The sequence below is a fragment of the Phytoactinopolyspora halotolerans genome (assembly GCF_010550675.1).
Classification (GTDB): Bacteria; Actinomycetota; Actinomycetes; order Jiangellales; family Jiangellaceae; genus Phytoactinopolyspora; species Phytoactinopolyspora halotolerans.
In genome coordinates this window covers 1-57,671 of sequence record NZ_JAAGOA010000031.1, presented here as the reverse complement: position 1 = coordinate 57,671, position 57,671 = coordinate 1, and the positions used below count along the sequence as shown (strand labels likewise).

Below are 57,671 nucleotides of genomic sequence, written 5' to 3'. Positions count from 1 at the left end.
GGTCCAGCGGCACGGCCTCCGTGGAGGTGGTCGCGTACGGCGCGGCGTGTGTGTCGTCCGACGGGTACTCGTCGGAGTGGCCCACGATCAACCGCGTCGGGGTGAGCACCAGCACGCTCACGTGCCGGCGCAGTTCGTCCCGGTCGAAATGGGGCTCGTGATGGACGACGAACGACTCCACCGGCTCACCGGCCAGCGCGGTCTCGAGCGTGTCCGTCACCAGGTCCGGGTAGTACCCGGCCTGCTGGATAGCGATCCGAAGCCCTTCATGCGTCCCTATGTCCGCCATACCACTATCCTTGCACGTCTCAGCCCAATCGCCGCGCGTACCACTCCGGCCGTGGCGCCGGACGGGACAACCGCGCGGCCGCGTTGACCACCGACAGTCCGTTCTCGCCGACGAGCACCGGGTTCAACTCCAACGACTCGAGCTCGACGAGGTCGTCCGACATCCGTGACACCCGGTGCAACAGATCCTCGATCGCACCGACGTCGGCCATGATGCCGCCACGGTAGCCGAACAAGACCGGCGCGGCCTTCACCTCACGCACCATCTCCGCCGCGTCGACGTCGGTCAGCGGCGGGATCCGGAACGCCCGGTCGCCGAGCAGCTCGGTGGTCACGCCGGACACCCCGAACGAGACCATCGGCCCGAACATTCGGTCATCGCGCGCCCGGATCACCACCGGTACCCCTCCGGACGCCATCGGCTGCACGACGAACTGAGCCTCGGCCGGGTCGGCCAGGGTGCTCGACATCGTCTCCCATGCATCCCGCATCTCCTCCGGCGTGTCGATGTTCCGCCAGACGTCCGCGAGGTCCGGCCGGTGCCGCAGGTGGGTGGCGGTGGCCTTCAGCACCACCTCGGTGCCGAACCGCGCGAGCGCCGCGAGAGCGGACTGAAGATCCGGCGCCGGGACCATCGGCAACATCGTGATGCCGTAATGGCGCAGCAGCTCGGCGATCTGTTCCGGGTTGAGCTCGACGGCGTCCTCCCCGGAGGGCGCCAGGGCGGCTTCGGCCGCATGGCGTGCCGCGTCGGCGTCGATGCCTGCGACGTCCGGCACCTGTCCGTGCCGGCGGCGGCGCCATGCCCCGTACGACGCGACGCGGGCGAGTGCCCAGGCGGCGTCCTCCACCGACGGGTACGACGGCACGGATCCCCGCCCCGGGACGCCGCGCTCGTCCAGCATCCGCATCGCCTCCGGAACGCCGCGGCTGCCCAGGAAGGTCGTCACGATGGGTTTGGCGCCGCCCGCCGACGCCTCGGCGAGCACCCGGGCCACCTCCTCACTGGTCGAGGCGTCCACGGCCGGGGTGAAGACCACCAGCAGCGCGTCCACCTCCGGCCGCGACATCAGGTCCGCCAGCGCCTCGGCGTAACCCGCGGCGGTCGCCGCCGCGCCCAGGTCGACCGGGTCGCACCCCACCTCCAGTCCGGCGCCGACCACGGCGTCGTAGGCGAGCATGCACAGCGCGCTGGAGTTGCCGACCACCCCCACTCGGGCACCGTTCGGCAGCGGTTGATAGGCGAGCACCTGCGCGACGTCGAACATCTCCGAGATCGTGTTGACCAGGATCACCCCGGACTGGCGGAACATCGCGTCAAGCGCGGCCTGCGGCACCTCGATGGGCCGGACCGTGTGCCCGAGCGGCACACCCTGAGTGGAACGTCCACCCTTGACCACCACCACCGGCTTGGTCTCCGCCACGCGCCGGGAGATCCGGGAGAACTTGCGCGGGTTGCCCAGCGACTCCAGGTACAGCAGCACGACCTCGGTGGCCGGATCGTCGCGCCAGAACTGGAGCAGGTCGTTGCCGGACACGTCGGCGCGGTTGCCGGCGGAGACGAACGTGGACAGGCCGAGCCCGCGGGCCGCCCCGTCGCTGAGTATGGCGGTGCCGAGCGCTCCGGACTGGGCGAAGAGCCCGACCCGGCCAGGTGGCGGCAGCTCCGGCGCCAGCGAGGCGTTCAGCGCGTATTCCGGCGCGGTGTTCACGATGCCCAGGCAGTTCGGCCCGACGACGCGCATCCCGTTCATGCGGGCGACGCGGACCAGACTCGCCTGCCGGGCGCGGCCCTCGTCGTCGCCGAGTTCGGCGAACCCCGCGGAGACCACCACCAAGCCCTTGACTCCCTTGGCCGCACAGTCCAGGACCACGTCTTCGACCGCATCGGCCGGGACCGCCACGACCGCGAGGTCCACCTCGCCCGGCACATCCTGCACCCGTGGATAGGCCGCGACGCCGGCCACCGAGGTCGCCTCCGGGTTCACCGCGTACACGGCTCCGGTGAATCCGTTCTGCAGAATGTTCCGGATCAGCGTCTGGCCCGCCTTGCCCACCGAGCGGCTGGCGCCGACGACGGCCACCGCGCTCGGCGTCAGCAGCCGCTGGATCGAGCGTGCCTCCGCGCGATGCTCGCGCGCGGCCATCACGTGCAGCGAATGATCGGTCGGCACGATCTCGAACTCGACCCGGACCACGCCGTCCTCGAAATGGTCGTGCACCGTGTACCCGGCCTCCGCGAACACCCCGATCATCTTGCGGTTCGCGGGCAGCACGTCGGCGACGAAGCGGTGCAGACCGCGCTCGCGGGCGGCCTGGGCGAGGTGCTCGAGCAGGACGGTCCCCACCCCGCGCCCCTGGTGGCCGTCCTCCACCAGGAACGAGACCTCCGCCTGGCCGGCCGCCACCTGGTCGTACCGGCCCACCGCGATCATCTCCTCACCCACCTGCATGATCAGCGCGACCCGCCGATCGTGGTCGACATGGGTGAAGTGGCTGACATCGCGCTCGCTCAGCCTCGGATACGGGGCGAAGAAGCGGTAGTACTTCGACTCGTCGCTCACCCGTGCGTAGAACTCCACCAGCCGGTCGGCATCCTCCGGACGGATCGGGCGCACGTGTGCCGTTCCCCCGTCGGCGAGCACGACGTCGGCTTCCCAGTGGGCCGGGTACGCGGAATGAGACGACACAGTCGACAGGCTAATGACCCGGGCGAGAAAACCCCAGCAGATCACTTGGATGGTCGCTCCGAACGCCCAGCGGCGTGGCGCACACGTGATCCACGACACCCGTAGACCCCGGCGAGGCGACGTCCCGGTGACCAATCCGGGACGGGAGGTTAACGCTTTCCTGTCCGTTCGTCCGAACTCGCCTTCTAGATCTTGACAGATACTCGCATTCGGCGAAAGAGTCCAACTGCACGGTTTGTCCCCCTTCGGTTTTTCGGGGGGCAACGAGGGGTCGCGTTGCGTCGTGCATGGATGTTCACCGACCGTGAGCGCCATCCGGGGGTGGCCGGCCCCTGTGCAGAGCGCTCACGCCGCGCCGTGGCGCCGGCACCCGTCCGTGATCCGGACGTACCGGCGAGACGATGCGGACGAGCGCGCATCCAGCAGCCAAGCGACACAAGGGGAATCATGCGCTTGAAAAGACTCGCTCTCGCCGCCGCCGGTGGCGGCCTTGTCCTGGTCGGCCTCGCCGCTCCCTCGCAGGCCGGGCTCACGACGTTCTGCGACGGGGTCGCGGAGAACGTCACCGTCCCGGGTGACCTGGTGGTCAAGGCGGGTGACTCCTGCGACCTGACGAACGTCGTCATCCAGGGCAACGCCACGGTCCGCGCCGACGCCAACCTGACCCTGACCGGCTCCACCGTCGAGGGCGCGCTGAGGGTAAACGCCAACGGTTTCGCCAGCACGGTGCAGACCGACGTTCAGGGCGCCACCCGGCTCAACGAGGCGTTCGGCGTCTACTCCGAGGAGAGCTCGCACGCCGCCAACATCGTCGCCTCCGACTCGGAGTTCTTCTACAGCCTCGACTCGGCGCACAACCGCAACGTCAACTCGACCAACGTCGAGGTCTTCCTGGAGAGCGGCTGGGTGTCGAAGAGCGTGAACTCCGAGGGTGGCCTGCTCACCGACCTCTACGACACGGTGGTCGAGGGCAGCCTGTCCGTCACCGGGACCGAGCTGGGCAGCGTGGTGTGCTTCTCCGAGGTCGACGGCGACACCACCTACACCGGCAACGCAGGTCTGGTGCAGCTCGGCGGCCAGAGCCCGGTCAGCGACTGCGGCTTCAACGCCTTCGGCGGCGACGTCACGCTCACCGGCAACACGGCTGACGCCAGCGTCGTCGGCAACGTCATCCGTGGCGACCTGACCTGCACCGACAACTCGCCCGCCCCGGCCGTCAGCGACAACCGGGTCCGCGGCGAGGAGAACTGCGACGCCGCCTCGGCGTCCAAGCTCAGTGCCGCCCGCGGCTCGTTCGGCGCCGCCGGCGACCAGGTCGAGTCGCGCAAGGCCGAGGTGCGGGATCAGATCGAGGAGCGCTCCGAAGCCGCCGAGGACGCGGCCGAGGACGCCGGTCCCGCCTTCGAGTGAACCCACTCGCCACGCCGGCATACGGCGTCGGGTGACCAAAGCGTCGAGTGAGGGGTGACCCCCGCTCGCTGACGCACCGCCAAGGGCCGGTTCCGGGTGAACGATCCGGAACCGGCCCTTCGCGTCCCCGGCCCGCCCTCGCCGACTCGCCCCGGCCGATGTGCTCCAGCTGTGTGACGAGCTGTGCACGTTTCGACCGCTCATCGGCGTCGTGGGCCTGGTCGTGGGAGATCTGGCCGGTTACAGCGGCAATACGCCACACGACTTTCCACCCGGCTCGGTAAACCCGCCTACGAGCGGCCTGGGTTCACACGATCGAGCTCACAACTCCGCCTGAACCGGCCGTAGTGCACACGACCACCATCACGAGGCGATCGTGGATCGCGTCGTGTGAGAAGCAGCCGGTCGCCACGTCACCGTGTCATCGGTCGTGTCAATGGTGACCGGTGCATGCGCCGACTGTGCAGTCTGTCGTGTGAATGATCGAGCCCGTCGTCAACGCGCCGCTGGGTTGGCAGGTGGGACACGGCATGTCAGTGGGAAACGAGCCTGCTGGTCAGAACCGGCATGTCAGTGGGAAACGAACCTGCCGGCGGTCATCCGCCGACGGCCTAGGACGTGATGTCCCGCATGGTCAGCCGCGCCCACGCGAAAGACAGGAAGATCACGGCGTATCCGGCGTGGGTGAGCAGTCCGCGCCCGATGGCCTCGGTCATGATCGGCTCCCGCAGGAAGTCGCCGAATACCGACCAGGTGTCGGTCAGCAGCCACGGATGCAGCCAGGACAGCTGCGGGATCAGCCCAAGGATCTGCGACAACACCGGGATCGCCGCGACTGTCGCCATCGCCGCCACCGGAACCTCGGTGAGCGTGGAGACGAAGACGCCGATCGCCGCCAAGCCGCCCAGCAGCACGGCCGCATAGCCGGCCATCAGCAGCGCACGCCACAGGGTCTCACCGAAACCGATGGTGGTGCCCGACAGCAGCGTCACGTCACCGGCGGAGAACAGAGCCGCGCCCGTCACCATCCCGGAGGTCACCACCAGCACGGTGGTGATCAGCCCGAACAGGACACAAGAGGCGTACTTCGTCGCCAACAGCCGGCCCCGTCCCGCCGGCACGATCAGCAGATACCGCAGAGTGCCGGCGCTGGCCTCACCCGCGATCGAATCACCGGAGACCACCGACATCGCCAACGGCAGAAAGAACGGCATCAGCAGCAACAGCCCGGAGAAGCCGAGGAACAGCCCGTTGCCGGCCACCTCGCCGAGGAACGCCGGCGCGTCGCCGTCGCCCTCACCCGACGAGGAGCTGGCCCGCAGCGCCAGGCCGATCACGATCGGCGCAGCCACCAGCACGCCGAGCATCCCGAGATTCCGCCGCCGGCGCAGCACCAGCTTCAGCTCAGAGGCGAGGAACGTCCCGGGCAGCGCCGTCCTGGTCGGAGCCGGCGCGGGGGCGCCGATCAGTTCACTCGTCGACATCGAAACCCTCCCCGGTCAACGAGACGAACAGCTCTTCCAGCCCCGGACGCTCGATGATCACCTGCCGCACCGGCACGCCTGACTTCACCAGCTCCTCCACCACGTCCTCCGGTACCGCGCCGCCCAGTTCACCGGTGACTCCGGTGCTGTCCGCCGCCACGTTGCGCAGCCCGAACCGGCGCAGCACCTCCGCGGCGTCGTCCCCGGCCCGGGTATCGATACGCAACCGCGTGGCCAGCGCCGAGCGCAACGTGGAGATGCTGCCCTGCGCCACCAGGGCGCCCGAGCGCATGATGCCCACGTGGGTGCACATCTGGTCCACCTCGGAGAGCAGGTGAGACGAGAGGAACACGGTGGTGCCCGCGGCTGCCACCTCCGACACCAGATGGCGCACCTCTCGCGTGCCCTGCGGGTCCAGGCCGTTGGTCGGCTCGTCGAGCACCAGCAGCTCGCGCGGGCGCAGCAGGGATGCGGCCAGGCCCAGCCGCTGCCGCATCCCCTGCGAGTAGGCCCGGTAGTTCTTCCCCGCGGCCGCGGCGAGCCCGACTCGCTCCAGCGCCGCGTCGATCCGTCGCCGCCGGTCCGCCGGCGTGGCCGTACGGTCGGCCGCATCGAGCCGGACCAGGTTGTCCCGGCCGGACAGGTACGGATGGAACGCCGGACCGTCCACCAGGGCGCCGACCCGAGGGAGCACCGCGGACGCACCGTCCGGCATCCGTTCGCCCAGCAGGTGCACCGTTCCCTCGCTCGCCGCCGCCAGCCCGAGCAGGATCCGGATGGTGGTGGTCTTCCCCGAGCCGTTCGGCCCGAGGAAGCCGTAGACGGATCCCTGTGGCACATCGAGGTCGATCACGTCGACAGCGGTCCGCTTTCCGAATCGCTTCGTTAGAGCGCTGGTCGCGATCGCCGACGTCACGCTGCCGCTTCTTCGAGGACGTCCAGGTCGACGGCGCCGATCAGCATGCGGCCGTCGTCGAGCCAGAGCACGGAGAAGAGGCGACTGGTGAAGCCGACACCGCTGCCGTATGGCCCCTCGACCCGTTCCATGTCGTTGAGGAAGGCATCCAGGATGCCGGTGAGATCGCCGAGCTCACCCTGCCCTTGTCCGCCGGTCAACTCCTCCAACTGCCCAGTGACGTCCGCCATCTCGATCCCAGTGATGGTGATCACCGAGGCCCATCCGTCCTCGGAGACGTCGACCTCGATGTCGTCCATCGCGGTGAACGGGTCCTCGTCGTGCTGCGGTGCATGCTTGTCCGACCACCACTGCTCGACGTCGAACTCCTCGACGGTGGCTCCGGCCGGCGGGGTGAACTCGTAGACCGACGCCTCGGGCTCGGTGAACGTCACCGACGTGAACCCGATCTCCACGGCCGGGTCTCCGCCGTCGGCCGCCAGCACCTGGATGCGCAGCGGCACGCCGTGCTCACCGTCGACGGCGAGGCGTACCGAGTCCACCAGCGAACGCTCGTCGTCGGGCCGGATCACCAGCTCGTACGCGGCCCGGCCGGCCACCGAGGCGGTGCCGTCCACCGAGACGTCGCTGGTCGGCGTCAACCACGCGAGGAACAACCCGGCCATGGCCTCATTCGATAGCGCCGCCCCCGGCGTCGCGAAGCCGGCGCCCGACTCGTCCGGGTCACCCTCCCCCGGCCACAGCGAACCTTCGTGGTGGCGGACCGTGTTCTCTTCGCTGTTCCAGTACCACAGCTCGTCGTCGTTGACGATCACATCCGTCTCGGAGAGATCGCCGTGCAGCGCAACCCGGAAGCTCGACGGGTCGCTGTACCAGATACGCGCGGTGGTGGCGCCGGCGAGCAGACTCAGCGGCGAGACGTCCCCGCCCGAGACCGGTAGCTCCGGGAAGCCCAAGTCGGCCGAGTGCACCACGGTCCCGGCGAACGGGACCTCGTGCGCCTGCGCCACACTGGCCAGCACCTCGGCGGGACTCTTCTCCGGCAGCTCGGAGTCCGCGTCGGCGAAGACCGGCACGGCCACCGCGGCGGTCACCACCGTCGCCGTGATGATCGCAGGGACGGCCCACGGCCGCTTGGATAGAGTGAACCTCTGCAGGCGATTCGCTGTGGCAGTCATCTATGTTCTCCTTCGGACAGCACCCGTGCCATCTTCACTGTGCGACCGGTGCGCTGTGAGGACACTGAGAGCTTCACACCCACGATGCCACGATGAGCGGGAGACTAACCACATGCGGATTCTGGTGATCGAGGACGAGCGCGGGCTCGCCCGCGCGTTGCAGCGTGGACTCTCCGCGGAGGGGTTCTCCGTGCAGCTCGCGCACGACGGCGTCCAGGGCCTGCACCTGGCGCGCGAGTACGAGTACGACGCCATCGTGCTGGACATCATGCTGCCGTCGCTCTCCGGCTACCGGATCTGCCAGGCGCTGCGGGCAGAGGACAACTGGGTGCCGATCCTCATGCTCTCCGCCAAGGACGGGGAGTACGACCAGGCCGACGGCCTGGACATCGGCGCCGACGACTACCTCACCAAGCCGTTCTCCTACGTCGTCCTGGTCGCCAAGCTCCGGGCCCTGATCCGGCGTGGCACCCCGGAACGGCCCGCCGTGCTGCGGGTCGGCGACCTGTACCTGGACCCGGCCACCCGCGCGGTGCGGCGGGGCGACGATCCGGTCGAACTCACCCCGCGGGAGTTCGGGTTGCTGCAGTATCTGATGTACCGCAACGGCGAGGTGGTCTCCAAGATCGATCTGTTGGAGCATGTGTGGGATCCGCACTACGACGGCGACCCGAACGTCGTCGAGGTCTACGTCGGCTACCTGCGCCGCAAGATCGACACTCCGTACGGCCGGCACAGCCTGCGCACCGTCCGCGGCGCCGGGTACCGGATCATCGACGACCTCGCGGCGCAGTGACGCATGGCCGCCGGACACACCCCCAAGCACTCGCTGCGCGCGCGGCTCACGTTCGTCGTGACCGTGGTGGCGATGGTCGGCATCGCGGCGGCGAGTGTCGGCACAGTGATGCTGATCGAGCGTGCGCTGGTCGGTTCGATCGACGACGCCGCCCGTAGCTACGCCCAGGACACGGCGGTGCTGGTGGAGTCGGACCGGATCTCCAACCCGCTGCCGGGTGCGGGGGCGGCGATCGCGCAGGTGGTCGACGCTGAGGACCGGGTGCTCGCCTCCACCCCCGGCGGTGACCTGTTGGTGCCGATCGTCGGCGGGGACGACCTCGCAGCGGTGCGGGAAGGCCGCGCGATCGACATGTCCGGGAGCAGGCTCGGCCAGCCCGACCCCTACCGGGTGCTCGGCGTCCCGGCTGAGCTGGACGGCGAGACGCACACCGTGATCGTGGCCGTGTCTCTGGCCGAACAGCGACGGGCCGCCCGGCTGTTCCGCTTCGTCACGTTCACCTTGGGCGCTGTGGTGGCCATCGCCGTCGGGGCGTTGAGCTGGTACGTCACCGGGCGGACGCTGCGTCCGGTGGAGGAGCTGCGGCGCAGCGCAGCCGAGATCACCGGGACCGGCGAGCGCCGGCTGCTGCCGGTACCGGCGGCACGCGACGAGTTGCACCGGCTGGCCACCACGCTCAATGACATGCTGCGCCGGCTGGAGGACGCCTCGGCGCGGCAACGGGCGTTCGTCGCCGATGCGGCACACGAGTTGCGCAGCCCGATCGCGGCGCTGCGGACCGAACTCGAAGTCGCTCAGGCACATCCGGACGCGGTGGACATGGCGGAGACCACCCGGGAGGCGCTACACGAGGTGGAGCGGATGGGCCGCCTCGTCGACGACCTGCTGGTACTCGCTCGGCTCGAAGAGGGCCGGTTCAGCTCCACCTGGCTGGTGGACATGCGGGACCTGGCCGAGAGCATCGCCGGCAGCCTCCGGGAGCCGCGCGTGCCGGTGACGGTGGAGCCCGGACCGGGGGCGTCCGTCCACGGCAGCCCCGAGGCGCTGTCCAGACTGCTGCACAACCTGATCGCCAACGCGTTGCGGCACGCGGCAACCAAGGTCACGGTCGCGGTGAGTCAGGCCGGACACCTGGTCGAGGTGCGGGTCGGCAACGACGGGCCGGCCATCCCCCCGCGTCACCGCGAGCGCATCTTCGAGCGCTTCACCCGGCTGGACGACGCGCGCAGCCGGGACGCCGGCGGCACCGGGCTGGGCTTGGCCATCGTCCGGCAGATCGCCCGGTCGCACGGCGGCGACGTCTCGGTCGCGGACCAGGACCAGGGCGCGTGCTTCATCGTCCGCCTGCCCTCCCGCGGCCGCGCCGGCACCGCCTAAATGATCATGTGAAGTAGGTTTTCCCGTGCGACAACAGGTCTGCAGACATGGTAGGGCAAGAGAAAACCCACTTCACATGATCATTTAGGGCGTGCGGTCGAGGTGGGGTGGGGTCGGTGGGGCCGTTGCACGTCAAGCGTGGGTCGCTGCATCACTTCGTCGGCGGGAGGCGCAACAATAGGCGGCATGGCTCGCGGAACCAAGACTCCCCCACCTGAGGACTTCGAAGAGACGATCATCGATGTGGACGTCTCCGAGGAGATGCGCGGCAGCTTCCTCGAATATGCCTACTCGGTCATCTACTCGAGGGCCATCCCGGACGCCCGGGACGGTCTGAAGCCGGTTCAGCGCCGGATCCTGTTCCAGATGCAGGAGATGGGGCTACGCCCTGACCGTGCGCACGTCAAGTGTGGCCGCGTCGTCGGCGACGTCATGGGCAAGCTGCACCCGCACGGCGACGGCGCCATCTACGACACGCTGGTCCGTATGGCCCAGTCCTGGGCGATGCGCGTCCCGCTGGTCGACGGGCACGGCAACTTTGGATCGTTAGACGCAGGTCCAGCAGCCTATCGTTACACCGAGTGCCGGATGGCGGAGCCGGCGACGCTGCTCACCGCGTCGCTCGACGAGAACGTCGTGGACATGGTGTCGAACTACGACGGCCAGTTCTCCCAGCCCGAGGTGTTGCCCGCCGCGTTCCCGAACGTGCTGGTCAACGGGTCCAGCGGGATCGCCGTCGGGATGGCCACCAACATGGCACCGCACAACCTCGGTGAGGTGATCGAGGCGACCCGGCACCTGATCGCCAACCCGGACGCCACGCTCGACGACCTCATGCGTTTCGTCCCCGGCCCGGACCTGCCGGGCGGCGGCCGGATCGTTGGCTTGGACGGTATCCGGGACGCCTACGAGACGGGACGCGGAGCGTTCAAGACCCGGGCCACCGCGCGGATCGAGAACATCACGGCGCGCCGCAAGGGCATCGTGATCACCGAGTTGCCCTACATGGTGGGTCCGGAGCGGGTCCGCGAGCGCATCGTCGACCTGGTGAAGGCGAAGAAGCTGGCCGGCGTGGCCGACGTCGTCGACTACACCGACCGGAACACCAGCCTCCGCTTGGTGATCGAGCTGAAGAGCGGATTCGTCCCGGAGGCGGTGCTGGAGGAGCTGTACCGGCTGACGCCGCTGGAGGACTCGTTCTCCATCAACAACGTCGCGCTGGTCGATGGGCAGCCGCGCACGCTGGGGCTGAAGGAACTACTCGAGGTCTTCATCAGCCATCGCCTCGACGTGGTCCGCCGGCGTAGCGAGTTCCGCCGCACCAAGGCGGCCGACCGGCTGCACCTGGTGGACGGTCTGCTGGTGGCGTTGCTGGACATCGACGAGGTCATCGCCGTGATCAGGTCCTCCGACGACGCCACCGCCGCCCGCGATCGGCTGATGGAGATCTTCGACCTGTCCGAGGTGCAGGCACGCTACATCCTGGACACCCCGCTGCGCCGGCTCACCAAGTACGACCGGCTGGAGCTGGACAAGGAGGCGGAGGATCTGCGCCGCACCATCGACGAGCTGACCGCGCTGCTGGAGGACGAGACGCTGCTGCGGCAGGCGATCTCCGAGGAGCTCGCCGAGGTGGCGGCCGCGCATGCGACACCACGTCGTACCGTGCTACTGGAAGACGCCGGCACCCCCCGCACCGCCACGCGGGGCGTCCCGGCGACGGCACTGGAGATCGCCGACGACCCGTGTCAGGTCATGCTCTCCTCCACCGGACTGCTGGCTCGGACGGCGGGCGACGAGCCGCTGGTCTCCGCGGCCAAGCGGGCCAAGCACGACCTCGTGGTGTCCAGCGTGCCGGCCACCGCGCGCGGCGAGATCGGTGCGGTGACCACGGCGGGGCGGCTCATCCGGCTCTCGGTCCTGGATCTGCCCGCATTGCCTCCGTCCGCGTCGCCGACGCTCGCCGGCGGCGCCCCGGTGAAGGAGTTCGTGGAGCTGGAGCCGGACGAGCGTGTGCTGTGCCTGGCCACGCTCGACGCCGACTCCCCCGGACTCGCCCTCGGCACGGCCCACGGCGTGGTCAAACGGGTAGCACCGGACCATCCGTCGAACAAGGACTCATGGGAGGTCATCCGCCTCGACGACGGTGACCGTGTGGTGGGCGCCGTTCAGCTGCGCACCGGAGAGGAAGACCTGGTGTTCGTCAGCTCGGATGCGCAGCTCCTGCGGTTCTCGGCCGGCGTGGTGCGGCCACAGGGCCGTTCGGGCGGCGGCGTCGCAGGCATCAAGCTCGGCCCGGGGGCGCACGTCATCTTCTTCGGCGCTGTTCCGCCCGGCCGGGACGCCACCGCGGTGACCGTGGCCGGATCGTCGTCGGCGCTCCCCGGAACGCAGGCCGGGACGGTCAAGGTCACCCCGTATTCCGAGTATCCGGCGAAGGGCAGGGCCACCGGCGGCGTGCGCTGTCACCGGTTCCTCAAGGGTGAGGACACGCTGCTGCTCGCCTGGGTGGGACTCGCTCCGGCGCGGGCCGCGGCCGCGAGCGGAGTTCCGATCGACCTCCCCACCGAGCCCGGCCGCCGCGACGGTTCGGGCACGCCGGCGCCGCAGCCGATCGCCTCGGTGGGGCCCTACCTCGCCGAGGGCACCCCGGGCGAGAGTTCCGGCGACGCCGGAGCCCCGCCGCCGGAGGACGGTGTGCTGCCGCTGGACGACGAGGAGAATTAAGCGGAGGGTCGGACGGCTCTCAGCATGCTCACAGTGCCGACAGTGGAGCGTAGGCTGCGTAGACAGGCAACGTGTGCTCGGCCGGCGGTCAGCGTCGGCGAGCCCATGACGATGCGGGAGGACACGATCTCCAGACCAGGCTCTCGCGGGTGCGCACGACGCATGCTGCGCACCCTGCTGCCGACGCTGACCGCCGTCGCTGTGCTGTGGCTGTCCGCGTGCAGCGACGACGGCGACAACGGTGGCGACGCCGCCGAGGATCCGCAGGCCGCGCTCGAGACGGCGGCGGAGCTGCTCGCCGAGACGTCGAGCGTGCGGTTCACCGTGGAAGGCGAGGACCTACCGGACTCGGGGACCGTCGTCGTCGGTGCCGAAGGGGTGGCCGTCCCGCCCAGTTCCTTCGAGGGCGGGGTCCGGGTCAAGGCCGGCGCGCTCTCCAGCACCGTCGACGTCGTCTCGATCGATGGCGAGATCTGGGCCCAGCTTCCGTTGACCGACGGCTACGAGAAGATGGACGCGACGGGTCTCGACTTCGGCGATCCGGGCGTCCTGATCGACCCGGAGCAGGGTGTGGGGCAGCTGCTGCGCTCCGGGAGCGACGTCGCGGGGGCCGATCAGGTGCGCGTCGACGGCGAGGTATACGACCAGGTGGAGTCGGTGATCCCCGGCGAGCTGGTGGACGCCATCCTCACCCTGGCCGACCCGGACGCCGACGTGCAGGCGACCTGGTCGCTGGACCCGGACACCGGCCGGCTTCGGCAGGCGACGTTGACCGGGCCGTTCTACGACGGCGGAGAGCAGACCTACGTCGTCAGCCTCGACGAGTACGACGAGCCCGCAGAGATCAGTGCGCCGACCGGCTGAGCCTCCCAGCCCACCCATGATCATGAACGCTAACCGTACGAATAGCACGCCTAGTGTTCATGATCATGAGCGGCGGGCAGGTCGCGGCGTGCTCGTCCTCTGCGCGATCGGCATCCTGCTCGCCGCGGCGGACACCTACGTCATCGTGCTGGCGCTGCCGGACATGATGGTCGGGGTCGGTCTGGACGCCGACGAACTGCAGCGAGCCGCACCGCTCGTGTCGATGTTCCTGCTGGGATACGTCGTCGTGTTGCCGTTGGTGGGACGGATCTCGGACGTGATCGGCCGGTTCGCCGTTCTGCAGGGCGCGCTGCTCGTCTTCGCCGCCGGATCGCTGCTCACCGCCGCCGCCGACGGGCTGGGTGGCGCGATCGTCGGCCGCTTCCTGCAGGGCGCCGGGGGCGGTGCCCTGGTTCCGGTGACGCTGGCGCTGGTGGCCGACCTGTGGCCGCCGGAGCGGCGCGGTGTGCCGCTGGGCATGGTCGGCGCGGTGCAGGAGCTGGGTTCGGTGCTCGGCCCGTTGTTCGGCGCCGCCGTGCTGGCCATCGCCGATTGGCGCGCGATCTTCTGGATCAACTTCGCCGTCGGCATCACGCTGGTGATCGGCACGCTCATCCGGCGGCGGACGGCGACGGCCGCGACAACGACGACGGCCACCACGACGACGACGGCTGCGACGGCCGGGGCAGCCGACGCGGATTCACCGGCCGTCGCAACCGACGACGACAGACCGTCCACGGCGCGGCGCGGGCGACCCGACGTCCTCGGCGCGCTTCTGGGCATCGGCGCAGCCGTGGCCGGCGGCGTGGCGGTCGTCCGACCCGACTCGCTGGAAGCGAGTGTCGCCTGGGGCGAGTTGCTGGTTCCCGTCGTTGACGGGCAGGACTGGACCACGCCGCTCTCGCTCACCGGCATCGCACTCGCCGCGGGGTTCGTGGTGCGTGAGCTGACCGCACGGCGGCCGCTGGTCGACCTGCGCCGCACCCCATCAGTGTTGCGTGCCTCCGACCTGCCCGGTGCGACATTCCTCGGAGCGGCGCTCGGTGGCATCGTGCTCACGTTCGCGGTCGCCGACCCGGCCGAGGAGTTGATGGCGCCGTCCGGACCGTGGCTACTGCTCGGGTCGGCCGTCGCCCTGGGCGCGTTCGCCTGGCGACAGCGACGCGCCCGGGATCCGCTGGTGCCGGGTGCCACCGTCCGCGCCCGCCCGGCGTGGGGGGCGCTGCTGGTCAGCCTGTTCGTCGGTGCCGCCCTGGTGGCCGTGGTGGTGGATGTGCCGATCCTGGCCCGCACCGTCGTCCCCGGGGCGGACCAGCTCGATGCCGCACTGGTGCTGCTCCGGTTCCTGGTCGCGCTTCCGGTGGGCGCCTTGCTCGGCGGCTGGTTGATCCGCCGGCTGCCCGCGGCCGGTGTCGCCGCGGCCGGGATGGCCGGCGGCACCGCTGGGCTGGCGGCGATGTCGCGGTGGGGCGTGGGCTCGCTGGACGGTCTCGGCGACGACGTGGTGCTCGTCGTCGCCGGTCTCGGGTTCGGCCTGGCGATCGCGCCGGTGAATGCGGCGCTGCTGGCCGCGACGCCGCGAGCGACCCATGGAGTGGCCAGCGCGCTGCTCGTCGTCGCCCGGATGATCGGCATGCTCGCCGGTTTGTCCGCGCTCACCGCGATCGGCCTGCGCCGGCTCTACAGCGTCCAGCGCGACATCGAATCGCCCGCCGTGATCTGCCCGGAGACCCCGACCGATTGTCCGGCGTACGACGACGCGGTCCGCGAGGCGGTGGTGGCGCAGCTGCAGGCGACCTTCACCGGCGCGGCAGTGTGCGCGGCCCTGGCCGCACTCGGGGCCGCGCTGCTGCTGCGCCCCTCCGGCGCTCCGGTCACGACACCGACGTCGACGGCGGCCGGCTAGCGCGTACTGCGCTACCGGGGCCGCAAGCCGTCCAGGACGCCGTCGACGAACTGTTCGATCAGCTTTCGGGCCGGGCTCTCCTCCGGGTGGTGCAGCAGCCAGTGCAGCAGCGGAGCGGTCATCACCTCGATCATCACGTCCATGTCGAGATCGGCGCGGAGCTCACCCCGTTCCACCGCGGCGGCGAGAACCCGACGGATCAGTTCGCGACGCGGCTTGATGACGGTGCTGTGGTACCGATCCTTCAGCGCGGGATGCCGATACATCTCCCCCACGAAGCACGCGTAGATGCGGCGGTCGCGGGTCGATTCCCGGCCACGGACCGTGGAATCGGCCATGACCAGCAGATCGTCCCGGAGCGAGGTGCCGGGAAGATCCGGAACCGGGCCTTTCAGAATGGCCACCGCATCACAGATGACGCTCTCCTTGTCGGGCCAGCGCCGGTAGATGGTGGTCTTCCCGACGCCGGCCCGGGCGGCGATACCCTCGATCGAGATCCCGCCGACACCGACCTCGGCGACGAGCTCGAGAGTCGCCTCGATGATCGCCTTGTCTGCGTCCTCGCTGCGCGGGCGCCCGGTCTTCTTCACGATCTGTTCAGTCATGTCACGTCATATTCTCGCCGTTGAGGGACGTGCTGCGCTAGCTCGCAACGGATGCCGGCTCCGTCTCCGCCGACGGCCGCTCCGGTCCGCGTGGTCGGGGACGGCCGCGTCCCGGCAGGAACCGCAGGACGACCGCGACACTGAGCACGGTGACCGCCGCCGCGATGGCCGATACCCAGTGCACGCCGTTGAGGAAGGCATCGAACGCCCGCGCTTGGATCGCGCCGGTCACCTGCGCCTGCTCGGCGATGGCCAGGGTGGAGCCCAACGATTCCGCCGCCGCGTCGCGGGACCCGTCGGGCAGCACGGCCAGCGCGTCGTGCACGTCGGCCCGGTACCGCACAGCCAGGATCGCGCCGAGCACCGCGACACCGAGCGCGCCGCCCACCTGCCGCATCGTGTTGTTCACCGCGGAGCCGATTCCCGCCTTCTCTCGCGGTACAGAGGCCATGACCGCCGTCGTGGCAGGCGGCATGACGTTGGCGATCCCGGCTCCTTGGATGAACAACAAGGCCTCCAGGAACCACAGCGGGGTGTCCGCCTCGATGAACGCGAGCCCGGCCAGGCTGAGCGCGACCAGGCCGAGTCCGGTCGCAGCCACGGCGCGCACCCCGAACCTTCGGACCATCGTCTCCGACATCGGCGAGAACGCCGTCTGTGCGACCGCGAACGGCAGGAAGAGCAGCCCTGTCTCCAGCGGCGAGAAGCCGCGCACCAGTTGCCAATAGAACGTCATGAAGAAGAACACGCCCATCATGGCGAAGAACACCAGGCCGATCGCGCTCACCGAGGCAGAGAACGCCGGATTGCGGAACAGGGCCATGTCCAGTGCCGGATGGTCGATCCGTCGCTCGTACCAGACGAACAGGACCAGGGCGAGTACCCCGCCCAGCGCAGGAGCCCAGACCGCTACATCGCCGAACCCAGCCCGCTCACCGCCTTCGATGATCCCGTAGACCAGCAGGGTCAGCCCGGCGATCGACAGCCCCACGCCGACGGGATCCAGCCGAGACGGACGGGGATCCCTCGATTCGGGCACCAGCCACCCGATCAGCGCCAGCCCGGCGAGGACGATCGGCACGTTGATCAGGAACACCGACCCCCACCAGAACTGTTCGAGCAGCGCACCACCGAGGACGGGACCGAGGACCACCGCGATCCCCACCGAGGCGACCCAGATGCCGATGGCCCGGCCACGCTCCTTCGCGTCGAAGACGTTGGTGATGATGGCCAGCGTGGCGGGCATCACCGCTGCCCCGCCGACCCCCATCAGCGCACGGGCCGCGATCAGCTGGGCCGGGGTGTCGGCGTAGGCCGAGAGTGCCGAGGCCGCCCCGAACAGGGCCAGACCGAGGACCAACAGGCGCCGGCGCCCGAACCGGTCGCCGAGCAGCCCGAACGTGAACAACAGGCCGGCGAAGACCAGAGTGTAGGAGTTGACGGACCAGGCCAGCTCGCTCTGCGTGGCGCCGAGATCCTGCTGGATGGTCTTGAGAGCGACGTTGAGGACGGTGTTGTCGAGTACGACGACCAGCAAGCTGATCACCAGCACGCCGAGAATGCCCCAGCGCCGCCGATGGATTCGTTCATCCACGATTGTGGGTTCCCTTTCACGACTTCCGATACGCATCGGTTGCGTATCGATGCAGAATCTACGTCACTCGCAATCGATACGCAACCGTTCCGTATCTGGGACCCGTGCCTGGTCCGCTGCGGCGTCATGCGATCCTGTTCAGCGTGGAGGACACTGTGACAGAGGATCTCGCCGACTTCGTCGACGTACTGGAAGCCAACGAGGCCTACGCCCAGAGCTTCGAACTGGCCGGACTGCTCCCCCGCGCCGCGCGCGGACTCGCGATCGTGACCTGTATGGACTCCCGCATCGAGCCGCTGGACATGCTAGGGCTCAATCCGGGCGACGCGAAGATCATCCGCAATGCCGGGGCACGCGTGACCGAAGACGTCCTGCGCACGCTGGCGCTGGCGACTCACCTGCTCGGCGTGGAACGGATCATGGTGGTCGCACACACCAACTGCAAGATGGCCAGCGCCACCCGCGACGAGGTGATCGACATCATCGAGCAGGCATCCGGCATCGACGTGCGCAGCCTGGATTTCCGGCTCATCGCCGACCAGCGGGAGACGCTCGGCGTCGACGTGCAGAAGATCCGCTCCTGGCCATACCTGCCGCCGAACGTGGCTGTCGGCGGCTTCATCTACGACGTCGACACGGGCCGTGTCACGCGCGAGGTCTGACGCACCAGCCGTCGCGCTGGAGGCCCATTGCTGAGGACTCTGGGTCCGGCGCCGGGTGCAGGGAGCTCATTCCGTTCCCTGGATGCGGCGCCGGATCCGGTAATGCAAGACCAGGAACGCCATGCCGAACAGCCGGAACGCATGTTCGGCCGTGAGTTCACCGCCGCCGGCGGGGTAGATCCGCAACTCTTCCGCAAAGCCGTGCACGGCCAATGACGTGAGCCTGCGCGTGCCCGGGTCGATGTAGGTGAGGTAGTGGCCAGGGTGGTCCAGCGCGCTCGTGCTGGTCAGCGTGATCCCGCCGTCGTTCCGCCCGCGGGGCTCCAGCGTGGCGGTGAAGCTGGCGTCCGGCAACGGGAACCCCACGCTGACATAACCCCGGCCATCATGCCGGTAGGTCGTGTAAATGCCGACGTAGATGGGCTCGTCGTCATCCGCATAGGAGCGGATCCAGCCGCGGATGTCGTCTTCGCGCCGGTCGTTCACCGCGATCGTATCGATCCGGCTCACCATGCCGCGCAGCGCCTGACGCTGGTTCATCGGGACGTTCGCCTGACCGAGCGGGCGCGCGACGAGCGTCCGGTACAGCAGATAGCCGGGCCGCACCCAAGCCCGCCACCGGGGCGCGATGTCCAAGGTGAAACGGGTCGTGTGTTCATAGAACTCGCGCACCAACGGGTGCACCCGCTCGGTGTCCAGCTCCGGGCCGGCGAGCTCATCCAGGTCGGCCACGATCCCCACGTCCGGTGCGTCGCGCCGGTATTGTCCGTGCACGACGGACGCCAGCGCACGCAGATAGTCCGTCCCCACGTACCGGCTCTGCGAGCCGAGCGGGACGACGAACGGCAACTCCTTCTCGTCGACGTCCTCAGCCAGCAGCGAGAGCTGCGGATCCCGGAAGAGCAACGCCGCGCTCGCCCGGTACACGAGCACCGTCGCGGCCGCGACCCCGGCAGCGCCCGGCCGGTCCCGCGCCGATTTGGCCAGGGCCGCGCCGATCGCGAGCCCCACCACCGGGCCGTAGACGACCTTGTGCGGCCGCACCCCCATCGCCCCGGCCACGGCGCCCACCGTCACGCCCACCGTCGTCGGCCGGGGCCGGGCTACCCGGTCCGCGATCCAGCCGGCCGGTGCCGCCAGCGCGGCGCTCATCAGGATGCGGTGCGGGAGCGCAGGGATCTCGTGCGGGCGCTGACGACGCCGGGCGACTAGTTCGGACGCACCGAGCACCGCGGCACCCGCCAACCCCGCCACCAGGGTCGTCCGGCGACGGCGGCGGTGCCCTAGCGCGGCCCCGGCGAGCGCGCCCCCGGCAAGCGCGCCGATCGACATCGCCGTGGCCACCTGCCCCGGCATCGCTCCGCGGTCCGCCGTCATGCGTTGCTGAGCTGTCACCTGATCATTCTCGGCGGTGCGCCGTTCGACGGCAAATGTGATGCGTGTCCATCTGACCAGCGCACGCCTCTGGCAGACTATTCCTCGATGTCAGAACAGATCAGCCTGTGGTCGATCGGACCGTCGGTCTATCTCCCGTCCCTGCTGTTCGGCATCGGCCAGGGCGCCGTCGCGCCGGTCATCGCGCTGTCCGCCCGGGACCTCGGCGCCTCGGTCGCCACCGCGAGCCTCGTCGTCGCCATGCTCGGCGTCGGCCAGATCGTCGGCGACCTACCGGCGGGGATGCTCGCGGTGCGGGTCGGAGAGCGGCCGGCGATGCTGATGGCGACCGCGGTGACCGCAGGAGCGCTGGCGCTGTGCCTCGTCGCCACCTCAGTCTGGTTGCTGGCCGTCGCGATCGTGCTGCTCGGTGTGGCGGCATCGGTGTGGGGTCTGGCACGACACGCGTATCTGACCGAGGTGGTGCCGTACCCGTTACGGGCCCGGGCCATGTCCACCCTGGGCGGCACGGCCCGGATCGGGGCGTTCATCGGGCCGTTCCTCGGTGCCGCCGTCATGAGCCGATTGGGCACCGACGGCGCGTACTGGGTGCACCTGGTCGCCGCGGGGGTCGCGGCGGCGCTCCTGCTGGCCCTCCCTGTCCCGCAGACCCGCTCGCTTCCGTCGCCGACGCCGACCAGCGCGCTCGGCAGCACCAGCCAGGTCATCCGTCGTCACCTACCGGTCCTGCGCACGCTCGGCATGGGTGCGCTGCTCGTGGGGGCGGTGCGTGCGTCGCGCCAGGCGGTGATCCCGCTCTGGGGCGACCACATCGGCTTGGACCCGGCCACCACCAGCCTGATCTTCGGCGTCTCCGGCGCGGTGGACATGTTGCTGTTCTACCCGGCCGGGATGGCCATGGACCGGCTGGGCCGGCGGTGGGTGGCCGTGCCGTCGATGCTGGTGCTCGGGCTGGCGCATCTCGCGCTGCCGCTGGCGCACGGAAGTGCGGCGCTGACCGCCGTCGCCGTGGGGATGGGGCTGGGCAACGGCATGGGCAGCGGCATCATCATGACGCTCGGCGCGGACGTGTCGCCGACGACGAGCCGCGCCACCTTTCTCGGCGCCTGGCGGCTCTGCGCGGACCTCGGCAACGGCGCCGGACCGTTGGTCATCAGCGCGATCACGGCGGTAGCGGCGCTGGCCCCGGCGGCGATCGCCATGGCCGGGGTGGCTGGAGTGGCGGCCGCCGCGATGGGATATTGGATTCCGCGGCACGGCAACGGAGCATGACTGACACGCCGTCCGGGAAGCCGGCTCATCCCCGCGAGACCAGCAACTCCACGTAATGCCGGAGATGAGACAGTTGCCGGCCCATGGCGTCCTTATCTCCGAGCGCCCGGGTCAGCAGGAACGCTCCCTCGAACACGGTGAAGAGCTGGTCAGCCAGCGACGGCAGGTCCACCGCTCGCAGCGCCGGCCGATCCGCGGCGGCCTGCTCGAGCTTGTCGAGGATCCGCTCTCGCCAGTGCAGGATCGACCGCGCCACGATGTCATCCGTGCCCGCGTCAGCGAGCTCCGTCTCATAGATGAAGGAGATGAACAGGCAGCTGGGCTGGATCTTCAGCACAGCCTCCGCCCCCTCTTCGAATGAACGCAAGAAGCACACGAGCTGCTCGCCCGGATCGTCGGTCTCCGCCTCGGCGGCCGACATCGCCGTCTCTAGCGCCTGCGCGTCGCCTTCCGCGTAACGCTCCACCAACGCACGCCCCAGATGCGCCTTCGACGGGAAGTGGTGGAAGAACGCGCCTTTGGACGCGGAAGCTTCTGCCAGTACCGCGTCAACGGTGGTGGCCGCGAATCCGCGCTGAAGCACCAGCTGATGCGCCGCGTCGAGAATCCGTTCCCGGGCGGACCGTTCACTCATGCCGCGACTGTATCAGTTGACAGACCAACCGGTCGGTCCTACTCTCAACAGACCGACTAGTTCGTCTGTAGGAGACACGTCATGGGCACTACCGCTCACACGTCCGGTCGCACCGCATCTACCGCCGGCCGCAGATCGCGCCGTTTCGCCAAGCTCTGGCGGAGCATGGCCGACTCCGTCGACCAGCAGATCCGGCCCGCCAAGTCAGACCTGTTCAACGACGTGCCGGCACAGATCGTCGAGATCGGCTCCGGCGTCGGCAGCAACTTCGGCTATCTGCGCCCCGGCACCAGGGTGATCGCGTTCGAACCGAACACCTACTTCCACGCCGACCTCCGGGCAGCGGCCGAGCGTCATCGGATCGACCTCGATCTGCGCGCCGGCGACTTGCGCGCGGACACGTTGCCGGCCGCGTCCCACGAGCTCGTGATCTCGACGCTCACCCTCTGCTCCGTCGACGACGTCGACTCGCTGCTGAGCGAGGTTCGGCGCATTCTGCGCCCGGGCGGACGCTTGCTGTTCATCGAGCACGTCGCCGCCGCGCCCGGCTCCGCCCGGGCGCGTTACCAGCGCATCGTACGTCGGCCATGGCGAGCGCTGGGCGACGGATGCGATCCCTGCAACGACACCTATGGCGCCTTGGAGCGCAGCGGCCTGACCTTGACCGCAACCCGGTTGGAGCCGCTCGGCTCCAACCTCGACCCGACGAACCTCACCTACTGGGGCACGGCGCTACGCGACAGCTGACGGCCGGGCCGGTTTCGGCGCGGTCGGCCCGGACCTGTGGCACGTCGGCCGGCCGCTCGGCGGTCAGGTGTCGATGCGCTCGCGGTCCAGCTCAGCCGCCCCGGCGACGATGAACTCCTTCCGGGGAGCCACCTCGTTGCCCATCAGTAGCTCGAACACACGCTCCGCCGCCTCCGCGTCGGCGGCGGTGATCCGCCGCAGCCGGCGCTGGCGCGGGTCCATCGTGGTCTCCGCCAGCTGGTCGGCGTCCATCTCGCCGAGGCCCTTGTAGCGCTGCGGGGGCTCCTTGAACCGCACGCCTTTGCGCTGCAAGTCTAGGGTGACCCGCTGCATCTCGGCATCGGTGTAGGTGTAGATGTACTTGTCCTGCCCCTTCTTGGGGTTGATCAGTTCGATCCGATGCAGCGGCGGAACGGCCGCGAACAGCCGGCCCGCCTCCACATACGGGCGCATGTACCGGAAGAACAACGTGATCAGCAGCGTGCGGATGTGGGCGCCGTCCACGTCGGCGTCGGCCAGGATGATCACCTTGCCGTAGCGGGCCTGCTCCAGCGCGAACGTACGCCCGCTCCCGGCGCCGAGGACCTGGATGATCGCCGCACACTCGGCGTTCTTCAGCATGTCCGAGACCGACGCCTTCTGCACGTTGAGGATCTTGCCGCGGATCGGCAGCAGTGCCTGGAACTCCGCATCGCGCGCGGATCGTCCGGTACCCAGCGCCGAGTCACCCTCCACGATGAACAGCTCAGAGCGGTCCAGGCTGGTGGAACGGCAGTCCACCAGCTTGGTCGGCAGAGTACTCGTCTCCAACGCGTTCTTCCGCCGGACCGTCTCCTTGTGCAGCCGGGCGGCCACCCGTGCCTTGGCGGCCGAGACCACCTTCTCCAGTACCGCGGACGCCTGCGATTTCTCGTTCCGCTTCGTCGAGGTCAGGAACGCCTTCATCTCGCGTTCCACGACGCCGGCGACGATCGAGCGCACGGCGGAGGTGCCCAGAACCTCCTTGGTCTGCCCTTCGAACTGCGGCTCATCCAACCGGACCGTGACCACGGAGGTCAGCCCTTCAAGGACGTCATCCTTCTCGATCTTGTCGTTTCCGGCCTTCAACCGGCGGGCGTTGGCCTTGACCTGGTCCCGCATCACCTTGAGCAGGCCCTGCTCGAAGCCGGCGACGTGGGTGCCGCCCTTCGGGGTGGCGATGACGTTCACGAACGAGCGCGAGACGGTGTCGTAGCCGGTGTCCCAGCGCAGCGCCACGTCCACCTCACACGTGCGCTCGGTGTCTTTGGAGACCAGCTGCCCGTCGTCGTCGAGCACCGGCACAGTCTCCCGGAACACCTCACGACCGGTCAGCCGGAGCACGTCGGTCACGGAGGCACCAGGGCTCAGGAACTCGACGAACTCGCTGATGCCGCCGTCGTGGCGGAACTTCTCCTCCACCGGAGTGTCGCCGCGCTCGTCGCGGACCACCAGCTCCAGGCCAGGGATCAGGTACGACGTCTGGCGCGCCCGGGAGACGATGTCATCCCAGACGTACTCCGCGTCCCGCAGGAAGATCTGCCGGTCGGCCCAGAACCGTACCCGGGTTCCGGTCTTGCGCTTGGTGACCTTTCCGGTGACGCGAAGCTCCGAGTGGTCCGTGAACGGCTGGAACGGCGCGTCGGGCCCGTCGCCGGAATACTCCCCCGGCTCGCCGCGCCTAAACGACATCGCATGCGTGCGCCCGTCCCGGTCGACCTCGACGTCGAGCCGGTGGGACAGGGCGTTGACCACACTGGCGCCGACCCCGTGCAGCCCGCCGGTGGCTGCGTACGAACCGCCACCGAACTTGCCGCCCGCGTGCAGCTTGGTGAAGACCACCTCCACGCCGGAGAGCCCGGACTTGCTGTGCGTGTCCACGGGGATGCCGCGGCCGTTGTCCCGGATCTCGGCCGAGCCGTCCGCGCGGAGCACCACCTCGACACGGTCGCAGTACCCGCCCAGGGCCTCATCCACGGCGTTGTCGATGATCTCCCACAGACAGTGCATCAGCCCGCGGGAGTCGGTGGACCCGATGTACATGCCAGGCCGCTTACGAACCGCTTCCAGTCCTTCCAGCACCGACAAGTGGCGCGCGGTGTAGTCACCGCCTCGGCCGGTGGCTGCGGTCTGCCCGGTCACAGCGTGTCCCTCCTCGCATCGGTCACGACGCCAGTAGAACCCACCCCTACCAGCGTTGCCAGCATAGCCCCGAACCCCGACGACTCCCGGCTGCCACGCTGCACCCGCCCCCGCCGGCCCTAAATGATCATGTGAAGTGGGTCTTCTCGTGCCGTACCAGGTCTGCAGACATGGTAGTGCTGGAGAAAACCCACTTCACATGATCATTTAGGCGGGGCGGGGTTTGGAGGGTGTTTGAAATATGAGATGAAATGTGTCAGCATGTGGGATCACGGCAAGGGGGCCGTGAGGGGTTCCTAGGTAATGGCGTGAAATGTGGCGAGCCTCACGCCGCAACCGTTACGCGCTGAGCGAACCATCGCATGGCGCGATTCTGGGAACTTCTGAAGGTGATTTCATGTTGGTACGGATGCATGACATGACCACCCGTACCCCGGAGTGGTTCGCCGACAAGGAAGGTGCGCGACCGTGACAGCTACTCTCGCGACCAAGCCGTTGAACGCCGCCGACCGCTGCGACAGCTGCGGTGCACAGGCTTACATCCGCGCTGTGCTCGACCAGGGCGAGCTACTGTTCTGCGGCCACCATGGTCGCAAGTTCGAGGCCAAGCTGCGCCCGATGGCGCTGGAGTGGCACGACGAGACGTCCCGCCTCACAGAAGAGCACTCGGCCGGCTGACGCACGGTCGTCGACAGCATGCTGTAGTCGACTCGAGACTTCGCGACGAGCGGGGCCGGGGTTCTCCGTGGTTGGTACTCCACGGAGCGCTCCGGCCCCGCTCCCGCATATATCAGGGAAGCCACACGGCGCTCATCAGAGAAGCCACGTGCCGCCTGGTTCGAGGCCGTCCGGCAACGCAGCGTGAGGCGGGGCGGCCGCGGGTCGTGCGCGCTAGCGGGGATCCGGGCGCAGGACGAGCGCCATCAACACGCCGGCCAAGGCGCCGAACAGGTGGCCCTGCCAGGAAATCCCCGGCTGACCCGGCAACACGCCCACGACGATCCCGCCGTACATCAGGACGACCACGACCGACACCAGAATGCTCAACAGCTTCCGCGTCAGCACGCCCCAGGCCACCAGGAAAGCCGCGAAGCCGTAGACGAGGCCGCTGGCTCCGATGTGATTGGTGTTCGCACCGGCCAGCAGCCACGTCGCCAAGCCGCCGATCAATGTCACGCCGATGGTGACCGGCCAGAACCTCTTGGTCGTCAGCGCCACGAGGCTGCCGAGGATCAAGAACGCACCGGAATTGGCGATCAGGTGATCGAAACCGCCGTGCAGGAACGGCGCGGTCACCACACCGATCAGGCCCTCCGCACTGCGCGGCTGGATGCCGTACTGATCGAGATTGACGCCCGGCAGCGAGTCGACGATCTCCTCGCCCCACATCACGGCGAGCATCCCGACGACGGGTATCAGCACCGCCAACGGCGACGGGGTACCCCGTCGCTCGACCTCACCAGGCGAACTCACGCTTCTCAGTCCAGGTAGTCACGCAGAACCTGAGACCGCGACGGGTGCCGCAGCTTACTCATCGTCTTGCTCTCGATCTGCCGGATCCGCTCCCGGGTCACACCGTAGACCTTGCCGATCTCATCCAGCGTCTTCGGCTGGCCGTCGGTCAAGCCGAACCGCATCGAGACGACGCCGGCCTCACGCTCGGACAACGTGTCCAGCACCGCGTGCAGCTGCTCCTGGAGCAGCGTGAAGGAGACCGCCTCGGCCGGAACGATGGCCTCGGAGTCCTCGATCAGGTCACCGAACTCGCTGTCGCCGTCCTCACCCAGCGGCGTGTGCAGCGAGATGGGCTCGCGCCCGTACTTCTGGACCTCGACGACCTTCTCAGGCGTCATGTCCAGCTCCTTGGCCAGCTCCTCCGGCGTCGGTTCGCGCCCGAGGTCCTGCAGCATCTGCCGCTGCACCCGGGCGAGCTTGTTGATGACCTCGACCATGTGCACCGGAATACGGATGGTGCGGGCCTGGTCGGCCATGGCCCGGGTGATCGCCTGCCGGATCCACCACGTCGCGTACGTGGAGAACTTGTAGCCCTTGGTGTAGTCGAACTTCTCCACGGCCCGGATCAGACCGAGGTTGCCTTCCTGGATCAGGTCGAGGAACAACATGCCGCGGCCGGTGTAGCGCTTCGCCAGCGACACGACCAGACGGAGGTTCGCCTCCAGCAGGTGGTTCTTGGCCCGACGGCCATCCTCGGCGATCCAGTGCAGCTCGCTGACCAGCTTCGAGTCCATTCCCTCCGACTCGTTCGCCAGCTTCTCCTCGGCGAACAGTCCGGCCTCGATCCGCTTGGCCAACTCCACCTCTTGCTCAGCGTTGAGGAGCGGCACCTTGCCGATCTGCTTCAGGTAGTCCTTCACCGGGTCGGCAGTGGCGCCGGCGACGACCACCTGCTGCTCGGGCTCGTCGGTGTCGTCGTCCTCGGAGAGCACGAAACCCTCGTCGGTCAGATCGGTGAGCTCCGGCTCATCGAGCGCGCGAGCGGGCGCTACGGCCTCCTCTTCGACGGCCGGCTCCTCGGCGTCGACAGCGGGGTCGATGTCGACGGTGGGATCCACGTCGACATCGGCGGCGTCGACGGCCGCAACGTCGGGATCTGTGATCTCCACCTCCGCATCGGCGACAGCGGGCTGTGCCTTCTTGTTGCTCTTCCGGGACGGCTTCGCCCCAGCGTCGGCCGGCGCGGACGCCGTGACAGCCGCCGCGTCGGAGGGCTCATCTCGAACTGCTGCCGCTGGAGTCTTTTTCACCGCAGTCTTCACAGATCCCTCGCTCTTCTCCGCTGCCTGCTTAACCTTCTTGTTGGCCGATGTCCTGGCCTTGTCCGCTGGTGCGGTCGCCGTCGCCGAGGAACGACGCGACGTCGCGGCCACCACCCGCTTGGCAGAGCTCCTCCGCGAGTCCGAAGCCGCAACCTCGACAGTAATACCTGTCGACTTCAAATGCTCGACAACGATCCGGCTCTCTTTCATCGCCAGCTCGGCGGCCTCGCACGCCTCCCGCACATCCTGCGCGTTCACCGAGCCAGACTCCTGGCCTCGCGTCACAAGCTCTCGTACTGGGGGCAGCTCGAGGATCCGGGCGTACTTGGAACGGGACGGGCTAGGCGACACGAACAACCTCTCGTTCTCAGGCGGCTGGCATGTGGTTGGGATAGAGCAACACATCATTCTGACATGACGAACGTACTTCCCGTTGTCCCTCGAACCGGCCGGCATGATCAGTGGCATAGCTCACAGATGTTTCCACCGTAGCGCGAGAATCGTGAGATCGTCGGCCGCGCCTGGCGTGCGCAGCCGCTCGACCACATTGTCCAGCATCGTATCCAACGGTGCCGTGCGCTGGTCCTCCAGGCAGCTCAGCAGCTCACCGACGCCTTCTTCCAGACCGCGGCTCCGGCTCTCTACCAGGCCGTCGGTGAAGGCCAGCAGAATCTCGCCGGGCACGAGCTGCAGGATGCGGCTGTGGCGAGCTTCCGGTACACCGATCGGTGTGGTGTCGACCCCGCTGTCGATCAGCTCGATCTCCCCCGCCGGCGGTATCCGGACCAGCGGCAGATGGCCGGCATCGCCCAGTCGCACCACGCCACCCGCCGGATCGACCACCAGGTAGACCACCGTCGCCATCTCCACCGAACCACCGCCTTCGACCAGACGGTCGAGGCCGGCCAGCACCGCGGCCGGGTCCGGGTCGGCCAACGCCAGCGCCCGCAACGCGGCCCGGACCTGCCCCATCCCGGAGGCGGCCGACAGCCCGTGCCCCATCACGTCTCCCACCACCACGGACGCAGCACCGTCCGGCAGCTCGAAGGCGTCGTACCAGTCACCGCCCACCGCGTCGGCGGAGCCGGGCACACCGCGGGCCTCCAGCTCCAGACCGTCGATGGTCGGCAACGACTGGGGCATGAGGCTCTCGGTGAGCGACGCGGTCGCGGTCCGCTCCTGCTCGAACAGCCGTGCCCGTTCGAAAGCGACCGAGCATTGCTGAGCCACCGCCCGCAAGAACCGGCACGCCTCCGACTCGAACGGCTGCTCGTCGTCGAATGCGAAACGCACCACGCCGAGCCGCCCGCTGTCGGTCGACATCGGCAGCAGCGCCCAGGAACGTTCGTCCGTGGTGTCCAGGAAATCCTGGAACGACTGGCTCCGGTACTCGCGGCGGGCCTGGGCAGCGGATCCGAGGAACACCGGCCATCCCGTCCGGAGTACCTCGATCATCGGTGACCCCTCGTCGTCCGGCCATTCCGACGTGGCCGAACCGTCGACCTCGACAAGCCTGTCCCGCTCCCCGATCAACACCACCGACGTCCGTAATGCGCCCACGGTGGCGCGGCCGATCACCGAGACCGCCGCGGCCACCTCCGCGACCGTGACCGCCTCGGCAAGTTCTTCGGCGACCTCCAGCAAGCGGGCGTTACGCGCGCGGCTGTGCCGCAGCGCGGACAGCGCGCTGCGCTGCGAGGTGTCGTCCACGACGAACATCGCCACTTCCCGACGCTCGCCCTCGTCCACCAGGTACCACGTCGAGCGTAGGTAGGTGACACCGCCGGCCGCACCCGGCGTGGCGGGCTCGTCCGTCTTCAGCGTCTCACCGGTACGCAGCACACGGTCGATCATCGCCTCGGTATGCGCCGCAAGCTCCGGCGGCAGCACCTCGGCCGGACGTCGCCCCAGATGTTCGGCGATCGCCTTGCCGGTCCGCTCGGCGAGGAACGCGTTCACCGCGAGGTAGCGGTGCTGCTCGTCGAAGACGGCGAAGCCCACGGGTGCGTCGGCACCTGCCAGTACGCCCAGCAGCCGCTGGGCATCCGCTGGCCGCACGACCTACCCCTTTGCTCTGCGTTTTGCTTCTCGTTTGAATGCGCGCACCTGAGCGAGCGAGTCCGCGTCGACGACGTCGGCGATCGACCGCGTCGAGCCCTCCTCACCATACGGCCCGGCGGCCTCGCGCCAGCCGTCCGGGCACACATCGAACCGTTTCCCGAGCAACGCCACCATGATGCGGGCCTTCTGCTCGCCGTAACCGGGCAGCGCCTTGAGCCTGGCCAGCAGCTCGGCCCCGGTGGGTGCGTCGTTCCAGATGCGCGACGCGTCGCCGTCCCAGTTGGCCGCGACGTGGGCGGCCAGAGCCTGGACCCGGCCGGCCATCGAGGCGGGGAACCGGTGCACCGCGGGTTTCTCCGCCAGCAGAGCGGAGAACTTCTCCGCGTCGTGGTCGGCGATAGCAGCCGGGTCGAGCCGGTCCACGCCCATGCGCGCGGCGATCGTCGCCGGACCGGTGAAGGCCCATTCCATCGGAATCTGCTGGTCCAGCAACATGCCGACCAACAGCGCGAAGGGATCCCGGGCGAGCAGTTCGTCCGCGTCCGGATCCCCGGACAGATACAGGTCGACCATCAGGTCAAGCCCCCTCTAGCTCTCTCTACCCAGCTCGCCCGCCTGGAGTTCGGCGTCGTCCGCCTTCACCGCCAACACGGGACACGGCGCATCCAGCAGAATACGCTGCGCGTTGCTGCCGAGGATCAGTTTGCCGACCGGGCTGCGACGGCGCAGGCCGATCACGATGAAATCCGCGCCGGCGCTCTCGGCCGCATCGATCAGGTCCTCGGCCACATCGACGTCCGGGGCCGACGGCCGTACCTCCGTGTCGATGCCCGCATCGGCGAGCTGTTGGCGCAGCATGTCGAGGTCACCGGCGGGCGCGGAGGCGTCGTTCGACCCGTCACCGGCCTGCTGAGAGTGGACGACAACCAGCCTGACCCCACGAAGTTTCGCCTCTTCGGCGGCTCGCCGCAGCGCGGCCCGGCCTTCGGGCTTCGGCACGTAGCCCACAACGATGGCACTCATCGTGTCTCGCCTTTCCCTCAAGTCGACGCTGGCTTCGAGGCTCCTCGAACAGCTCAAGCGAACCTACCGCGAATCGCCGAGCAGTCCTATGGCCGGGACCTGGCCTTGCGGTGACACACACCGACCAAGTGCGACCGAGACTAGCGCGCCCGCCGGACGAGGCGAACACGTGACCAGGTATCCGTGGCATTCTGTGATGCGTGAGCGCGGCCGGCACCGGTGATACCAGGTGACCACACGGAGCGAACCCAGCATTCTCCACCTCGATCTGGACGCCTTCTTCGCCGCGGTGGAACAGCGGGACAAGCCGTCGTTGCGCGGGCGGCCGGTGATCGTCGGCGGCCTCGGCCCGCGAGGTGTGGTCTCCACCGCGTCGTACGAGGCGCGAGTGTTCGGGGTGCGCTCGGCGATGCCGATGTCCGAGGCACGCGCGCGGTGCCGGCACGCCGCTTTCCTGGCCCGCCGATTCGACGCCTACCGCAAGGTCAGCACGGTGGTGATGGACCAGTTGCGCGCGCTGTCGCCGTTGGTCGAACCGCTCTCCCTGGACGAGGCGTTCGTCGATCTCGCGGCGGGCGAGCACCCCGATCTCTCCCCCGGTGGCGTCCGCGCGGTCGGCGAGCGGCTGCGCACCACGATCCACGCGCGCACCCGGATCACCGCGAGCGTCGGGGCAGCCAGTTCGAAGACGCTGGCGAAGATCGCCTCCGAACAGGCCAAGCCGGATGGCCTCATGGTGATCGAGCCCGGAACCGAGCTCGACGTACTGCATCCGCTCGGGGTCCGCGCCCTGCCCGGCGTCGGTCCTGCCACCGCTGCCAGGGTGGCCCGGCTCGGCGTGCGGACCGTCGGCGACCTCGCCCGGATCGCGGAAGGCGAGCTCGTCGACCTGCTCGGTGAGGCGCACGGTCGCTCGCTGTTCCGGCTCGCCCACGGTCTCGACGGACGGGCGGTCAGTTCCGACCGGGCGTCCAAGTCGATCAGCGTCGAGGACACCTTTGACCGCGACATCACCGATCGGGCACTGCTCGCCGGGCTCACCCGGCGGCTGGCGGAGAAGGTGGCCGACCGGCTGGTGCGCTCCGGCCATTCGGCCCGCACCATCACGCTCAAGGTCCGGCTGCACGATTTCACCACGCTCTCTCGTTCCGCGACCCTGCCCGGCCCCACCGACGACGCACGCTCGATCAGCCGTCTCGCCGTGCAGTTGCTCGACGAGGTCGACACCGCCGGAGGCATCCGGTTGCTCGGGGTGGGCGTATCCGGGCTCTCCGATTGGGTGCAGGATGATCTGTTCTCCGCGGCCGAAGGATCCGAGCAGCCGCCCACCGACGACGCCGACGACGCCGACGAGGGCGACGAGGGCGACGAGGGCGACGACGCTGGGGACCTCGACGCGGCGGTCCACTCGGCCGGACGCTGGGTGCCCGGGATGGACGTCGTCCACGCCCGCCTTGGACCCGGCTGGGTGTGGGGCAGCGGGCTCGGCAGGGTCACCGTACGGTTCGAGACGGCCGACACGCCGCCCGGTCCGGTGCGTACGTTCGCCGCCGACGATCCGGAACTCTCAGGCGTTTCTCACCTGCAGGAGGCAGACTGAGCACCATGAACGTACTTGTCGTCGACGATGACCCGGCCGTGCGCGAGTCACTGCGGAGGTCGCTGGCGTTCAACGGTTACCAGGTGGAGCTCGCCGAGGACGGTGAGTCCGCGTTGCGGCATCTGAGCAACCACCAGCCGGACGCGGTCATCCTCGACGTGATGATGCCCGGCCTGGACGGGCTCGCCACGTGCCGCGCGCTGCGTGCGGCCGGCAACGACGTGCCGATCCTGATGCTCACCGCGCGCGACGAGGTATCCGACCGGGTGTCCGGGCTGGACGCCGGCGCCGACGATTACCTCCCCAAGCCATTCGCGCTGGAAGAGCTGCTTGCCCGGGTGCGAGCGCTGCTCCGCCGCGCGACGCCGGCCGGAGCGCCCGAATCGGCCGCCATCCAGCTCGGCGACCTCCGGCTCGATCCGGTGACCCGCGAGGTCAGCCGCGGCGACCTTCCGCTGCGGCTGACGCGCACCGAGTTCGCGCTACTCGAGTTACTCATGCGGCATCCCCGGCAGGTGCTCACCCGGGAACGGATCCTGGAGGACGTGTGGGGATACGACTTCCCCACCACCGCCAACTCGCTCGAGGTCTACATCGGGTATCTACGCCGTAAGACGGAGGCCAACGGCGAGCCACGGCTGATCCATACCGTCCGCGGCGTCGGCTACGTCGCCCGGGAGGACCCGCCGTGACCGCTGGCCCAGCCGCGGGTGACGACGGCCGGCCACTGCCTCCACCGCCTCCTCCCCCGCCGTCGTCGTCGCCGCCGCCGTCGTCGTCGGGATACGTCCACCAGGACGCAGATGGCGACGATCGCCGCGTGCGGAGCAGACTGTCGTTGCGCACCCGGGTCGGCGCCCTCGCCGCACTCTGCGTCGGCGTGGCCGTGGCGCTCACCGCGCTGGCGGTGTACCTCACCGTCTCCACACAGTTGGTCCGCAGCGTGGACGAGAGTCTCTACAAGCGCGCCTCGGACACGCTGGCGTCCAGCTTGGGTCCGTCCTCGCTGGTACAGATCCCATCCGAGGCGTTCCTCGCCAGCGACACGCGGGTCGCCTACATGGGCAGCAACAGCGAACTGATCCTTCCGCGGGGCGAGGAGAGCGCACTACCCGTCGGCGAGCCTGAGCTCGCCGTCGCCCAGGGCCGGGAAGACCATCACATCCGCACGGCCGACTTGAAAGGCGAGAACTACCGCATGCTGTCCGTTCGGGCCAGCGACAGGTTCGCGCTGGTCGTCGGGCAATCGATGGCGCAGTCGGAGTGGATCCTGGACCGGGTGCGGATCGTCTCCCTGCTGGTGGGCGGCATCGGCGTCGTCGGAGCGACGTGGGCCGGGCTGTCGGTCGCGCAGGCCGGTCTGCGCCCGGTGCGACGGCTGACCGAGGCGGCCGAACACGTCGCCCGGACCCAGCGGCTGGACCCGATCGAGGTCGAGGGCAAGGACGAGATCGCCCGGCTGGCGTACTCCTTCAACGAGATGTTGTCCGCCCTCAACGACGCGCGCGCCCGCCAGGCCCGCCTCGTCGCCGACGCGGGGCACGAGCTGCGCACACCGCTGACCAGCATGCGTACCAATCTTGATCTGCTCGCGCAGAGCGATCGCGAAGGCGACCGGCTGCCTCCCGCCGACCGGGCACAGATCATCGATGACGTCCGCGCACAGGCCGAGGAGCTCTCGCAGCTCATGGGCGACCTGGTCGAGCTGTCCCGGGAGGATCCGCCGCGGGAGTCCCGCGAGCAGCTGGACTTCGCGGACGTGGTGCGAGACGCGCTCACCCGAGTCAGGCGGCGCGCGCCGAGCGTGACCTTCACCGCCGACCTACGGCCGTGGAACGTGCACGGCGACCCGCATGTGATCGGCCGAGCGGTCACCAACTTGCTGGACAACGCGGCGAAGTACAGTCCCAGCGACGGCACCGTCACGGTCCGGCTGCACTCCGGCACGCTCGAAGTGGACGACGAGGGGCCGGGCATCGCGGACGAGGACCTGCCGCACGTCTTCGAACGGTTCTATCGCTCCTCCGAGGCGCGCGGCCGCCCCGGTTCGGGCCTCGGGCTGGCGATCGTGCGCACCGCCGCCGAGCGGCATGATGGGCGGGTGTCCGCGGGGCGCGCTCCGTCCGGCGGTGCACGGCTCACCATGTATCTGCCCGGTTCCCCACCGCCGACAGAGGCCGAGCCGCCTTCTTCGGCTTCCTTAGCGTGAAATTCAGCATGTTCTCAGAGTCACCGGGGAAGGTTGAACCATGAACGAGACAAGCCACGGCACGCCAGAGAACAGGCCGGACCACGACCCGTCGACTCAGCCCCAGGAACAGGGGTCGTCCACAGAGCTGGGCACGTCCGCTGGACAGGGCTCGTCCGCCGAGCAGAGCTCGTCCGCCGAGCAGGGCGGGAACGGTCCGGGCGGCCGGTCGCAGGCGGGTGGCACCGGCTGGTCCAACTCTCCCGGAGCGCAGGGTCCGCCGCCTCCGTGGCAGCCCAGGCCCGCCGCGCCTGCCGCCCCCGGCACCCCGCCCCCGGCGCAGCCGCCCGCGGGCCATGAGCACGCCGGCGCCGCCGCAGCGCCCGGCGGCGCGCCCGGGCCGCATCAGTCCGGGCCGCATCAGTCCGGGGCCGGTCCCGCCTACGGTGACGCGCAGAGCACCTCGACCCATGACACGGCCGTGTTCAGCGCGCCGGCAGGCAACCAGTCGCCGTCCCGCCAAGGGCGCGGACGCATGTTGCTGGCCGGGCTGGCGCTCGGTGCCGTCCTCGGCGGCGGGACCGGCGCCGGCGTCGCGGTCTGGCTCACTGACTCCGCCGACGACGAGCCGGCGCGGAGCAGTCTGGAGCAGACCACGGACACCGCCTCCGACGAGCCCCAGGCCACGCCGCTGGACAGCGTCGAAGCCGTTGCCTCTCAGGTGACACCGAGTGTGGTCACCATCAACGTCGGCGCCGGTCCGTTCGGCCAGACCGCCGGCGGCACCGGTGTGATCATCTCCTCAGACGGCGAGATCATGACCAACAACCACGTCGTACAGGCCGCCTCCGGCGGCCAGGGCCAGATCGAGGTCACCTTCAGCGACGGTTCCACGGCGCCGGCCGAGATCATCGGTACCGACCCGGAGACCGACCTCGCGGTCATCCAAGCTCAGGACGTCTCCGATCTCACCCCGGCCGACCTCGGCTCTTCGGGCCAACTGGCCGTCGGTGAGCAGGTCGTGGCGATCGGTGCGCCGCTCGGGCTGGACAGCACGGTCACCGCCGGCATCGTCTCCGCGCTCAACCGGCCGATCGTCGCCGGTGAGCAGCAGGGAGAGCAGACCTACCATCAGGCCATCCAGACCGACGCGCCGATCAACCGCGGCAATTCGGGCGGCCCGCTGGTCAACATGGCGGGCGAGGTGATCGGCATCAACAGCTCCATCCTCACCACCGGCTCCGACGCGGGCTCGATCGGACTCGGCTTCGCGATCCCGGTCGACCTGGCCAGGCCGATCGTCGAGGAGTTGATCGAGACCGGCGAGGCCACCCACGCCCGGATCGGTATCTCGGTCGGCGAGCCACAGGACGGCACCGCGGGCGCGCTGGTCGCCGGCGTCGAGCCGAACAGCAGCGCGGAGGAGGCCGGCCTGCAAGAGGGCGACATCATCACCGCGATCAACGACGAGCGGGTCGGCGACGCGGTCTCGCTGATCGCCGCCACCCGCTCGTACCGTCCCGGCGACGACGTCACGCTCACCTACCTCCGCGACGGCGAGGAGCAGACGGTGGAGCTGACGCTCAGCAGCGACGCCGAGATCACCTGAGCGGATGCGGTCCGCCCGGCCCATGACCACGGGCCGGGCGACATTGTCGGTGGGAGACGGCAGACTGGTCACATGCTCTTCGCTGACCTGGCCGAGACGTCACTCGCCGTCGGTGAGGTCAGTAGCCGCCTGGAGAAGGTCCGGCTGCTGGCGGACTGCCTACGACGGTCCGACCCGGCCGAAGCCGCAGCCACGGCGAGTTTCCTCGCCGGTGAGCTGCGGCAACGCCGCACTGGTCTTGGCTACGCGGCGCTCCGTGACATGCCCGGGCCCGCCGAGCAGGCCACGCTGACCGTGTCCGAGGTCGATGCGGCGTTCGCGGCGATCGCCGAGATGTCCGGCAAGGGCTCCACCACGGCCAAGCGGGCCGCGTTCCGTGATCTGCTCTCCCGGGCTACCGCCGCCGAGCAGCGGCTGCTGGCCGGTCTGGTGACCGGCGAGGTTCGGCAGGGTGCGCTGGACGGCGTGCTCACCGAAGCGGTAGCGGCAGCCGCCGAGATGCCCGCTGCCGAACTCCGTCGCGCGGTGATGGTCGCCGGTGCGCTCGTGCCGGTCGCAGCAGCCGTACTGGCCGAAGGCCGGGCAGGTGCCGACCGGTTCCGGCTGTCGGTCGGGTCGCCGATCCGTCCGATGCTGGCGTCGCCGTCGCCCGGCATCGACGACGCCCTCGGGAGGCTCGGCGAGACGTCGGTGGAGTGGAAGCTCGACGGGGTGCGCGTACAGGTCCACCGGGACGGGCAGAACGTCCGCGTCTTCACCCGGACGCTCGACGAGGTCACCACTCGTGTCCCGGAGATCGTCGAAGCGGTCCTCGAGCTGCCGGTGGCATCAGTGGTGCTCGACGGCGAGGCGATCGCCCTCGACGGTTCAGGGCGTCCGCTCCCGTTCCAGCGCACATCCTCACGAGTCGGTCACCGCACGGACGTGACCCGGGCTCGCGAGCAGATTCCGCTGTCGGTCTTCTTCTTCGATTGCCTGCACCTGAACGGCCAGGATCTCGTCGCCCGGCCCGCGGCCGAGCGCTGGGCCGCGCTGGCGGACATCCTGCCGGCGCAGCACCGCGTCCCTCGGATCGTCACCGCAGCGTCCGAGGAGGCTGCGGCGTTCTTCTCCGACGCTGTCGAGTACGGCCACGAGGGTGTCATCGCCAAGTCTCTGGATGCCCCGTACGAGGCCGGCAGGCGCGGGGCGAGCTGGCTCAAGGTCAAGCCGCGCCACACGCTGGATCTAGCCGTCCTGGCCGCGGAGTGGGGGCACGGCAGACGGCAGGGGTGGCTGTCCAACCTGCACCTCGGTGCCCGCGACCCTGACGGCACGTATGGGCCGGCCGGCGGGTTCGTCATGCTCGGCAAGACCTTCAAGGGTCTGACCGACCAGATGCTCACCTGGCAGACGGACCGGCTACTGGCGATCGCGGACGGTCCGACCGATCACTGGGTCGTGCCCGTCAAGCCTGAGTTGCTGGTCGAAGTGGCGTTCGACGGCGTGCAGTCCTCGCCGCGGTACCCGGCCGGGATCGCGCTGCGCTTCGCCCGCGTCCTGCGGCACCGGCCCGACAAACCGGCGTCCGACGCCGACACCGTCGGCACCGTCCGGGAGTTGTGGAACGGCTAGGGCAGCCGGACACTCATGGAGACGCCGCGCCGCGGTGGGCGCGCTCGAGTCCTTCCATCCGCTCGGCCAGCACTTCGACGCCGGTGTGGTCCGAGGAGCCGACCAGTACCGCCGCGGCCTCCCACATCGCGATGTGCATCGCTTCCACCGTCTGCGTGTCTGGATCGTCCAGCGTTTTCCCGGCCCCGGCCGGCAACGCCGCCTCCAGCGACGATGCCGCCTCGACCAGCCTCGACCAGGACTTCGGCGCATACCGGCCGACGATGACGCGCATGTGGTCCTCGTCACCGAGCACCGCCGAACGCTGCCGGTCGACCGCGTATCGAGCGCCCAGGGCTCCGGCGATCCCACCCGCCACGCCCCCGAGGAGCAGGCCCAGCACGGCGCCGACGATCCCGGCGCCGAGGGCCGCGCCCGCGACGGCGGCGAGGACGCCTACCACCGCGGCACCCGACACCGCGCCGATGACGTGGTGCCGCTGCAGTCCGAAACCGAGCAGCCGGAGCGTCGGCGCCGGCTCCTTCAGCACCTCGACGACACGCTCAGTGGTGTCCTGCGGCATGTCGGGCCGCAACACCACATAGGTCTCGGCGACGGCCCGGCCCGAGGTGGCAGCATGCCCCGGACGCCCTGACGTCCACCGCAGCGCGCCCCAGCGACGCACCTCGACAACGTTCGGTAGCCAACTCCCCCGCTGCGAGTTGAGCTTCTCGTCGACGATGCGTTGCTGCTCCTCCCATGCCTCGGACCACTCCCGCTCTCTCATAGCCGTCAACGGGTGCGGTCGAGTCATCAGAGTTCTCGTCTCCCTCATGTCATGTCCGCCGTCGTGAATCTGGAGCGACCCCCATCAGTGACGCAACGAAGCCTACTCGTCGTTCGCATTGAACTCCCGTGCAACCTGCCGTGACACCCACTTGTGTGTGGGCACTACCGTTGATGTGTGCCCAGGTTCTTGTTGACACCTCGCTGGATTGCCGTGCATGTCGCCTTCATGTCGGCAATCGCCTTCTGCCTTGTTGCCGGGTGGTGGCAGTTCGGTGTCTACCAGGACAGTCAGGCCCGGCACGAGGACCGTGACCGCCCGGCCGTACCGGTCAGCGACGTCGTCCAGTCGGGTGAAGATATCGCAGACGCCGCCGACAGACCAGTCAACGCGGACGGGAGATATCTCACCGAGCACACGCTGATTGTTCCTGGGCGTATTCATGACGGCGTCCTGGGGTGGTTTGTACTCGCTCCGCTGGAGACCAGCGAGGGGATGGTCATTCCGGTCCTGCGCGGGTGGATCGAGGAACCCGGCGCTCTTGACACGTTACCTGAACAACCTGTCAGCACCATCGGCCATCTGGTCCTTCCTGAAACACCCGAACACGCCACGGTCCGAACCGGCCAGGAGCTTGACCCGAACGAGATCGCCTACATCGCTCCGCACACCATCGCGGACGCGACCGGAATCCCCGAGTCGGTGATGCTCGACGGGTATCTGTTGCTCACCTCGTCCGAGCCTGAGCCGGACGACGTCGCTCTCGTCGACCTGAACGAGGTCGCGCCGGTGCGCGACGTCAGCCCTTGGCAGAACCTCTCCTACTGGGCGCAGTGGTGGGTGTTCGCCATCGCGGCCGTGGTGTTCTGGGGTTCGGCGGTACGCGCCGGGGTCAGATCGCGCCGGCAACCGGACATCGGCACGGACACATCCGGGAGCACGGACCTCCTTGTGAGGAGGGATAGCCCCGGGAACAGGGACGCGAAGGAGCGCCCAGACGGCGTGAACGGGGACAGCGAGGCAGGGGAGCCTCGGGTCAACGAACGCGCTGCTCCTCCCGCGCAACCCTGACCACATAGCGCTCCGCGATGAACGACGCGAACGGCACCGTCCCGGCCAACGCGACCAGCACCACCCGCACCGCCTTCCATCCCCGCTGATGCGCGAGCAGGCCGGTGGCCACCAGGTAGACGGCGTAGAGCCACCCGTGGATCGGCGACACGGCCTGGCTCATCGTCGGGTCGTCCGGTGGGCCGTAGCGGATGACCATGGCCACACACAGCACGATCAGGAACACGCCGGTGGTGTAAGCCATCACTCGATAGAACGGAAGTGCGTCGCGTTGCACGTATCCGAGCCTAGCCTGCCTCGCCGAGCCGGGCGGCCCCAGGTCCGGGCGTGCAGCCGCCGATCGAATCGCCCTCGGTCAATCCTCGGTATCGATCACGAGCTCTCATCATCCGGCGGATCAAGGTCGGCGAGGAACCGTTCGAACTCCGCACCGATCTCCTCGGCCGTCGGCATCGTCTTCGGCTCGGCGATCAGGTTGCCGCGGGCGTCGCCGCCGACAAAGGCGTCATACTGCGTCTCCAGCGCCTGTACCACCCTGGCGACTTGCTCATTCTCCGCCACCTGTTCCTGAACGAGCCGCTCGGCCTGCTCCGAGGCCTCCAGCAGCGAGCCGGTGGGCAGCAGCAGGCCGGTCACCGAACTCAGCGAACGCAGCAGGCTCAGCGACGCCTGCGGGTACTCCGACTCGGTGAGATAGTGCGGTACCCGGGCGATCAGCCCCACGGCATCCTTCCCCGCCTGCGCCAGCCGGTACTGCAACAGCGATCCGGCGCTACCGGGGACACTGAGCTCCATACCGAGCACCTGATCGTCCGGTATCAAGCCACGCCGGCTCGAGTACCCGCTCACACCGATCGGCCTGGTGTGTGGCGTGGGCGTGGGAATGCCGTGGAAACCGGCGGTCAACCGAACGTCGAACCGCTCGATCAGCTCGATCACCGCAGCGGTGAAGGTCTCCCACATCACATCCGGCTCCGGGCCGGCGAGCAGTAGGAACGGCGCCCCCACGTCATCGTGCATCAGGTACAGATTGAGTTCCGGAGCGGAATAGCTGACGAATCTGCCGTCGGCGAAGTGCATCTCGGGCCGGCGCGAGCGATAGTCGATCAGGCGGTCGACATCGAAGCGCGCCAGCTCCCGGTGATCGAGCGTCTCGATCAGGTGGTCGACGATCCCGCTGCCGGCATGACCGGCGTCCACGAATCCATTGAGGCAGAACAGCAGGACCGGCGACTGCAGCTCCGGCGCGTCGTCCGTCAGCTCGTACACGGTGTCCGGCATCACAGGCCACTTCCTCACATCAGTCAACGAACCGCTCTGGCGTCTCTACGTGATTCAGTTGGCATAACAACGCCCGGCGCTCGCTGCTTCCCGTCGCCCACCGCCTGCGCGGGCTACACGCGCGATGTGAGACCGTCGATCGGCTCCTGGTAGGGCAGTCCGAGCAGGATGCAGACCTCACCCAGGAACGTGTCCGCGTCCCGCACGAGGTCGTCCGCCTCGCGCGCGCTGGCCGCGCCGCGGAGTCCGGCCTGCGCCGCTGCCCGTTTGCCCGAATTGGCGGAGAAGAACGCCGCCCACTCGGACAGTTCCGGCGCGACCGTCGGCAGCAACTCCCACACGTTGCGTGGACCGTGCCCGCGCCGACGTCCGGCACCCGAACGCGACGACCGCCGCGACACTGGATGTGCGCGCGCCGCGAGCACCGCGGCCGCCGCGCGGAGGGCGCCCAGATGCGCCGCGGCGAAACGCTCGTTGGCCGTCCCGGCCGTCGCCGCCTCGGCGAGGCAGGAGCGCGCCTGATCCACTAGGTCCAGCGTCGCGTGCCCCATCGGCGGACGGACTCTCCGCGCCGGTTCGGAACGCACCGCGCGAGCGCTGTTGAGCTGGCCATATCGGGTAGTCATAGGGTTCCCTCCTCTATATCGAATCGAACGACTGTTCGACTGATTCGAAGACTAGCACCGTGCACTGACAACCCGTCAAGACCGCGCTCGCGCCGCGCGACAGACCCACCCCGCCACCGGCGCCGGGCACGCTCGGTTTAGGCTCACCCATCGTGGCACGAGTAGTAGTCGTCGGAGCCGGCATCGCGGGACTGACCGCGGCCGCCCGGCTCGCCGACTTCGGACACCGGGTGACGATCGTCGAACGCGGCCCGCGCGCGGGCGGTCAGGTCGGCCTCCGCGACGTCAACGGGGCGCTCATCGACAGCGGCCCCACGACCTTCACCCTCCCTGCTGTCCTGCGGGATCTGTTCCGCAAGACGGGCCGGCCGATCGAACGGGAACTCGACCTGGTGCCGGTCACGCCGGCGGCCCGGTACGTCTTTCCGGACGGTGCGATCCTGGACATGCCGGGACCGAGCCGGGCCGACACGTCCGCGGCGCTGGACGGCACGTTCGGTGCCGGCACGGCGGCGCAGTGGGAGCGGCTCATCGAGGCCGCGGAGCAGATGTGGCAGCTACTCCGCCCGCGCATCATCGACCATTGCCCCTCGATGCGGGACGTCACCTGGCTGGCCGTCCACCCGCGCGCCAAACACGTCCTGCACCGGGGCATGAGCCTGCGCGATCTCGGCCGGCGCTACCTGGCGGACGACCATCTCCGGCTGATGCTCGATGCCTACGCCACATCGCTGGGCGGCGTACCCACCCGGGCGCCCGCGGCGCTGGCGGTCTTCGCCTACCTCGACCAGACATTCGGCACCTGGAGCGTCCGCGGCGGGATGCATGTCCTGGTCGATGTCTTGCAGCGACGACTCGTCGAGCACGGCGCCACCATCCGCTACGACTCTCCGGTCACCCGCATCACCGCCGGCAGCGGGTGCGCCAACGGCGTACAACTGGCCGACGGCGAGTGCATCCCGGCGGACGTCGTGGTCTCCACCGTCGCACCCGGATGCATCGAGATGGAAGGGCACCGGCGGCCGCGCTGGACCGCCCCTCCGGGCGAGGGCCGCTCCGTCTTCACGCTCTTCCTCTCCCTGGGCAGCCGGCCGCAGCTACCCGAGCGGACGATTCTGCTCACCGAGGACGGGCCCAACGTCACCTTGTCCTGTGGCCCCGTCGACGAGCCGGTCCGGCCATGTGCGGCGACCCTGCACGCCGACTGTCCGGCCCAGGGCGAGGGCCCCGGGACGACGGACTGGACCGCCGACGATACGGCGGAGCGGTATGCGCAGCAGTTGCTCGGCCTCGCGGCCGCACGAGGGGTCGATCTCAAGCGGCACGTCGTCGACTATCAGATCCGCACGCCCTACGATCTCGAGCAGGAGGTCGGCGCACCCGGCGGCCGCGTGTACGGAACACCGTGGCACGGTGGCAGCTCTATCCGGCGTCGCCTCGCCAACCGCTCCCCCGTCCACGGCCTCTACTTCGCCGGTGCGAGCGCTCACCCCGGCCCCGGCCTGCCCATGGTCGCCATGTCCGCCACGCTCGTCGCGGACATGATCGGTCACGCATAATCCGCGCGGCGCCGCACGACGCGCCCGGCGACCACGCAACGACGGGCTCCGACACGCGCCGTCGCGGTGTCGGAGCCCGTCGGGCAGTCGCGTATCAGGCCGGCGTCAGCGCCGCGCCGAGCCCGAGGTTCTCATAGATCTCCTGCGTGGCGGTCGACTTGTTCAGGGTGTAGAAGTGCAGCCCGGGAACGTCCTCGTCCAGCAGTCGCTGGCACATCTCGGTGGCGTACTCGACGCCGATCGCTCGCACGGCCTCCCGATCGTCGCCCGCCGCGATGAGCCGCTGGGCCAGCGCCTCGGGGAACGACGCGCCGCACAACTCGGCGAACTTCTGGATCTGCTTGACGTTCGTCACCGGCATGATGCCCGCGATGATCGGCTTGTTCCCGCCGTGCGCCTGGACTCGGTCACGCAGCCGGAGGTAGTCCTCGACGTTGAAGAACATCTGCGTGATGGCGAAGTCGGCACCGGCATCGAACTTGCGCACGAGGTAACGGACATCGGTGTCGATGTCCGGCGAGCGGAGGTGTCCTTCCGGGAAGGCCGCCACTCCCACGGAGAAGTCGCCCACCGATTTGATCAGTTCGACCAGCTGCTCCGAATAGTGCAGGCCCTCGGGATGAGCGACCCACTCGGCCTGGGGGTCCCCGGGCGGATCGCCTCGCAGGGCGAGGATGTTCCGGATGCCCACGTCGACGTATTGCCCGATGACGTGGCGGAGATCAGCGACGGAATGGTCCACCGCCGTCAGGTGGCCCATCGCCGTCAGAGTGGTGTCCATCGCCACCTCGCCGGTCACCCGGACGGTGGTCTCGCGGGTGGTGCCACCCGCGCCGTAGGTCACGGAGATGAATGTCGGCTGTAGCCGCTCCAGCTCCCGCATCGTCCGCCAGAACTGTTCCTCAGCCTGAGGATTCTTGGGCGGCGAGAATTCGAACGAGTAGGAGCGCTCTCCGGTGGACAACAGCTCGCGGATAGTCGTCGCGGTTCCTTGTGTGGTCGTCGGCAATCCTTGAGACATATCGCCACGATATCGGTAAGCGTCCGCGATTCGAACACAGATCTCAGGCTGTGGGATCGCGGCGTCTCTGACCTGCGACGTTCGTTCACACTACGCGATGTCTCCGCATCGCGCGACGTCGTCGCTGTTTCGCGTCGGCAGGCACGGAGGTTCAACCGCTAACCTGGCAGCGTGATGCCTTCCCCGGCCGACCCGGTCGGTCCGCTCCGTCCAGCCGTGCAGGCCGTTCTCGACCGGTTCCTGACCCAACAGCGGACTCACCTGGGTGCGATAAGCCCGGCTCTGGTTCCGCTCGTCGACGCAGCGGCGGAATTACTCCGTGGCGGCAAGCGACTTCGCCCCGCGTTCTGCTACTGGGGCTGGCGAGCGGCGTACGACGACCCCGACGACGGACACGACGCACTCATCGCAGCGGCCGGGTCGCTTGAGCTGTTCCAGGCAGCCGCATTGGTGCACGACGACCTGATCGACGGATCGGACACCCGGCGCGGCAAACCTTCCGCCCACCGACGGTTCGCCGCCCAGCATCGCGCAGCAGGCTGGAGCGGCGCCTCGGCGCATTTCGGAGCGGCCGCCGCCATCCTGCTCGGCGACCTGCTGCTCGGTTGGAGCGACGAACTGCTCTCCCAGGCCGGCCTCGACGCCGCCGCACTGAGCCGGTCCCGGCCCGTCTTCGAGCTGATGCGTACCGAGGTGGGCGCCGGTCAGTATCTGGACATCCTCGCCCAGGCGGACACCGCCGTCTCCCCGGCCGCACAAGTCGAGCGCGCAAGACAGGTCATCCGGCACAAGTCCGCGCGGTACTCGGTGCAACACCCGCTCGTCCTGGGCGGCCGGATCGCCGACGCTCCGGACGAACTGATCGACGGTTATCGGGACTACGGCATCGCGCTCGGCGAAGCCTTCCAGCTCCGGGACGACATCCTCGGTGTCTTCGGAGACCCGGCCCAGACCGGCAAGCCGGCCGGAGACGACCTGCGCGAAGGCAAACGCACCCTGCTCGTCGCCTACGCCGCGGAACGGGCGGACGCCGCACAGGCCGCGCTGATCGACGACCTGCTCGGCGATCCCGACCTCGACAGTTCCGGCGTCGACCGGCTCCGCGATGTTCTCGTGGACACTCGGGCACGGGAACGGGTCGAGGCCCGCATCACGGACCGCGTCACCGAGGCCGAGCGCACCGTCGCCGGCATGAAGGCGACCGACGACGGTCGAGCGGCACTCACCGCGCTGATCGCCCTCGCGACGACTCGCACACACTGAGCGCCGTCGAGAACGCAAGGACAAGACGCTGGCCGAGGCGCTAAGCGCCCACCGCGTGCACTCCCCCGTCGACGTGGATGACCTCACCTGTGGTCTTCGGGAACCAGTCGGAGAGCAACGCGACGACACCACGCGCGGCCGGCTCCGGATCACCGAGGTCCCAGCCCAGCGGGGCCCGCTTGTCCCACACACCCTCGAACTGCTCAAAGCCCGGAATGGACCTGGCCGCCATCGTCTTCACCGGCCCGGCCGAGATCAGGTTCACCCGGATCCCCCGCTCGCCGAGGTACTTGGCCAGGTATCGCGAGGTCGCCTCCAGGCCGGCCTTCGCGACCCCCATCCAGTCATAACCGGGCCAGGCCACCTGGGCGTCGAAGTCCATACCGACGACGGAACCGCCGTCCGGCATCAGCGGCAGCGTGGCCATCGTCAGCGACTTCAGCGAGTACGCGGAGACGTGCACCGCCTTGGAGACGTCGTCGTACGACGCGTCCAGGAACGCGCCGCCGAGCGCCGACTGCGGCGCGAACGCAACCGAGTGGACCACACCGTCCAAGCCATCCACATGCTCGCCGACCCGCTCGGCCAACGTGCTCAGGTGTTCCTCGTTCTGCACGTCGAGTTCGATCACCGGCGCCCGCGAGGGAAGTTTCCCGGAGATCCGCTCCACCAGGCTCATCCGGCCGAAGCCGGTGAGGACCACGGTGGCGCCTTCTTGCTGTGCCAGCTTGGCGACGTGGAAGGCGAACGACGCCTCCGTCAGGACGCCGGTCACCAGAATGCGCTTGCCGTCCAGGATGCCCATGTCTTCAGTGCCCCATTCCCAGTCCGCCGTCGACCGGAATCACCGCGCCGGTCACGTATGCCGCCTCGTCGCTGGCCACCCAACGGACCACCCGGGCCACCTCGTCCGCGGAGGCGTACCGCCCGAGTGGGATTCCTCCCAGGATCTCCTGCCGCCGCTCCTCGGAGAGTTCCGCGGTCATGTCCGATTCCACGAACCCCGGCGCTACCACGTTCGCCGTGATGGACCGGCTGCCGAGCTCCCGGGCGATCGAACGGGCCAGCCCGACCAGGCCGGCCTTGCTCGCGGCGTAGTTCACCTGGCCCGGCGATCCGAGCAGGCCGACGACGCTGGAGATGAAGACCATACGGCCCTTCCGCGCCCGGAGCATGCTCCGGGATGCGCGCTTCGCGACCCGGAACGCACCGGTGAGGTTCGTGTCGAGAACGTCGGTGAAGTCCTCCTCACCCATCCGGAGCAGCAACGTGTCCCGGGTGATGCCGGCATTGGCCACCAGCACCTCCACCGGCCCCTGTTCCGCCTCCACCTTGTCGAACGCCGCGTCGACGGAGGCGGCGTCGGTCACGTCGCAGGTGACGCCGGACAGCCCGTCCGGCGGTTCGCCGGAGCGATGAGTGATGGTGACCGCGTCGCCCGCCTCGGCGAACGCGCGGGCGATAGCCAGGCCGATGCCGCGATTGCCACCGGTGACCAGAACAGACCGACTCACGTGTACGCGCTCCTCTCGTTCGGCCCCTCGACGCTACCTGATGCCCGAACTGGTACGCGCTGGGCGGCTCCACCAACGCCGCGCGGCCGGCCACTGTGTGGACCATACAAGGCCGTACCGGCAGGTCCGGGCGGGCAGGACACAGCCCGGGGCCCGATCCGCGGTGGTCACCCGCGCAGTTCACGCCGTACGGTGTGAATGTGAGCCACATCCACCGTCACTCGGCAAGGCGAGACGCGCCTGTTCAGTCGGTGACCACGGCCGCCGCCGGCCGCAGCCACGATCTGCGCTCGCGGCAGCGCCGGTACCTGTGGATGATGGGCATCCGGGTCGTGTGCCTGCCGCTCGCCGTCGTGACCACGGGCTGGCTCCGGCTGATCTTCATCATCGGTGCCGTCGTGCTGCCCTACGTCGCCGTCGTCATCGTCAATGCCGCGAGCCGGCCCAGTCACGGAGTGATCGACACCGTTCCGCCCCCAGAGCGGCCGGAATTACCTCCGGCAATGCCGCAGCCAGAGCAGAAATGATCAAAAAGAGCCCGCTGAGGCCTTCCGGTGGGCTCCCAGAACGTGCAATACTCCCCACGCGCACGTTCCGCATTCCCCCGTCGGTGCGCTGCGTAACGACGACGTCGGGCGGCTTCCCCCGTGGCTGCCCGGCGTCGCCGTATTTCCGCCGCTCGGCCCGCCATCTCGAGGTCAACACGCCATGTTGGTCAGTCTGACAACGTCTGGCTGAGCTGACAGGTTCCCGGGCGAAGCCGATTCTTCGCCGCGCCGGCTCCGCGCCGCCGATGACGTGACACGCCGCCGATGACCGGGCCGCGTGTGGCCGGCCGGTCAGCCCCCGATGGCTGACATCGGGCGGTTGGGCTGCAGGAACCCCGGGTCGTCGATCCCGTGGCCGGCGGCCTTGCCCGCCATCGCGATGCGCCACCGTTCCGCCAGTTCCTCGTCACTGGCACCGTCACGCATGGCGCCGCGCAGATCCGATTCGTCCCGGGCGAACAGGCAGGTCCGCACCTGTCCGTCGGCGGTCAGCCGGGTGCGATCGCAGGTACCGCAGAACGGCCTGGTGACCGAAGCGATGATGCCGACCTTGGCCGGCCCGCCGTCCACCAGCCACGTCTCGGCCGGTGCACTCCCACGCTCTTCTGGCTGCTGCGGGGAGAGGTCGTACACCTTCCGCAGGGAGGCCAGGATGTCGCCGGCGGTGACCATCTCGTCGCGCTGCCATGCGTGCTGGGCGTCCAGCGGCATCTGCTCGATGAAACGCAGCTCGTAGCCGTTCTCCAGCGCCCAGCCGAGGAGGTCGGGGGCTTCGTCGTCGTTCACGTCCCGCATCAGCACAGCGTTCACCTTGACCGGCGACAGCCCGGCGGCTTCTGCGGCGGCGAGTCCGTCCAGCACGTCCTGCAGGCGGCGCCGGTGGGTCAGCGCCTCGAACCGATCCGCTTTCAACGTGTCCAGCGAGCCGTTCACCCGGTCCAGCCCCGCTCGGGCCAGCGTCTCGGCCGTTCGCGCGAGACCGACCGCGTTCGTCGTCAATGACAGCTCCGGGCGCGGGGACAGCTCGGCGCACCCGGCGATGATGTCCACCAACCCGCGTCGCAGCAGCGGCTCGCCGCCGGTGAACCTGACCTCGCGGATGCCCAGCCGTTCCACCCCGACACGTACCAGCCGCACGACCTCGGAGTCGGTGAGAATCTCCGGCTTGGGTAACCAGGCCAGGCCTTCTTCCGGCATGCAATACGTGCAACGCAGATTGCAGCGGTCGGTCAGGGACACGCGAAGGTCAGTGGCAATCCGCCCATACCGGTCGATAAGCATGTCCTCCAGGCTATGGTCTACCGTCGAGTTGTGTACAGGTTCCTGATGAGCAGGCGCTGGCTGGTCCGTACCCTCGCCGGCATCCTGCTCGTCTTGGTGTGTGTCCGCCTCGGCATGTGGCAGCTCGACCGCAATGAGGAACGGTCCGCCCGCAACGACATCATCGAAGCCAACGAGCAGGCACCGCCCGCGACGCTCGAGGAGGTGCTCGGTCCGGATCCGACCTCCGGTCAGCTGGACGAATCCGAACAGTGGCGTTCGGTCGAGGTCCGCGGCCGGTACGACACCGAGCACGAGTTGTTGCTGCGGCTGCGTCCGCTGGAGGGCAGGCGCGGCTTCCATGTGATCACCCCATTGGTCACCGACGACGGCACGGCGATCCTGGTCGACCGCGGGTTCTATGTCTCCGACGACGACGATCCCGACGCTCCGGCGCCGCCGGCCGGCGAGGTCACGGTCGCGGCCCGGCTGCGCGGTACCGAGGACCAGCGAGACGCCGGCGACGTGGCCGGCGGACACATTCGTTACGTCAACGTCGAGCAGATCGCCGAGGCCGTGCCGTATCCGCTCGTGCCCGCGTGGGCAGAGGCCGTCGAGCCGGCCGGCGATGATCTGTTGGCTCTGCCGCAGCCCGAGGCGGACCCCGGCCCGCACCTGTCCTACGCGTTGCAGTGGTTCATCTTCGCCGTCGTCGGTGTCACCGGATTCGTGTTGCTGATCCGTGCCGAGGCGAAGGGGCGTGGCCCCGAGCCGACGGACTCGGCCGCCGCAGACGACGCCGGAGAGGCAGCGCCGGATGACGCCGCCGACGGGCCCGCCCGCGCCACCGGGCGGCCGGCCGATTGATGGTCTGACCTGGCCGCAAACATCGGAGAGTTTTCGCTGTCATAGCAGCAAGAACTCTCCGCCGTTGCCCGGCGCGTTCTCCGGCGCAGGCGAGGGCACGCCGGCCTGTACCGGCCCGCAACGCCGTATGGCTATACTCCGCAGGGTCGCCACGGGCGTCGTGGTGGCGCGGATACTCCATGGCCGCAGCAACGCGTAGCCACGCGGGGTGTACCCGTCGTCGGGATGTGCACCAGGCACGCGCAGAACGAGGGGAAGGGGGCGCGCTCGCGCATGGCCGATCTCATCGACGCTGCGCTGACGTTCCCGGTCGTCGTGTTCAGCTTCATGTTGGTGGTGGTCATGGCCTACTGGTTTCTTGTGTTGCTCGGCGGACTGGGCCTGGACGTGTTGGACGGTGACGCCGGCGACGGCAGCGGTCTGCTCGCCGGTGTGGGACTCAGCGGCGTCCCCGCCACGGTGGCGATTTCGCTACTGATCGCCTTCGGCTGGTTCGCCGCGCTCACCGGCACCGTGGTGATCGACGCGCTGGACCTCTCCGACCCGGTCACCATCGGGCTCGGCGTCGTCGCGCTGGCACTCGCCGTGGTGGTGGCGTGGGCGATCACGGCTTTCGCCATCGTGTTCGTGCGCCGCGTGCTGCCGAACGTCAAGGAATCGTCCCGCACCGACTTCGTCGGCAAGCTCTGCACGATCCGGACCGCGCCCCTCGGGAACGGCACCGGCCAGGCGGAGGTGACGGCCGACGACGGCTCGACCGCGCTCATCCATGTCCGACAGACCGGCGAGGACGAGTTCACGTCGGGTAGCACCGCGCTGATCTTCGACTACGACCCGGACGAGGAGGTGTTCTGGGTCTCTCCGTTCGCGGCCGAACTCGATCCCGGTCGCGGAGCGTGAGCCAAAGCGATGAAAGCCGCGCGAAAGCGGCGCTATAGGTCATGCCGATAGGCTCTCTCGGCCCCCTGGGGAAATCGAGACTTCAGATCGTTCGAAGGATATTGTGATGGACACCCTTGGTACCGGGCTGGGAGTGCTGCTCGCCATACTCCTGGTCATTCTGCTCGCCGTGGCCTTCGTGGTCACGCGCCTGTTCCGCAAGGTGGAGCAGGGATACGCACTGATCATCTCGAAGGTGCGCAACGTCGACGTCACCTTCACCGGCGCCATCGTGCTGCCGATCATTCACAAGGCCGAGTACATGGATATCTCGGTCAAGACGATCGACATCGAACGGACCGGGCATGAGGGTCTGATCTGTCAGGACAACATCCGCGCGGACATCAAGATCACCTTCTTCGTACGGGTGAACAAGACCGTCGAAGACGTCATCAAGGTGGCGCAAGCCATCGGTACCGAACGCGCCAGCGACCAGAACACGTTGCAGGAGCTGTTCAACGCCAAGTTCTCCGAGGCGCTGAAGACGGTCGGCAAGCACATGGACTTCGTCGACCTGTACACCCAGCGCGAGCAGTTCCGCGACCAGATCATGCGCGTGATCGGCACCGACCTCAACGGCTACAGCCTCGAGGACGCCGCCATCGACTTCCTCGAGCAGACGCCGATGGCCCAGCTGGACAAGCAGAACATCCTCGATGCTCAGGGCATCCGCAAGATCACCGAGCTGACCGCGAAGGAACACGTCAGCACCAACGACTTCGAGCGCGGCCGGGAGAAGGAGATCACCCGGCAGAACGTCGAGGCACGCGAGACCATCCTCGAGCTGGAGCGTCGCCAGGCCGAAGCCGAGGCGACGCAGCAGCGGGAGGTCGAGACGCTCCGTGCCCGCGAGGAGGCCGAGACGGCGCGGGTCCGGGCCGAGGAGCGCCTGAAGGCCGAGTCGGCCAACATCCGCACCGATGAGCAGGTCGGCGTCCAGACCGAGAACAAGCAGCGCGAGATCGCCGTCGCGGAGCTCAACCGGCAGCGCGTCGTCGCCGTGGAGACCGAGAAGATCGAGAAGGACCGCCAGCTCGAGGTGGTCGCCCGGGACCGCGAGACCGAGCTCGCCACCATCGACATGCAGAAAGAGGTCGAGACGGAGAAGCGCGCGGTGGCCGAGGTGGTCCGCGAGCGGGTGGCGGTCGACAAGACCGTCGCCGAGCAGGAAGAGAGCATCAAGCGGGTGCGCACGGTCGAGGAGGCCGAGCGGGAGCGCGAAGCCAGGATCATCGCCGCCGAGGCGGAGGCCCAGGAGAACCTGGTCAAGGACATCAAGGCCGCCGAGGCCGCCGAGCAGGCAGCCAAGCACCGGGCGCAGGAAGAGCTGACGCTCGCCGAGGCCCGGCAGCAGGCCGCCGAGCTGGACGCACAGGCCAAGATCCGGCTGGCCGAGGGGACCCAGGCGGAGGTCGCCGCGGCCGGGCTCGCCGAGGTCGAGGTCCGCGACCGCGACGCCGAGGTCATCGAGAAGGTCGGCCGCGCCGAAGCCGCAGCCGCACGGGAGAAGGCGCTGGTCGAGGCCGAGGCGATCCGTGAGAAGCTCAAGGGCGAGTCGGAGGGTCTCACCGAGAAGGCCGCCGCGATGGCCGCGCTGGACGAGGCGAGCCGGGAGCACGAGGAGTACCGGTTGCGGCTGGAGATGGAGAAGGACATCCGTCTGGCCGCGCTCAACGTGCAGAAGGACGTCGCCGAAGCGCAGGCGAGCGTACTCGCGACCGGGCTGGAGAAGGCCGACATCAGCATCGTCGGCGGGGAGAGCGTCTTCTTCGACCGCCTGATGAGCTCGATCTCGCTCGGCAAGGGTGTGGACGGGTTCGTCAACAACTCGGAGGTGGCGAGCACCATCGCCGAGCCGTGGCTGAACGGGTCCTCCAGCTTCTTCGACGACATCACGTCGCTGCTGAAGTCGGTGGACACCGACGACCTGAAGAACCTCACGGTCTCCGCGCTGCTCATGCAGCTGATCAATAAGGGCGGACCGAACCGGTCGAAGTTGGAGCAGTTGTTGGAGACAGCGCGCAACCTCGGCTTCGCCGACCAGCCCGTGGCCGCGCTGACCGGCTCGAAGCAGTAACCCCTCGTGACCGAGACCGCGACTGACACACCCGCGGAGACCGGCGCCGCGGGCGACGCACAGCACAACACGCTCGACGCCGGGACGTACGAGATTCTCAGGTCCCGGCTCCGCGAGCGGGCCGCCGAACTGGCGTCCCGGGCCGAGACCCTGAACGCCGGCCGGATCGACGTCTTCGGCGGTACGCAGCTGGAGTTGATCGGCACGGAGCGCATCCGCACCGAGAACAACTGTGTGCCCCGGGACATCGTCTCGCTCGGTGGCGCCGGCCCGACGATACGTCGCCGGGCCGGCGTCGCAGCGGACGGCGAGTACACGGACAGCTCCGGTGCCGGTGCCGACGCCGGTGCCCGCACCACCGGCACCGGTGGGCTGATGCTCTTCGGCTACAACGTCTTCGTCGGCCTGCGGCAGGAGACGACGGTCGCCGACGTGTTCTCGTTACACGAGTTCTCTCGCAGCACAGACGCCACGTCGGGCTCCGGCTCGGCACCGCCGGCATTCCGGTTCGACGATGTCGACGTGTCGGACGTGACCGGGCTGATAGACACGGAGAAGTTCCAGCGCGACTTCTCCGACATGTACCGGTACTTCCAGCAGACGAGGCTGCTTCAGCTGCGTCGCACCGAGGACAAGCTGCTCGCCGTCTTCCAGACCGGCCCGAGCATCGACGACCTCCGCGTCTTGCGCTGGCGGCTCGCCGTCGACGGCACGATCGCGTACCAGGACAACCGGGGCGATCGCGATCACGCCTTCGGACCGTCGCACGATTTCGAGTGGATCGAGACGACCCGCGACGATCACGTCACCGGGCGGCACCCGCACATCTCCATCGAAGATCTGGTCTTCGTCGAGACCACCGGTGGCGAGCTGACACTGAAGGTGGAGAACAACACCGAGACCGGGCAGGGCATCTACACCGAACCGGTGGACGATCCGCTGCAGAGCCTCGCGGACGCGGACGTGCACTACGCCCGGCTCGGTGTGCTGGTGTTACTCCGCATCCGCCCGTACAACGAGACCACCTGGCGCTATCTGGTCTTCAACAGCCGCACCAAGGACGTCACCCGGCTGGACGGGATCGGTCAGGCGTGCCGGCAACTGCCTGAGGACCACGGCATCATCTTCCCCGGCGGGTACTACCTCACCACCGGCGAGTACAAGACGTTCGACGCGGACGTCAGCGACCTGGAGTACAAGCGGACCATCACCTCCCCCAACGGCGAGGACGTGCTCTACGTCTTCCACGCCCGGGACGAGGGCCGTTCCCTGTTGCTGCCGTACAACGTCATCCGCAAGGAGGTCTCCACCCCGATCCCGTGCCACGGGTACTCGCTGTTCGACGACGGCACCATGGTCATCCTCCGGGCCACGTCGGCGGAGCCCACCCGGGTGCACCCGCTCCAGGTGTGGCAGACGCCGTTCCAGTCGGACACGTACGCCGCGGCGCAGCCGGTGGGGACCGGACCGCTGGAGCGGATCGGCAACGCCGAACTGGTCCGCGGCATCTCCGACTGCCTGTCGATCACCCGCATGATCGGCGAGATGGCACCGTCCGCCGCGGTGTTCGAGGCGATCATCGCCGCTTGCGCGCGCGCCTTCGACTCGTACCACTGGCTCGGCGAACCCGACCTGGGCGACCTGCGCACGCCGCTGACGGAGATCCGGGCCACCGCGGAGCAGGTCCTCGACGAGTTCGAGAACGTGCAGGCCCTCACCGCGCAGGCGACGGCCGCGCTGGAGGAGACGGAGACCGACGTCGCCTCGCTGATCCGGCGGGTACGCGGGGAGGCCCCGCGCAGTGCGCAGCAATGGGTGACGCAGCTGGCCGAGTTGCGCCGGGCCAAGGGCCATCTGGTCACCCTGCGCGACATGCGCTACATCGACGGTTCCCGCCTCGACACGCTGGACACGTCGCTGGACGACGAACTCGCGTCGGCGGCCGAGCGGGCGGTCGAGTTCCTGCAGCGTGAGGACGCGTTCGCCGCGTATCACCAGGAGGTCGAGAGCCTCGTCGAGCAGGCGGAGACGATCCCGACCGTCTCGGACGCCACGGTGGTCGGCGAGCGGATGGCCGAACAGTCGCAGGCGCTGGAGACCGTCACCGAGGTGATCGGCTCGCTCGACATCGCCGACGCCACCATGCGCACCGCGATCTTGGAGCGGATCGGCGAGGTGCTGGGCGGTCTGAACCGCGCACGCGCAACGCTGGAGGGCCGTCGGCGCGACCTGCTGGCCACCGAGGGACGGGCCGAGTTCGCCGCCGAGTTCGCCCTGCTCTCGCAGGCGATCACCAGCGGGCTCGCGGTGGCCAACACACCCGAGGCCTGCGACGAGCAGCTCGGCCGCATCATGCTCCAGCTGGAGAACCTCGAGGCCCGCTTCACCGACTTCGACGACTTCCTCGCTCAGCTGGAGACCAAGCGAGAAGACGTCTACGAGGCGTTCTCCTCCCGCAAGCAGTCGCTGCTGGACGAGCGCAGCCGGCGCGCCGACCGGCTGGCCGACTCCGCGGAACGGATTCTGACCAATGTCCGCCGCCGGGTCGCTTCGCTCGGCTCCGTCGACGAGGTCAACACCTACTTCGCCTCGGATGCCATGGTGGCCCGGCTGCGCGCCGTCTCGGACGAGCTGCGCCAGCTCGGCGACCAGGTGCGGGCGGAGGAGCTGGACGGCCGGATCAAGGCGGCTCAGCAGGAGGCCGGCCGGGCGTTGCGGGACCGGCTCGACCTATACGACGACGGCGGCGAGACGATCCGCCTCGGCCGGCATCGGTTCGCGGTCAACACACAGCCTGTCGACCTCACCCTGGTGCCGCATGACGGCCAGATGACCTTCGCCGTCACCGGTACGGATTTCCACATGCCGGTGACGGACCCGGAGTTCGCCGCGACCCGGCAGTTCTGGGATCAGCTGCTGGTGTCGGAAACGCCGGAGGTGTACCGGGCCGAGCACCTGGCCGCGTCGATCCTGGCCGAGGCGGCGGCGAACGGTTCCGGTTCCGGGCATGCACTGACGCTGGAGAAGCTGCACGAGGCGGCGCTCAGCGAGGGCGGCCTGCTGAGCACCGTCCGGGAGGTGGCGGAGAGCCGGTACGACGAGGGCTACGAACGCGGCGTGCATGACCACGACGCCGCTCGCATCCTGGAGGCGCTGCTGCGGCTGCATGCGGCTGCCGGGCTGCTGCGCTACCCGCCGTCCGCCCGCGCGGCCGCCCAGTTGTTCTGGGCGTTCGGGGCGGACGAGGAGGCACGATCCGGCTGGACGACCCGGGCGTCGTCGCTGCACCAGGCCGGTGCCGTGTTCAAGACCCGGCACTCGGCGGCCACGGACGCGCTCTGTGCCGAACTGGACGACGCCATCGTGGACTTTCGCGAGCGTTCCGGTCTGCCACCGGTGCCGGAGGCGGACCGCGGCCTCGCGGGCGAGTACCTGTTCGAGGAACTGGCCGACGCCGCCGCGGGCTTCGTCACCTGCGGCACGGCGAAGAAGCTGACCGAGCGGTTCCACCGCGCGCTGGGCCGTCGTTCCGGCGCCGGGTCTCGTCAGGCGTTCACGGACGATCTGGCCAAGCTCGGGCCCGACCTGGCCGCGCGTCACCAGCTGGTGGACGCCTGGCTGTCGTCGTTCCTGGACAACGCCGACGAGGTGGAGAGCGGCCGCTATGATCTGCCGGAGGCGGTGGCGATCGAGCTGTGCGGCAACGCGTTGCCGCGCCGGGACTCCTCGGCACAGCTCACGGCCAGCGTCGACGGGTTGCTCGGCACGCACGCGCGGATCGCCGAGCGCACGCTGGAGTTCCGGCTGGACGAGCTGCTCGCCCGCACTCGCCGTTTCCGCGCCGAGCACATCCCGGCCTACCGCGCCTACCAGCGACAGCGGAGCGAACTGGTAGAGCGGCAGCGGGCCGAGCTGCGGCTGGACGAGTACAAGCCCCAGGTGATGAGTGCGTTCGTCCGCAACCGCCTGCTGGACGAGGTGTATCTCCCGCTGATCGGGGACAACCTGGCCAAACAGCTCGGCACCACCGGAGAGTCGCGGCAGGTGGACTCCAGCGGCCTGCTGATGCTCATCTCGCCGCCCGGCTACGGCAAGACGACGCTGATGGAGTACGTCGCCAGCCGGCTCGGCCTGGTCTTCGTCAAGGTCAACGGCCCTGCGCTGGGTCACGGCGTCACATCCGTCGACCCGGCGGAGGCACCCAACGCGACCGCCCGCCAAGAGGTCGAGAAGATCAACCTGGCGCTGGAGATGGGCAACAACGTGTTGCTCTACCTCGACGACATCCAGCACACCAATCCCGAGCTGCTGCAGAAGTTCATCTCGCTGTGTGATGCGCAGCGCCGGATGGAAGGCGTCTGGAACGGCCGGACCCGCACGTACGACCTGCGCGGAAAACGGTTCGCCGTGTGCATGGCCGGCAACCCGTACACCGAGGAAGGCAAGCGGTTCCGGGTACCCGACATGCTCGCCAACCGGGCCGACGTGTGGAACCTCGGCGACGTCCTGTCCGGAAAGGATGAGCTGTTCGCGCTGAGCTACATCGAGAATTCGCTGACCGCCAACCCGATCCTCGCGCCGGTCTCCACCCGCGACCGCGCGGACGTCGACCTGTTGGTCCGCCTCGCACGAGGCGACGAGTCGGCACAGGCGGACCAGCTCAGCCACCCCTACTCCCCGACCGAACTCGACCAGATCCTCTCGGTGCTGCGGAAGCTGATCCGGGTCCAGGAGGTCGTGCTCGCCAACAACCAGGCGTATATCGCCTCCGCCGCGCAGGCCGACGCGTCCCGGACGGAGCCGCCGTTCCAGCTGCAGGGCTCGTACCGGAACATGATCTCCATGGCCGCCCGCGTCGTACCGGTGATGAACGACGACGAGCTCGAGGCGATGATCGACGACCACTACGTCGGCGAAGCCCAGACCCTCACCTCGGGAGCGGAGGCGAATCTCCTCAAGTTCGCCGAGTTGCGTGGGCGGATGACGGCGGAGCAGTCGCAGCGGTGGGCCGAGGTCAAGGCGGCGTTCCTGAAGGCCCAGGCGCTCGGGGGCGACGACGAAGACCCGATGAGCCGGGCCGTCGGCGCGCTCGGGCTGCTGGCCGACCAGGTGGGCGGGATCGAGGCCGCCATCGAGCGGATCACCGAGAAGGCCTTCACGCCGTCCGGGCAGGGCCGGCGCGCCCGCCGCCCCAAGCAGGCCTACCCCGACACCTAACCCCCACCCAGGACCTAAATGATCATGTGAAGTGGGTTTTCTCGTGCCCTACCATGTCTGCAGACATGGTAGGGCACGAGAAAAC

At 69.0% G+C, this 57,671-nt stretch carries 47 protein-coding genes (1 of these 47 running past the window's edge); 23 read left to right on the top strand and 24 right to left on the bottom strand.

The genetic code is table 11. The features are described 5' to 3' along the window. Together G1H10_RS29255 and G1H10_RS29250 are read right to left on the bottom strand one after the other, a co-directional pair. Positions 1-289, bottom strand: partial view of a DUF5998 family protein gene (locus G1H10_RS29255; protein WP_163744639.1) — the 5' portion only. Its footprint begins 293 nt before the window's first position; 289 of the gene's 582 nt are visible here — the first part of the coding sequence; the start codon lies at positions 287-289; its stop codon lies beyond the left edge, outside the window. Between the two features lie 19 nt (positions 290-308). Then, positions 309-2,978, bottom strand: a complete 2,670-nt coding sequence (locus tag G1H10_RS29250; RefSeq protein WP_216853784.1) for a bifunctional acetate--CoA ligase family protein/GNAT family N-acetyltransferase — start codon at positions 2,976-2,978, stop codon at positions 309-311. Between the two features lie 447 nt (positions 2,979-3,425). Here G1H10_RS29250 and G1H10_RS29245 point away from each other — a divergent pair, with 447 nt between their 5' ends. Further along, positions 3,426-4,388 (top strand): hypothetical protein, encoded by a 963-nt coding sequence (locus G1H10_RS29245; protein WP_163744635.1) that lies wholly within the window; start codon positions 3,426-3,428, stop codon positions 4,386-4,388. Between the two features lie 611 nt (positions 4,389-4,999). Here the strand turns inward: G1H10_RS29245 and G1H10_RS29240 are convergent. From G1H10_RS29240 to G1H10_RS29230, 3 genes are read right to left on the bottom strand one after another with little or no spacing between them, the layout of a single operon-like run. Then, positions 5,000-5,872, bottom strand: coding sequence for an ABC transporter permease (locus tag G1H10_RS29240; protein ID WP_163744634.1), 873 nt, complete (start codon positions 5,870-5,872; stop codon positions 5,000-5,002). Then, positions 5,859-6,788: an ABC transporter ATP-binding protein gene (locus G1H10_RS29235; protein ID WP_163744633.1), complete on the bottom strand. Its 930-nt coding sequence runs from the start codon at positions 6,786-6,788 to the stop codon at positions 5,859-5,861. Before G1H10_RS29235 ends, G1H10_RS29240 begins: the two co-directional genes overlap by 14 nt. Further along, entirely contained in the window at positions 6,785-7,966 is a 1,182-nt protein-coding gene (locus G1H10_RS29230; RefSeq protein ID WP_163744632.1) for a LolA family protein, read from the bottom strand. Before G1H10_RS29230 ends, G1H10_RS29235 begins: the two co-directional genes overlap by 4 nt. A gap of 112 nt (positions 7,967-8,078) precedes the next feature. Here G1H10_RS29230 and G1H10_RS29225 point away from each other — a divergent pair, with 112 nt between their 5' ends. The 5 genes from G1H10_RS29225 to G1H10_RS29205 all read left to right on the top strand — a co-directional run bounded on the left by G1H10_RS29225 (position 8,079) and on the right by G1H10_RS29205 (position 15,636). Next, positions 8,079-8,762 (top strand): response regulator transcription factor, encoded by a 684-nt coding sequence (locus tag G1H10_RS29225; protein ID WP_163744631.1) that lies wholly within the window; start codon positions 8,079-8,081, stop codon positions 8,760-8,762. Between the two features lie 3 nt (positions 8,763-8,765). Further along, on the top strand, positions 8,766-10,139 hold the full coding sequence (locus G1H10_RS29220; protein WP_163744630.1) for a sensor histidine kinase: 1,374 nt from the start codon (positions 8,766-8,768) through the stop codon (positions 10,137-10,139). A gap of 186 nt (positions 10,140-10,325) precedes the next feature. Continuing rightward, positions 10,326-12,866 (top strand): DNA gyrase/topoisomerase IV subunit A, encoded by a 2,541-nt coding sequence (locus G1H10_RS29215; RefSeq protein WP_163744629.1) that lies wholly within the window; start codon positions 10,326-10,328, stop codon positions 12,864-12,866. Positions 12,867-13,028: 162 nt separating this feature from the next. Further along, a complete protein-coding gene (locus G1H10_RS29210; RefSeq protein WP_163744628.1) occupies positions 13,029-13,730 on the top strand; it encodes an LppX_LprAFG lipoprotein in 702 nt (233 codons plus the stop codon). An 88-nt stretch (positions 13,731-13,818) separates the two neighbouring features. Then, positions 13,819-15,636, top strand: coding sequence for an MFS transporter (locus G1H10_RS29205; RefSeq protein WP_216853783.1), 1,818 nt, complete (start codon positions 13,819-13,821; stop codon positions 15,634-15,636). An 11-nt stretch (positions 15,637-15,647) separates the two neighbouring features. Here G1H10_RS29205 and G1H10_RS29200 read toward each other — a convergent pair whose 3' ends face one another. Together G1H10_RS29200 and G1H10_RS29195 are read right to left on the bottom strand one after the other, a co-directional pair. Continuing rightward, the gene (locus tag G1H10_RS29200) at positions 15,648-16,241 is read right to left on the bottom strand and encodes a TetR/AcrR family transcriptional regulator (protein WP_163744626.1); all 594 of its coding nucleotides are present in this window, start codon (positions 16,239-16,241) and stop codon (positions 15,648-15,650) included. Between the two features lie 37 nt (positions 16,242-16,278). Then, complete coding sequence (locus G1H10_RS29195; RefSeq protein ID WP_163744625.1) at positions 16,279-17,871, bottom strand: MFS transporter; 1,593 nt, start codon at positions 17,869-17,871, stop codon at positions 16,279-16,281. Positions 17,872-17,978: 107 nt separating this feature from the next. Here G1H10_RS29195 and G1H10_RS34215 point away from each other — a divergent pair, with 107 nt between their 5' ends. Continuing rightward, entirely contained in the window at positions 17,979-18,497 is a 519-nt protein-coding gene (locus tag G1H10_RS34215) for a beta-class carbonic anhydrase (RefSeq protein ID WP_216853781.1), read from the top strand. Positions 18,498-18,563: 66 nt separating this feature from the next. Here the strand turns inward: G1H10_RS34215 and G1H10_RS29185 are convergent, their stop codons facing one another. Next, positions 18,564-19,874 carry a hypothetical protein gene (locus G1H10_RS29185; RefSeq protein ID WP_376778675.1) on the bottom strand — a complete coding sequence of 437 codons (1,311 nt, stop codon included), beginning with the start codon at positions 19,872-19,874 and terminating at the stop codon, positions 18,564-18,566. A gap of 105 nt (positions 19,875-19,979) precedes the next feature. Between G1H10_RS29185 and G1H10_RS29180 the strand changes: the two genes are divergently transcribed. Then, positions 19,980-21,164: an MFS transporter gene (locus tag G1H10_RS29180; RefSeq protein ID WP_163744624.1), complete on the top strand. Its 1,185-nt coding sequence runs from the start codon at positions 19,980-19,982 to the stop codon at positions 21,162-21,164. A 25-nt stretch (positions 21,165-21,189) separates the two neighbouring features. Here the strand turns inward: G1H10_RS29180 and G1H10_RS29175 are convergent, their stop codons facing one another. Continuing rightward, on the bottom strand, positions 21,190-21,798 hold the full coding sequence (locus G1H10_RS29175) for a TetR/AcrR family transcriptional regulator (RefSeq protein WP_163744623.1): 609 nt from the start codon (positions 21,796-21,798) through the stop codon (positions 21,190-21,192). Between the two features lie 81 nt (positions 21,799-21,879). Here G1H10_RS29175 and G1H10_RS29170 point away from each other — a divergent pair, with 81 nt between their 5' ends. Beyond that, positions 21,880-22,545 (top strand): class I SAM-dependent methyltransferase, encoded by a 666-nt coding sequence (locus tag G1H10_RS29170; RefSeq protein ID WP_163744622.1) that lies wholly within the window; start codon positions 21,880-21,882, stop codon positions 22,543-22,545. Positions 22,546-22,608: 63 nt separating this feature from the next. On the opposite strand, the gene G1H10_RS29165 is transcribed toward G1H10_RS29170, so the two are convergent. After that, positions 22,609-24,705: a DNA gyrase/topoisomerase IV subunit B gene (locus G1H10_RS29165; protein WP_163744621.1), complete on the bottom strand. Its 2,097-nt coding sequence runs from the start codon at positions 24,703-24,705 to the stop codon at positions 22,609-22,611. Positions 24,706-25,173: 468 nt separating this feature from the next. Here G1H10_RS29165 and G1H10_RS29160 point away from each other — a divergent pair, with 468 nt between their 5' ends. Next, positions 25,174-25,383, top strand: a complete 210-nt coding sequence (locus tag G1H10_RS29160) for a DUF7455 domain-containing protein (protein ID WP_163744620.1) — start codon at positions 25,174-25,176, stop codon at positions 25,381-25,383. A 213-nt stretch (positions 25,384-25,596) separates the two neighbouring features. On the opposite strand, the gene G1H10_RS29155 is transcribed toward G1H10_RS29160, so the two are convergent. From G1H10_RS29155 to G1H10_RS29135, 5 genes are all read right to left on the bottom strand, one after another. Further along, positions 25,597-26,178 (bottom strand): rhomboid family intramembrane serine protease, encoded by a 582-nt coding sequence (locus tag G1H10_RS29155; RefSeq protein WP_216853779.1) that lies wholly within the window; start codon positions 26,176-26,178, stop codon positions 25,597-25,599. A 5-nt stretch (positions 26,179-26,183) separates the two neighbouring features. Further along, on the bottom strand, positions 26,184-27,833 hold the full coding sequence (locus G1H10_RS29150) for an RNA polymerase sigma factor (RefSeq protein ID WP_446686748.1): 1,650 nt from the start codon (positions 27,831-27,833) through the stop codon (positions 26,184-26,186). A gap of 120 nt (positions 27,834-27,953) precedes the next feature. Further along, complete coding sequence (locus tag G1H10_RS29145; RefSeq protein ID WP_163744617.1) at positions 27,954-29,540, bottom strand: SpoIIE family protein phosphatase; 1,587 nt, start codon at positions 29,538-29,540, stop codon at positions 27,954-27,956. Between the two features lie 3 nt (positions 29,541-29,543). After that, on the bottom strand, positions 29,544-30,116 hold the full coding sequence (locus G1H10_RS29140; protein WP_174264766.1) for an HhH-GPD-type base excision DNA repair protein: 573 nt from the start codon (positions 30,114-30,116) through the stop codon (positions 29,544-29,546). 15 nt (positions 30,117-30,131) lie between these two features. Next, positions 30,132-30,566, bottom strand: a complete 435-nt coding sequence (locus G1H10_RS29135; protein ID WP_163744615.1) for a universal stress protein — start codon at positions 30,564-30,566, stop codon at positions 30,132-30,134. A gap of 229 nt (positions 30,567-30,795) precedes the next feature. On the opposite strand from G1H10_RS29135, the gene G1H10_RS29130 reads away from it, so the two are divergent. From G1H10_RS29130 to G1H10_RS29110, 5 genes are all read left to right on the top strand, one after another. Continuing rightward, positions 30,796-32,166 (top strand): DNA polymerase IV, encoded by a 1,371-nt coding sequence (locus G1H10_RS29130; protein ID WP_163744613.1) that lies wholly within the window; start codon positions 30,796-30,798, stop codon positions 32,164-32,166. Between the two features lie 5 nt (positions 32,167-32,171). After that, a complete protein-coding gene (locus G1H10_RS29125) occupies positions 32,172-32,858 on the top strand; it encodes a response regulator transcription factor (protein ID WP_163744611.1) in 687 nt (228 codons plus the stop codon). Then, positions 32,855-34,375 (top strand): sensor histidine kinase, encoded by a 1,521-nt coding sequence (locus G1H10_RS34825; protein WP_216853778.1) that lies wholly within the window; start codon positions 32,855-32,857, stop codon positions 34,373-34,375. The genes G1H10_RS29125 and G1H10_RS34825 overlap by 4 nt, the downstream gene beginning before the upstream one ends. 40 nt (positions 34,376-34,415) lie before the next feature. Further along, positions 34,416-35,963: a S1C family serine protease gene (locus G1H10_RS29115; protein ID WP_163744609.1), complete on the top strand. Its 1,548-nt coding sequence runs from the start codon at positions 34,416-34,418 to the stop codon at positions 35,961-35,963. Between the two features lie 72 nt (positions 35,964-36,035). Continuing rightward, positions 36,036-37,577, top strand: coding sequence for an ATP-dependent DNA ligase (locus G1H10_RS29110; protein ID WP_163744607.1), 1,542 nt, complete (start codon positions 36,036-36,038; stop codon positions 37,575-37,577). Positions 37,578-37,590: 13 nt separating this feature from the next. On the opposite strand, the gene G1H10_RS29105 is transcribed toward G1H10_RS29110, so the two are convergent. After that, positions 37,591-38,370: a hypothetical protein gene (locus tag G1H10_RS29105; protein WP_163744605.1), complete on the bottom strand. Its 780-nt coding sequence runs from the start codon at positions 38,368-38,370 to the stop codon at positions 37,591-37,593. A 150-nt stretch (positions 38,371-38,520) separates the two neighbouring features. Here G1H10_RS29105 and G1H10_RS29100 point away from each other — a divergent pair, with 150 nt between their 5' ends. Further along, positions 38,521-39,414, top strand: coding sequence for an SURF1 family protein (locus G1H10_RS29100; RefSeq protein ID WP_163744603.1), 894 nt, complete (start codon positions 38,521-38,523; stop codon positions 39,412-39,414). Here the strand turns inward: G1H10_RS29100 and G1H10_RS29095 are convergent. From G1H10_RS29095 to G1H10_RS29085, 3 genes are all read right to left on the bottom strand, one after another. Continuing rightward, positions 39,380-39,691, bottom strand: coding sequence for a DUF3817 domain-containing protein (locus G1H10_RS29095; RefSeq protein ID WP_216853777.1), 312 nt, complete (start codon positions 39,689-39,691; stop codon positions 39,380-39,382). The two genes, G1H10_RS29100 and G1H10_RS29095, sit on opposite strands and share 35 nt — an antisense overlap. A gap of 95 nt (positions 39,692-39,786) precedes the next feature. Then, the gene (locus G1H10_RS29090; protein ID WP_163744601.1) at positions 39,787-40,695 is read right to left on the bottom strand and encodes a proteasome assembly chaperone family protein; all 909 of its coding nucleotides are present in this window, start codon (positions 40,693-40,695) and stop codon (positions 39,787-39,789) included. A gap of 113 nt (positions 40,696-40,808) precedes the next feature. After that, positions 40,809-41,321: an SAV_6107 family HEPN domain-containing protein gene (locus G1H10_RS29085; RefSeq protein ID WP_216853776.1), complete on the bottom strand. Its 513-nt coding sequence runs from the start codon at positions 41,319-41,321 to the stop codon at positions 40,809-40,811. Positions 41,322-41,473: 152 nt separating this feature from the next. Here G1H10_RS29085 and G1H10_RS29080 point away from each other — a divergent pair, with 152 nt between their 5' ends. Then, on the top strand, positions 41,474-42,880 hold the full coding sequence (locus G1H10_RS29080; RefSeq protein WP_163744598.1) for a phytoene desaturase family protein: 1,407 nt from the start codon (positions 41,474-41,476) through the stop codon (positions 42,878-42,880). A gap of 94 nt (positions 42,881-42,974) precedes the next feature. On the opposite strand, the gene metF is transcribed toward G1H10_RS29080, so the two are convergent. Continuing rightward, entirely contained in the window at positions 42,975-43,901 is a 927-nt protein-coding gene (gene metF / locus G1H10_RS29075) for a methylenetetrahydrofolate reductase [NAD(P)H] (RefSeq protein WP_163744596.1), read from the bottom strand. Between the two features lie 174 nt (positions 43,902-44,075). On the opposite strand from metF, the gene G1H10_RS29070 reads away from it, so the two are divergent. Further along, positions 44,076-45,164: a polyprenyl synthetase family protein gene (locus G1H10_RS29070; RefSeq protein ID WP_163744675.1), complete on the top strand. Its 1,089-nt coding sequence runs from the start codon at positions 44,076-44,078 to the stop codon at positions 45,162-45,164. Between the two features lie 40 nt (positions 45,165-45,204). Here G1H10_RS29070 and fabI read toward each other — a convergent pair whose 3' ends face one another. Together fabI and fabG are read right to left on the bottom strand one after the other, a co-directional pair. Continuing rightward, a complete protein-coding gene (gene fabI, locus G1H10_RS29065; RefSeq protein ID WP_163744594.1) occupies positions 45,205-45,969 on the bottom strand; it encodes an enoyl-ACP reductase FabI in 765 nt (254 codons plus the stop codon). Positions 45,970-45,973: 4 nt separating this feature from the next. Further along, the gene (gene fabG / locus G1H10_RS29060) at positions 45,974-46,678 is read right to left on the bottom strand and encodes a beta-ketoacyl-ACP reductase (RefSeq protein ID WP_163744592.1); all 705 of its coding nucleotides are present in this window, start codon (positions 46,676-46,678) and stop codon (positions 45,974-45,976) included. Between the two features lie 251 nt (positions 46,679-46,929). On the opposite strand from fabG, the gene G1H10_RS34820 reads away from it, so the two are divergent. After that, positions 46,930-47,205, top strand: coding sequence for a DUF3099 domain-containing protein (locus G1H10_RS34820; protein WP_216853774.1), 276 nt, complete (start codon positions 46,930-46,932; stop codon positions 47,203-47,205). A gap of 312 nt (positions 47,206-47,517) precedes the next feature. Here the strand turns inward: G1H10_RS34820 and moaA are convergent, their stop codons facing one another. After that, on the bottom strand, positions 47,518-48,507 hold the full coding sequence (moaA, locus tag G1H10_RS29050) for a GTP 3',8-cyclase MoaA (protein ID WP_163744588.1): 990 nt from the start codon (positions 48,505-48,507) through the stop codon (positions 47,518-47,520). 30 nt (positions 48,508-48,537) lie between these two features. Between moaA and G1H10_RS29045 the strand changes: the two genes are divergently transcribed. Then, complete coding sequence (locus G1H10_RS29045) at positions 48,538-49,353, top strand: SURF1 family cytochrome oxidase biogenesis protein (protein ID WP_163744586.1); 816 nt, start codon at positions 48,538-48,540, stop codon at positions 49,351-49,353. 39 nt (positions 49,354-49,392) lie between these two features. On the opposite strand, the gene G1H10_RS29040 is transcribed toward G1H10_RS29045, so the two are convergent. Beyond that, positions 49,393-49,593 (bottom strand): hypothetical protein, encoded by a 201-nt coding sequence (locus tag G1H10_RS29040; protein ID WP_163744584.1) that lies wholly within the window; start codon positions 49,591-49,593, stop codon positions 49,393-49,395. Positions 49,594-49,626: 33 nt separating this feature from the next. Here G1H10_RS29040 and G1H10_RS29035 point away from each other — a divergent pair, with 33 nt between their 5' ends. The 3 genes from G1H10_RS29035 to G1H10_RS29025 all read left to right on the top strand — a co-directional run bounded on the left by G1H10_RS29035 (position 49,627) and on the right by G1H10_RS29025 (position 57,586). Next, positions 49,627-50,253: a hypothetical protein gene (locus G1H10_RS29035; protein ID WP_163744582.1), complete on the top strand. Its 627-nt coding sequence runs from the start codon at positions 49,627-49,629 to the stop codon at positions 50,251-50,253. A gap of 106 nt (positions 50,254-50,359) precedes the next feature. Further along, the gene (locus G1H10_RS29030; protein WP_163744580.1) at positions 50,360-52,369 is read left to right on the top strand and encodes a flotillin family protein; all 2,010 of its coding nucleotides are present in this window, start codon (positions 50,360-50,362) and stop codon (positions 52,367-52,369) included. 6 nt (positions 52,370-52,375) lie between these two features. Further along, positions 52,376-57,586 carry a DNA repair ATPase gene (locus G1H10_RS29025; protein WP_163744578.1) on the top strand — a complete coding sequence of 1,737 codons (5,211 nt, stop codon included), beginning with the start codon at positions 52,376-52,378 and terminating at the stop codon, positions 57,584-57,586. Positions 57,587-57,671: the final 85 nt, after the last annotated feature.

Coding starts and splice junctions, on each gene's coding strand:
- G1H10_RS29245 (WP_163744635.1), top strand. CDS start 3,426: ATGCGCTTGAAAAGACTCGCTCTCGCCGCCGCCGGTGGCGGCCTTGTC.
- G1H10_RS29240 (WP_163744634.1), bottom strand. CDS start 5,872: ATGTCGACGAGTGAACTGATCGGCGCCCCCGCGCCGGCTCCGACCAGG.
- G1H10_RS29230 (WP_163744632.1), bottom strand. CDS start 7,966: ATGACTGCCACAGCGAATCGCCTGCAGAGGTTCACTCTATCCAAGCGG.
- G1H10_RS29225 (WP_163744631.1), top strand. CDS start 8,079: ATGCGGATTCTGGTGATCGAGGACGAGCGCGGGCTCGCCCGCGCGTTG.
- G1H10_RS29220 (WP_163744630.1), top strand. CDS start 8,766: ATGGCCGCCGGACACACCCCCAAGCACTCGCTGCGCGCGCGGCTCACG.
- G1H10_RS29215 (WP_163744629.1), top strand. CDS start 10,326: ATGGCTCGCGGAACCAAGACTCCCCCACCTGAGGACTTCGAAGAGACG.
- G1H10_RS29210 (WP_163744628.1), top strand. CDS start 13,029: ATGCTGCGCACCCTGCTGCCGACGCTGACCGCCGTCGCTGTGCTGTGG.
- G1H10_RS29200 (WP_163744626.1), bottom strand. CDS start 16,241: ATGACTGAACAGATCGTGAAGAAGACCGGGCGCCCGCGCAGCGAGGAC.
- G1H10_RS29195 (WP_163744625.1), bottom strand. CDS start 17,871: ATGCGTATCGGAAGTCGTGAAAGGGAACCCACAATCGTGGATGAACGA.
- G1H10_RS29185 (WP_376778675.1), bottom strand. CDS start 19,874: ATGACGGCGGACCGCGGAGCGATGCCGGGGCAGGTGGCCACGGCGATG.
- G1H10_RS29180 (WP_163744624.1), top strand. CDS start 19,980: ATGTCAGAACAGATCAGCCTGTGGTCGATCGGACCGTCGGTCTATCTC.
- G1H10_RS29175 (WP_163744623.1), bottom strand. CDS start 21,798: ATGAGTGAACGGTCCGCCCGGGAACGGATTCTCGACGCGGCGCATCAG.
- G1H10_RS29170 (WP_163744622.1), top strand. CDS start 21,880: ATGGGCACTACCGCTCACACGTCCGGTCGCACCGCATCTACCGCCGGC.
- G1H10_RS29140 (WP_174264766.1), bottom strand. CDS start 30,116: ATGGTCGACCTGTATCTGTCCGGGGATCCGGACGCGGACGAACTGCTC.
- G1H10_RS29135 (WP_163744615.1), bottom strand. CDS start 30,566: ATGAGTGCCATCGTTGTGGGCTACGTGCCGAAGCCCGAAGGCCGGGCC.
- G1H10_RS29125 (WP_163744611.1), top strand. CDS start 32,172: ATGAACGTACTTGTCGTCGACGATGACCCGGCCGTGCGCGAGTCACTG.
- G1H10_RS29115 (WP_163744609.1), top strand. CDS start 34,416: ATGAACGAGACAAGCCACGGCACGCCAGAGAACAGGCCGGACCACGAC.
- G1H10_RS29110 (WP_163744607.1), top strand. CDS start 36,036: ATGCTCTTCGCTGACCTGGCCGAGACGTCACTCGCCGTCGGTGAGGTC.
- G1H10_RS29105 (WP_163744605.1), bottom strand. CDS start 38,370: ATGACTCGACCGCACCCGTTGACGGCTATGAGAGAGCGGGAGTGGTCC.
- G1H10_RS29090 (WP_163744601.1), bottom strand. CDS start 40,695: ATGCCGGACACCGTGTACGAGCTGACGGACGACGCGCCGGAGCTGCAG.
- G1H10_RS29085 (WP_216853776.1), bottom strand. CDS start 41,321: ATGACTACCCGATATGGCCAGCTCAACAGCGCTCGCGCGGTGCGTTCC.
- metF (WP_163744596.1), bottom strand. CDS start 43,901: ATGTCTCAAGGATTGCCGACGACCACACAAGGAACCGCGACGACTATC.
- G1H10_RS29070 (WP_163744675.1), top strand. CDS start 44,076: ATGCCTTCCCCGGCCGACCCGGTCGGTCCGCTCCGTCCAGCCGTGCAG.
- fabI (WP_163744594.1), bottom strand. CDS start 45,969: ATGGGCATCCTGGACGGCAAGCGCATTCTGGTGACCGGCGTCCTGACG.
- moaA (WP_163744588.1), bottom strand. CDS start 48,507: ATGCTTATCGACCGGTATGGGCGGATTGCCACTGACCTTCGCGTGTCC.
- G1H10_RS29035 (WP_163744582.1), top strand. CDS start 49,627: ATGGCCGATCTCATCGACGCTGCGCTGACGTTCCCGGTCGTCGTGTTC.
- G1H10_RS29030 (WP_163744580.1), top strand. CDS start 50,360: ATGGACACCCTTGGTACCGGGCTGGGAGTGCTGCTCGCCATACTCCTG.